The sequence below is a fragment of the Mycoplasma paraquilae genome, from assembly GCF_048284415.1.
Taxonomy (GTDB): Bacteria; Bacillota_I; Bacilli_A; order Mycoplasmatales; family Metamycoplasmataceae; genus Mycoplasmopsis.
Genome location: NZ_JBLVZU010000006.1, coordinates 1 through 57,671 on the forward strand (window position 1 = coordinate 1; position 57,671 = coordinate 57,671).

General features: G+C 28.6%; 52 protein-coding genes (1 of these 52 running past the window's edge). 16 read left to right on the forward strand and 36 right to left on the reverse strand.

Annotation, left to right across the window (positions count from 1 at the left end; genetic code table 4):
* The coding region (locus ACNQ12_RS03065; RefSeq protein WP_418042152.1) for a leucine-rich repeat domain-containing protein at positions 1 to 2,987 on the reverse strand (2,987 nt) is incomplete at its 3' end.
* Positions 2,988 to 3,335: 348 nt separating this feature from the next.
* Complete coding sequence (locus ACNQ12_RS03070) at positions 3,336 to 4,871, reverse strand: leucine-rich repeat domain-containing protein (protein ID WP_418037241.1); 1,536 nt, start codon at positions 4,869 to 4,871, stop codon at positions 3,336 to 3,338.
* Positions 4,872 to 5,266: 395 nt separating this feature from the next.
* On the opposite strand from ACNQ12_RS03070, the gene ACNQ12_RS03075 reads away from it, so the two are divergent.
* The 10 genes from ACNQ12_RS03075 to ACNQ12_RS03120 all read left to right on the forward strand — a co-directional run bounded on the left by ACNQ12_RS03075 (position 5,267) and on the right by ACNQ12_RS03120 (position 12,665).
* Entirely contained in the window at positions 5,267 to 5,761 is a 495-nt protein-coding gene (locus ACNQ12_RS03075; protein ID WP_416754985.1) for a large conductance mechanosensitive channel protein MscL, read from the forward strand.
* 182 nt (positions 5,762 to 5,943) lie between these two features.
* Positions 5,944 to 6,375 (forward strand): hypothetical protein, encoded by a 432-nt coding sequence (locus ACNQ12_RS03080; RefSeq protein WP_418037243.1) that lies wholly within the window; start codon positions 5,944 to 5,946, stop codon positions 6,373 to 6,375.
* Complete coding sequence (locus tag ACNQ12_RS03085) at positions 6,375 to 6,923, forward strand: hypothetical protein (protein ID WP_418037245.1); 549 nt, start codon at positions 6,375 to 6,377, stop codon at positions 6,921 to 6,923. Before ACNQ12_RS03080 ends, ACNQ12_RS03085 begins: the two co-directional genes overlap by 1 nt.
* 148 nt (positions 6,924 to 7,071) lie before the next feature.
* Positions 7,072 to 7,548, forward strand: coding sequence for a transcription antitermination factor NusB (locus ACNQ12_RS03090; protein WP_418019140.1), 477 nt, complete (start codon positions 7,072 to 7,074; stop codon positions 7,546 to 7,548).
* Entirely contained in the window at positions 7,541 to 8,059 is a 519-nt protein-coding gene (locus tag ACNQ12_RS03095; protein WP_416754978.1) for a hypothetical protein, read from the forward strand. Before ACNQ12_RS03090 ends, ACNQ12_RS03095 begins: the two co-directional genes overlap by 8 nt.
* Positions 8,059 to 9,213, forward strand: a complete 1,155-nt coding sequence (locus ACNQ12_RS03100; RefSeq protein ID WP_418037247.1) for an aminotransferase class V-fold PLP-dependent enzyme — start codon at positions 8,059 to 8,061, stop codon at positions 9,211 to 9,213. The genes ACNQ12_RS03095 and ACNQ12_RS03100 overlap by 1 nt, the downstream gene beginning before the upstream one ends.
* The gene (locus ACNQ12_RS03105; protein ID WP_418037249.1) at positions 9,203 to 9,616 is read left to right on the forward strand and encodes an iron-sulfur cluster assembly scaffold protein; all 414 of its coding nucleotides are present in this window, start codon (positions 9,203 to 9,205) and stop codon (positions 9,614 to 9,616) included. The genes ACNQ12_RS03100 and ACNQ12_RS03105 overlap by 11 nt, the downstream gene beginning before the upstream one ends.
* On the forward strand, positions 9,609 to 10,850 hold the full coding sequence (locus ACNQ12_RS03110) for a Y-family DNA polymerase (protein ID WP_418019143.1): 1,242 nt from the start codon (positions 9,609 to 9,611) through the stop codon (positions 10,848 to 10,850). The genes ACNQ12_RS03105 and ACNQ12_RS03110 overlap by 8 nt, the downstream gene beginning before the upstream one ends.
* A 5-nt stretch (positions 10,851 to 10,855) precedes the next feature.
* Positions 10,856 to 11,944: a nicotinate-nucleotide adenylyltransferase gene (locus tag ACNQ12_RS03115; protein ID WP_418037251.1), complete on the forward strand. Its 1,089-nt coding sequence runs from the start codon at positions 10,856 to 10,858 to the stop codon at positions 11,942 to 11,944.
* A 1-nt stretch (position 11,945) separates the two neighbouring features.
* A complete protein-coding gene (locus tag ACNQ12_RS03120; protein WP_418037252.1) occupies positions 11,946 to 12,665 on the forward strand; it encodes a pseudouridine synthase in 720 nt (239 codons plus the stop codon).
* Between the two features lie 141 nt (positions 12,666 to 12,806).
* On the opposite strand, the gene ACNQ12_RS03125 is transcribed toward ACNQ12_RS03120, so the two are convergent.
* Positions 12,807 to 13,205: a hypothetical protein gene (locus ACNQ12_RS03125; protein ID WP_416754971.1), complete on the reverse strand. Its 399-nt coding sequence runs from the start codon at positions 13,203 to 13,205 to the stop codon at positions 12,807 to 12,809.
* Between the two features lie 685 nt (positions 13,206 to 13,890).
* On the opposite strand from ACNQ12_RS03125, the gene ACNQ12_RS03130 reads away from it, so the two are divergent.
* A complete protein-coding gene (locus ACNQ12_RS03130) occupies positions 13,891 to 14,805 on the forward strand; it encodes a DUF4268 domain-containing protein (protein WP_418037254.1) in 915 nt (304 codons plus the stop codon).
* A gap of 211 nt (positions 14,806 to 15,016) precedes the next feature.
* On the opposite strand, the gene ACNQ12_RS03135 is transcribed toward ACNQ12_RS03130, so the two are convergent.
* The 3 genes from ACNQ12_RS03135 to ACNQ12_RS03145 form a co-directional block, all read right to left on the reverse strand.
* Positions 15,017 to 15,415, reverse strand: a complete 399-nt coding sequence (locus tag ACNQ12_RS03135; RefSeq protein WP_418037256.1) for a hypothetical protein — start codon at positions 15,413 to 15,415, stop codon at positions 15,017 to 15,019.
* Between the two features lie 190 nt (positions 15,416 to 15,605).
* The gene (locus ACNQ12_RS03140; RefSeq protein WP_418037258.1) at positions 15,606 to 16,067 is read right to left on the reverse strand and encodes a transposase; all 462 of its coding nucleotides are present in this window, start codon (positions 16,065 to 16,067) and stop codon (positions 15,606 to 15,608) included.
* Positions 16,068 to 17,412: 1,345 nt separating this feature from the next.
* A complete protein-coding gene (locus ACNQ12_RS03145; RefSeq protein WP_418037260.1) occupies positions 17,413 to 17,670 on the reverse strand; it encodes a hypothetical protein in 258 nt (85 codons plus the stop codon).
* Positions 17,671 to 18,192: 522 nt separating this feature from the next.
* On the opposite strand from ACNQ12_RS03145, the gene ACNQ12_RS03150 reads away from it, so the two are divergent.
* From ACNQ12_RS03150 to ACNQ12_RS03160, 3 genes are all read left to right on the forward strand, one after another.
* Complete coding sequence (locus tag ACNQ12_RS03150) at positions 18,193 to 18,735, forward strand: hypothetical protein (protein ID WP_418037262.1); 543 nt, start codon at positions 18,193 to 18,195, stop codon at positions 18,733 to 18,735.
* Positions 18,736 to 19,155: 420 nt separating this feature from the next.
* On the forward strand, positions 19,156 to 21,060 hold the full coding sequence (locus tag ACNQ12_RS03155) for a DUF262 domain-containing protein (protein ID WP_418037264.1): 1,905 nt from the start codon (positions 19,156 to 19,158) through the stop codon (positions 21,058 to 21,060).
* A gap of 2 nt (positions 21,061 to 21,062) precedes the next feature.
* On the forward strand, positions 21,063 to 22,715 hold the full coding sequence (locus ACNQ12_RS03160; protein WP_418037266.1) for a leucine-rich repeat domain-containing protein: 1,653 nt from the start codon (positions 21,063 to 21,065) through the stop codon (positions 22,713 to 22,715).
* Between the two features lie 71 nt (positions 22,716 to 22,786).
* Here the strand turns inward: ACNQ12_RS03160 and ACNQ12_RS03165 are convergent, their stop codons facing one another.
* The 21 genes from ACNQ12_RS03165 to ACNQ12_RS03265 form a co-directional block, all read right to left on the reverse strand.
* Entirely contained in the window at positions 22,787 to 24,988 is a 2,202-nt protein-coding gene (locus ACNQ12_RS03165; protein ID WP_418037268.1) for a type 2 periplasmic-binding domain-containing protein, read from the reverse strand.
* On the reverse strand, positions 24,988 to 25,776 hold the full coding sequence (locus tag ACNQ12_RS03170; RefSeq protein ID WP_418037270.1) for an ABC transporter permease: 789 nt from the start codon (positions 25,774 to 25,776) through the stop codon (positions 24,988 to 24,990). The genes ACNQ12_RS03165 and ACNQ12_RS03170 overlap by 1 nt, the downstream gene beginning before the upstream one ends.
* Positions 25,769 to 26,608 (reverse strand): ABC transporter permease, encoded by an 840-nt coding sequence (locus ACNQ12_RS03175; RefSeq protein WP_416754965.1) that lies wholly within the window; start codon positions 26,606 to 26,608, stop codon positions 25,769 to 25,771. The genes ACNQ12_RS03170 and ACNQ12_RS03175 overlap by 8 nt, the downstream gene beginning before the upstream one ends.
* Positions 26,592 to 27,977, reverse strand: coding sequence for an ABC transporter ATP-binding protein (locus ACNQ12_RS03180; protein WP_416754964.1), 1,386 nt, complete (start codon positions 27,975 to 27,977; stop codon positions 26,592 to 26,594). Before ACNQ12_RS03180 ends, ACNQ12_RS03175 begins: the two co-directional genes overlap by 17 nt.
* 38 nt (positions 27,978 to 28,015) lie before the next feature.
* Positions 28,016 to 28,153, reverse strand: coding sequence for a hypothetical protein (locus tag ACNQ12_RS03185; protein ID WP_416754963.1), 138 nt, complete (start codon positions 28,151 to 28,153; stop codon positions 28,016 to 28,018).
* Between the two features lie 93 nt (positions 28,154 to 28,246).
* Positions 28,247 to 29,137 (reverse strand): variable surface lipoprotein, encoded by an 891-nt coding sequence (locus ACNQ12_RS03190; protein ID WP_418019151.1) that lies wholly within the window; start codon positions 29,135 to 29,137, stop codon positions 28,247 to 28,249.
* A 1-nt stretch (position 29,138) separates the two neighbouring features.
* Positions 29,139 to 30,110, reverse strand: a complete 972-nt coding sequence (locus ACNQ12_RS03195) for an aromatic motif membrane protein (protein ID WP_418037272.1) — start codon at positions 30,108 to 30,110, stop codon at positions 29,139 to 29,141.
* Positions 30,079 to 31,116, reverse strand: a complete 1,038-nt coding sequence (locus ACNQ12_RS03200; RefSeq protein ID WP_418037274.1) for an aromatic motif membrane protein — start codon at positions 31,114 to 31,116, stop codon at positions 30,079 to 30,081. Before ACNQ12_RS03200 ends, ACNQ12_RS03195 begins: the two co-directional genes overlap by 32 nt.
* Positions 31,106 to 32,176, reverse strand: a complete 1,071-nt coding sequence (locus tag ACNQ12_RS03205; RefSeq protein WP_418019154.1) for an aromatic motif membrane protein — start codon at positions 32,174 to 32,176, stop codon at positions 31,106 to 31,108. Before ACNQ12_RS03205 ends, ACNQ12_RS03200 begins: the two co-directional genes overlap by 11 nt.
* A complete protein-coding gene (locus ACNQ12_RS03210) occupies positions 32,154 to 32,861 on the reverse strand; it encodes an ABC transporter ATP-binding protein (protein WP_418019225.1) in 708 nt (235 codons plus the stop codon). The genes ACNQ12_RS03205 and ACNQ12_RS03210 overlap by 23 nt, the downstream gene beginning before the upstream one ends.
* Positions 32,858 to 34,687: an ABC-2 transporter permease gene (locus ACNQ12_RS03215; protein WP_418037276.1), complete on the reverse strand. Its 1,830-nt coding sequence runs from the start codon at positions 34,685 to 34,687 to the stop codon at positions 32,858 to 32,860. The genes ACNQ12_RS03210 and ACNQ12_RS03215 overlap by 4 nt, the downstream gene beginning before the upstream one ends.
* Positions 34,688 to 34,819: 132 nt before the next feature.
* On the reverse strand, positions 34,820 to 39,133 hold the full coding sequence (locus tag ACNQ12_RS03220; RefSeq protein ID WP_418042157.1) for a leucine-rich repeat protein: 4,314 nt from the start codon (positions 39,131 to 39,133) through the stop codon (positions 34,820 to 34,822).
* Positions 39,079 to 40,359: a hypothetical protein gene (locus tag ACNQ12_RS03225; protein ID WP_418042159.1), complete on the reverse strand. Its 1,281-nt coding sequence runs from the start codon at positions 40,357 to 40,359 to the stop codon at positions 39,079 to 39,081. Before ACNQ12_RS03225 ends, ACNQ12_RS03220 begins: the two co-directional genes overlap by 55 nt.
* A 194-nt stretch (positions 40,360 to 40,553) precedes the next feature.
* Positions 40,554 to 40,817, reverse strand: a complete 264-nt coding sequence (gene rpsR, locus ACNQ12_RS03230; protein WP_416742023.1) for a 30S ribosomal protein S18 — start codon at positions 40,815 to 40,817, stop codon at positions 40,554 to 40,556.
* Between the two features lie 14 nt (positions 40,818 to 40,831).
* On the reverse strand, positions 40,832 to 41,392 hold the full coding sequence (locus tag ACNQ12_RS03235; protein ID WP_418037280.1) for a single-stranded DNA-binding protein: 561 nt from the start codon (positions 41,390 to 41,392) through the stop codon (positions 40,832 to 40,834).
* 22 nt (positions 41,393 to 41,414) lie between these two features.
* Positions 41,415 to 41,822: a 30S ribosomal protein S6 gene (rpsF, locus tag ACNQ12_RS03240; protein ID WP_418037282.1), complete on the reverse strand. Its 408-nt coding sequence runs from the start codon at positions 41,820 to 41,822 to the stop codon at positions 41,415 to 41,417.
* A 192-nt stretch (positions 41,823 to 42,014) separates the two neighbouring features.
* Positions 42,015 to 45,200: a lipoprotein 17-related variable surface protein gene (locus ACNQ12_RS03245; RefSeq protein WP_418037283.1), complete on the reverse strand. Its 3,186-nt coding sequence runs from the start codon at positions 45,198 to 45,200 to the stop codon at positions 42,015 to 42,017.
* Positions 45,184 to 46,485: a lipoprotein 17-related variable surface protein gene (locus ACNQ12_RS03250; RefSeq protein WP_418037284.1), complete on the reverse strand. Its 1,302-nt coding sequence runs from the start codon at positions 46,483 to 46,485 to the stop codon at positions 45,184 to 45,186. Before ACNQ12_RS03250 ends, ACNQ12_RS03245 begins: the two co-directional genes overlap by 17 nt.
* 30 nt (positions 46,486 to 46,515) lie before the next feature.
* A complete protein-coding gene (gene rbfA, locus ACNQ12_RS03255; RefSeq protein WP_416754950.1) occupies positions 46,516 to 46,854 on the reverse strand; it encodes a 30S ribosome-binding factor RbfA in 339 nt (112 codons plus the stop codon).
* Positions 46,855 to 46,993: 139 nt separating this feature from the next.
* On the reverse strand, positions 46,994 to 48,769 hold the full coding sequence (locus ACNQ12_RS03260) for a hypothetical protein (protein ID WP_418037286.1): 1,776 nt from the start codon (positions 48,767 to 48,769) through the stop codon (positions 46,994 to 46,996).
* Between the two features lie 243 nt (positions 48,770 to 49,012).
* Positions 49,013 to 50,134: a restriction endonuclease subunit S gene (locus ACNQ12_RS03265; RefSeq protein ID WP_418042162.1), complete on the reverse strand. Its 1,122-nt coding sequence runs from the start codon at positions 50,132 to 50,134 to the stop codon at positions 49,013 to 49,015.
* Between the two features lie 216 nt (positions 50,135 to 50,350).
* On the opposite strand from ACNQ12_RS03265, the gene ACNQ12_RS03270 reads away from it, so the two are divergent.
* Complete coding sequence (locus tag ACNQ12_RS03270) at positions 50,351 to 51,205, forward strand: DegV family protein (RefSeq protein WP_418037301.1); 855 nt, start codon at positions 50,351 to 50,353, stop codon at positions 51,203 to 51,205.
* Positions 51,205 to 51,483 (forward strand): hypothetical protein, encoded by a 279-nt coding sequence (locus tag ACNQ12_RS03275; RefSeq protein ID WP_416754945.1) that lies wholly within the window; start codon positions 51,205 to 51,207, stop codon positions 51,481 to 51,483. Before ACNQ12_RS03270 ends, ACNQ12_RS03275 begins: the two co-directional genes overlap by 1 nt.
* Here ACNQ12_RS03275 and ACNQ12_RS03280 read toward each other — a convergent pair.
* The 9 genes from ACNQ12_RS03280 to metK all read right to left on the reverse strand — a co-directional run.
* A complete protein-coding gene (locus ACNQ12_RS03280; RefSeq protein WP_416754944.1) occupies positions 51,480 to 52,298 on the reverse strand; it encodes a hypothetical protein in 819 nt (272 codons plus the stop codon). The genes ACNQ12_RS03275 and ACNQ12_RS03280 overlap by 4 nt on opposite strands.
* 25 nt (positions 52,299 to 52,323) lie before the next feature.
* Positions 52,324 to 52,995 (reverse strand): CDP-diacylglycerol--glycerol-3-phosphate 3-phosphatidyltransferase, encoded by a 672-nt coding sequence (pgsA, locus tag ACNQ12_RS03285; protein ID WP_418037303.1) that lies wholly within the window; start codon positions 52,993 to 52,995, stop codon positions 52,324 to 52,326.
* Positions 52,964 to 53,536, reverse strand: coding sequence for an MHJ_0274 family protein (locus tag ACNQ12_RS03290; RefSeq protein ID WP_418019616.1), 573 nt, complete (start codon positions 53,534 to 53,536; stop codon positions 52,964 to 52,966). Before ACNQ12_RS03290 ends, pgsA begins: the two co-directional genes overlap by 32 nt.
* Positions 53,537 to 53,554: 18 nt before the next feature.
* Complete coding sequence (locus ACNQ12_RS03295) at positions 53,555 to 53,878, reverse strand: hypothetical protein (protein ID WP_418019615.1); 324 nt, start codon at positions 53,876 to 53,878, stop codon at positions 53,555 to 53,557.
* A 9-nt stretch (positions 53,879 to 53,887) separates the two neighbouring features.
* Positions 53,888 to 55,360 carry a magnesium transporter gene (gene mgtE, locus ACNQ12_RS03300; RefSeq protein WP_416754939.1) on the reverse strand — a complete coding sequence of 491 codons (1,473 nt, stop codon included), beginning with the start codon at positions 55,358 to 55,360 and terminating at the stop codon, positions 53,888 to 53,890.
* Positions 55,360 to 56,001 (reverse strand): diadenylate cyclase, encoded by a 642-nt coding sequence (locus tag ACNQ12_RS03305; RefSeq protein WP_418019614.1) that lies wholly within the window; start codon positions 55,999 to 56,001, stop codon positions 55,360 to 55,362. Before ACNQ12_RS03305 ends, mgtE begins: the two co-directional genes overlap by 1 nt.
* On the reverse strand, positions 56,001 to 56,252 hold the full coding sequence (locus tag ACNQ12_RS03310; protein ID WP_418037306.1) for a hypothetical protein: 252 nt from the start codon (positions 56,250 to 56,252) through the stop codon (positions 56,001 to 56,003). Before ACNQ12_RS03310 ends, ACNQ12_RS03305 begins: the two co-directional genes overlap by 1 nt.
* Before the next feature lie 300 nt (positions 56,253 to 56,552).
* The gene (locus tag ACNQ12_RS03315) at positions 56,553 to 56,996 is read right to left on the reverse strand and encodes an NUDIX domain-containing protein (RefSeq protein WP_418019164.1); all 444 of its coding nucleotides are present in this window, start codon (positions 56,994 to 56,996) and stop codon (positions 56,553 to 56,555) included.
* Positions 56,996 to 57,671 carry the 3' portion of a methionine adenosyltransferase gene (gene metK / locus ACNQ12_RS03320; RefSeq protein ID WP_416754932.1) on the reverse strand. 461 nt of this gene lie beyond the right edge of the window, so only the last 676 of its 1,137 coding nucleotides appear in the window; its start codon lies beyond the right edge, outside the window — the gene reads right to left on this strand; it ends in the stop codon at positions 56,996 to 56,998. The genes ACNQ12_RS03315 and metK overlap by 1 nt, the downstream gene beginning before the upstream one ends.

The following is a 57,671-nucleotide window of genomic DNA, read 5'->3' on the forward strand; positions in this document are numbered from 1 at the left end:
CATTTAGCTAAAATACCATTGAGTACTATCTTGCCAGTTAAACTTGGTGTATTATTGAATGCTTTATTTTCAATAGTGTGAAGATTTGGCACAACAATTGAGTTAATGTTTGTAGCACCTTCAAAAGCACTTGTTCCAATACTTGTAACATTAGGGAATGAAACTGATGTTATTTGAATATTATTTTGGAAAACATTTGGCCCTATTTTCAAGATGTTTTCATCTCTAACATCACCTTCTGCATTGTCTCATTTAGCTAAAATACCATTGAGTACTATCTTGCCAGTTAAACTTGGTGTATTATCAAAAGCTTTATTTTGAATCACTAAAAGAGAAGGTAAATTAATTGAATTAAGGTTTGTTGCATTAGCAAAAGCATTTTGTCCAATATAAGTTGCATTAGGGAATGAAACTGATGTTATTTTAGTGTTGTTTTTAAATACATCGTTTGCGATGATTTTAACTTCTTTATCAAAAATTTTGCCTTCAGCATTATCTCATTTAAATAAACAACCATTGAAAAGTACTTTACCATTTAAGTTAGGTGTTCTATAAAAATTTTCTTCACTAATATACTTAACATTAGGAAGTGATATGGTTTGAAGGTTTGTGATATTTGAAAAAGAATTGCTTTCAACTATTTCGGCATTAGGCAGCGCTACTTCATTTAGTTTTTCAACACCAGTGAATGCTCCTTGACGAATATATTTTGCTTTTGGTAAGTTTATTGAATTTAAATTTTTTGCAGCTTTAAATGCAAATTCTCCAACATTTATCACATTAGGAAAATTAATTGAGGTGATTTTTTCATTATTTGAAAAAACACTATTCGCAATTCCAATTATACTATCATCTCTTAAATCACCTTCGGCATTATCTCATTTAACTAAAATACCATTTATGATGACTTTATGATCCATTTTGTCAGTTTCTGAAAATGAATAATATGAAGATGAATGTAATTTAGGCAAGTTAATTGTTTTTAAATTTGGAACATTTAAAAATGCATGATCCCCAACTTCTGTAACATTAGGGAATGAAACTGATGTTATTTTTTGATTTCCAAAGAATGTTAAAGGTGCAATTTTAGTTATTTGATCATCAAAAATTTCACCAGTGCTGTCATCTCATCTGATTAAAATCCCATTTAGTATAATTTTTCCTTTAATTTTAGGAAATACGCCTAAACGATAGTTTACAGAACCAAAAGCATTGTTGCCTACACGCTGTAAATTAGGTAATTTTATCGATCTTACATAATCAGTTTTGTTAAATGCATAAGGTATAATTTGTGTAATAGAACTATCATCAATATTTCCTATTGGATCATATCATTTAAATAAAATTCCATTTTGGACAACTTTATCATCACTAAGATATCTTGTGATTCTATTATTGAATTCTTTCTGATTATTTGACATATTTGAAAAAATTACATTTTCAATTTTTGGTAATTCTAATTTTGTAATTTTTATATTTGTTTCAACTTTTCCTGGAATCACTTTTGCATTGGGGCAACTTAAAGTCAAATTATCAGTATCAATACCTGGGATAGTTTGCAATTTATCGAGCGCATATTGAAACATATCAGAAGAAATAATCTCAGCATCTGGAATAACTAATTTTTTAGCATCAACGTTATATTTGATACTCGTATCATTTTTTCCATCATTATATGTAAAAGAGATTACATTTTTAGATTCAACGGTTGAAGATTCACTCCCTAATTTAAGTTCATCAATCAAATTAGCTAAACTATTAGTTTTAACAATTGATAATTTTAGATTTGTTTCTATTTGTTTTTCTATTGCTTGATATTTTGGTTCAAGAATTATTTTTACTGCATTGTATTCTATTTCTTCAGGTAATAATTTACGAATTTTTTCGACAACATCATTTTTAAAATCTGGCAATAAATCTTCAATTTTCTTCAAAGCAATGGTTAAATTAGTTTCATTATTAAATGAAATCCCATTGATCTTATCAGTTATTTCTTTTATTTTAGTTTGGAAAAATGCAGTCATTTCTAATATAAATGAATCTAATGTTGTAATATTTTTTGCATTTTTATCATTTTTTAAAGATTCTAAAAGTGATTTAATAATTGAAACTATTGTGTTTGAATCATTATTTAGAAGCTTAACAAATTCTTTTTTAATTTCTGACATTTTTGTAGATGATAAATATTCTTTGACTTGCTCAATGCCCTTTTTATTACTTTTCAAGCTAATTGCTTGCTGTAAAATATCAGTCAATATGCTATTTAGTTTTACTGCAAAATCCTTGTGTAATAAGCCGGTTCAAGCTAGTTTTTCATCCGAAATAACTTTATCAACTATAGTTAATAGAGCTAAATTTTCATCAGCTAGATTATTTGCAATTTGTTCCCCATATGCATTAATTGCATCAATCTGTTTATTATTTAAACGATTGTCTACATTTGATGCCACCTTTTCGTATGCTTGCATAATTGGAATTTTAATTTTTTCAGCTAAATCATTAGCTTTTTTTATTGGATTTAATGGGTCAAATCGTTTAAATCCATCAATTCTTGCCTTCTTAATTGCGAATAAATCAGCATACTTTTTAGATTGTATTTTATATCTAAATGTTATAACACCATGTTTATTATTGCGTTCTAAGTAAGATATATGATTATTATTTTCCTTTGTATAATTGTTTGTTGTTGCACCTAATTGGGTTTCAACTAACTCATCTATAAATCCCACAAGTGAAACATCAAATAACGACTTATTGTAGCCGGAAAAAATGATATCACCGGGATTCACTTCATAAGGCAAGGTATTTTGTTTAAAAATTCTGCTTTGTAGGTCTACTTTTATATTTGCTTCAGCAAGTTTCAATTCATTCTGTTCTTTTTTATAGTCTAGATGTTGTTTATTAATCACACTTGGAATAGCAACAGCAGCAGATCCGATAGCTAGCCCACCTATTGTGATTAATAAAAATTTTCCAACTTTTTGCATTGTAGTTTCTCCTAAGTAAATTTAAGTTTTTTATTAGTAATATGGTTTTTCGGTTTCAGTTGTTATACTTTATTTGAAATTAATAATTTACATTTTTCTCTCTAATTGAACAAAAAATGGTTTAACAAAAAAGAAATTTGTGAGTAGTAAAATAGATTTAGTGCTTTTTTGCAGTTTCCTTCCTTTTATATTATTTTTATTTATAACTTAATTATAATCTTTTTTATAAAAAGATATATTTTCACTCATTCTGTATGTGCAAAGTATTTTTTAAAAAAATAAAATTTTAAAAGCTATACAAGGCTAAAAAAGTCAGTGCCAATATAAGCACTGACTAATACAAAATTATTAATTTTTTGTTACGGTAGGTATTTTTTCAAGATGATCAGCTCCTGAAAATGCTGCATCACCTATTTGCTCTAGTTTAGGGAAATCAGCTGTTTTTAATTTAATAGCTCCCGAAAATGCCAATGTATCAATGAATGTGACTTTAGGAAATGAAACGGATGTCAATTCAATTGCTTCTTTAAATGCTTCATTTCCTATTCTTGTGACATTTGGTGCATCTATATTTGTTAGGCTTGAAGCTTTTTTAAATGCATAATCAGATATGTTAGTTGCTTTAGGGAATGAAACAGTTGTTAGCGCTTCAGCGTTTTCGAATAAAGCATCAGAAATATTGGTTACATTAGGGAATGAAGCAGAAGTTATTTCTTTATTATCACGGAAAATAGCACCCACTATAGCAGTGACATCATTATCAGATACTGCTCCTTTTGCATCATCTCATTTAACTAAAATCTTATTAATTATCATTTTAGTTGGTAATTTTGGTGTCATATTAAATGCAGCTTTATCAATTGACTTGACTTCAGGTAATTCAATATGTTCTAAGTTTTTATTATTGTAAAATGCAAATTCACCAATTGTTGTAACTTTAGGGAAGCTAACCATTTTTAAGCTTTCAGCATTGTAGAATGCACTATTACCAATAACCTCTAATTTCGGTGCTGAAATTAAAATTAAATTTTTAGCATTTTCGAATGCACAATAATCAATTTCAGTTACATTAGGGAATGAAACTGAAGTGATTTTATCATTGCCATAAAAGACTTTTGGGAATATTTTTTTAATACTATCATCATTAATTTCACCTGTTGCATTTGGATATTTAATTAATATTCCATTTAATACAATTTTGTCGTTAATGTCAGGGAAGATTTTTCCTTCTGGGCCTAAAAATGCTTTGCCATCAATATTTTTGACATTAGGAAAATCTACTCCAGTAATTTTTGCAGTATCCATAAAAGCATATTTTACAATTTTAGTTACATTAGGATCTGCTATATTCCCTGATGCATTATCTCACTTAATCAAAAGACCATTTATAATCACTTTATCATCACTTAAATTTTTAAAAAGTCATGGTCTTTTTGGCGCACCAAAAATTCGTTGGATATATCCGTTTACACTTTCTAGTTTTGGAGCAATAAGTTTTTTAACTTTTATTGATGTATCTCCTGGATATTCAGCTCAAATAGTTTTGGTATCAGGACATTCTAGAGTAATATCTCCAACGTTATGAATAAGTTCATCATCTAGCTTACTAATAAATTCACTTAAAATTTTATAAGTAATAGTTGGAGCATTTTTAATTGTCATTACTTTTGTTTCTTTATTAAATTCCATTTTTACATTAGGGTCTGAAGATTTTAAGTCAATTAATGCTGGAATTTCTTCTTTGTTTCTGTCGCCTGAACCATCACTTGGATTAGTTTGAATAATTTTATCATCAAGTTTATTACATGCACCTGCCACCAAAGGAGCACATACAATTGAGAGTGAAGAAAACCCTAATAAAATGAATAATTTGTTACGTTTCATATTTTCTCCTTAAATTAAACTAACCTTATTTAAAATTCTTGTTCGCATATTAATTAAATAAACAATATCATCATAATATAATTATTTCACTTTTCTACATTTTGACAATAACAAATACTCCAATAGGCTAGTGAATAAAATTTTCTTTTGTTCATTTAAAAACATTTATCATATCAAACTAAAGAAATAGTCGAAAAATATAATAATGATTAAATATATTTAATGAAATTTATAATGTTATATATTAATTTCCTAATTAAAAAATAAGAAAATAACATTTTTTTAGTCCAAAAAACAACTTTTTAGTTTTAAATATTATGCTAAAATATCAAAGTCTATTCAAATATAATTTAAAAAGTGATAAGATAATAACAGAAACAAAAAAAGGAGTTACTATGTCATCAAAATCAACATGCAATGATTTACATAAAAAATCTTGATCAGAATCTAAAGCTCAATTGAAACGTGGAAACTTATTGATGTTAGCAATTGGTTTCTTACTTGGGGGAGTTTTTACAGCATTAGTATCATCATTTGCAAATGATATTATTATGTCTGCAATTACAAGAGCATTTGGAAAATCAACAACAGATTGAGTTTTATGAGAATTAAAAGATAAGGATGGAGTAATTACAGGTGGAATTTATATCGGTAAATTCTTAGCTGCATTAATCCAATTTATTATTGTATCTGCAGTAGTATTCGGAATCTTATACTTCTACTTCCTAATCAGAAATTACAGAGCTTACCGTAAAGAGCTTAAAAACCCAGTTGTTGAAGCACCAGCAGAACCTGCTCCAGCTCCTACGACAGAAGAATTAATCTTAGCTGAATTAAAGAAATTAAACTCAAACGTTGATGAATCTAAATCACTATTCAATGTAAAATAACATATAGTATTTCCACTATCTGCTCTAGCAGGTGGTGTTTTTATATCTAATACACCACATAATAAAATTAATTTATAATGTTTAATATAAGTTATAATATTTAATATATAAGATAAAAGCAAACATAATATATTTTCTATAGTAAAGCAAGCTAGAAATAAGGGTATATGGTAGAGGAAAAAATGGAAGAAATTCAAAATCAAGAAGCTAATGCAAAAGCGAAAATATCGCTCGATAAAGCAATGAGTAAATATTGAAAAATAATTTTGATTAGAGCACTACTTATTTTGCCAGTGCTTATGGCAGTATTTGCTATTATTTCTCTTGTTAAATGGAGTACAGTTGCAGGATGAATATTGTTAACACTTTGCATTGTTACATTAATTTGCTATTGAGTTTATTCTACATTTAGAATAAACCCTGGAATTAAAAAAATGGAGAAGGAGTTAGAAAATTATAAGCCTTATTTTAAAGAATATTACTTTAAACTATCGTTTTTTAACAAATTCATTTTTAAATATTTTTTCATTATCGAACTTTATGATCAAGAGCAAGTTAATATATTATTAAACGATGGTAAAACAGAACAAGATACCAATAGCAAGGAGAATTAATGAAGAAAACTATGAATGAATTAAATGCATTAGATAAAGAAAAATATTTAACAGCTGAAAAAAGTCTACTTCAATCTTTAAAATTTTATAAAAAGAACTTATTAGTAAAATTGCTTTTGTTTATTCCTTTCGCCATTGTTATATCAGCTATCTTTCTAGGCGTATTTTTATCTCAAATGTGGTATATTGCTTTAATATTGTTTGTAGCAATTATTGTAATTTGCCATATTTGTTACATTATGTTGGTAATTAATCCGTCAATTCGTGAATCAGCAAAGTTTTTAGCTCAATATAAGTCACAAATGGCTGCGTTTTATAAAAGCACAAAATTAAATTGATTTAATAGATTTATTTTTAAACAATTTTTCTTAGTAGATATGTATGGTGTACATGAGGCTATATCTATTATGAAATTTCCAGAAAAATATGAAAGAGTACAAGCAAATTTAGAAGATAAAACTGGTCTTAATATGACTAATGAGGATCAAAATTCAGAACCTGGAATTTTTGAGACAATAATGCGTGCTAGTAGTCAAGATAATGAATAATTTTTATCATTATGTTAAATATCCAAGTGAGGATATTTTTTATTATTTTTTATCTATAACTCTATTATTAAGCATTAGATTTTCATACTCTTTAAGCTGAAAAAATTCTAAATTATAATATAATTTAGAAACTAAATAAGGAGCGCATATGCAACAACAAAAAAAATCAAGAAGAGAAATGAGAAAAACAGTTATTGCTGTTTTATACAAATATGAATTATTAGAAGAGTCAATTAAAGTGGAAGAAGCCTTTGAAGAGTTTTTTCTAGATCGTGAAGAGTTACTAAGATTAGAACTAATAGCAAGAAACTATGCATTTTTACGCAAATCTTTAAATGCATTATTAAATAAAAACTGAAAATGAGAAAGAATTTCTCCTTTAATTCGAGCTATTATTTTAAATGGTGCTTTCGAACTATATAACACGAATCCAAAAATTGTTATTAATGAAGCAATCGAAATAACTAAAATTTATTTCCCCAAAGATCTCCCTGATCAACCAGCCACATTACAAGGTAAGCAATACAAATTTGTTAATGCTATCTTAGAAAATTATTTAAAACTAATTCAAACCTTTGAACTAGCTGAAAAATTAGAAAAACAAACAAGTCGAGACAATGAGTAAGATAAACAATCGCAGATTGTGATCTAAGATGGTTTTATCATTTGCTTACAAATCACATTATCATGGAATTTTAAATAAAATCAACTCTACATATAAAAAATTTCATGAGATGCATTTATTGTCTCATGAACAATTGGAAAAATTTGAAACTAAAAAATTTGCTGAACGTAGTAAGAATTTAAATGAATTTATTGATAACTTTAACCAAGAACTAGAATTTTACCCTGAAGTCACCAATGAGCAAAAAGAAATGATTTATAACTTTTATTATTATTTGTTTTATGATCTTTTTATCAAATATTATGATCGAGACGAGTTAGAAGTGAAAAACTTTCTGGGTGAAGTTTTTAAAACCATTGACCTTGATAAAGATAAGAAGGTTCGCAAGCAACAGTTTCAAATTATCGTTAATAAAGTCAAGCGTGAATATTACTATTTATTTCTTGATGAATTTCAAAAAATCCCAGGGTACAACACTGCTCTAAGAGAAATTTTAAGAAAGGTCTTATAATGAATCAAAATGATATTCGCAAGCATTTCCCTATTTTAGAAAAAATTACTTATTTTGATTCAGCTGCTTTAGTGCTTAAGCCTAAAGAAGCTAGTGATGCAATTTATGATTACTATTGCAATAAGTCAATTTCTTCCCGTACTGCTGACACTCCTTTAGGCAATGAAGTTAATTCAACTATATTACGTGTACGTAGTAAAGTTGCTAACTTATTACAAGCCAATGAAAATGAAGTAATCTTTACAAGTGGCACAACTGAAAGTATTAATCTTTTTGTTAATATGTTTCAGTCTTTACTTGTACCTGGAGATGAAATTTTACTTAGTGCATATAACCACTCATCTAATTTGATTCCTTGAATTGAAATGAGCAAAAAAGTAGGAGCTAAAATAGTTATAGCACAAGATATTTTGGCTGCCATTAATCCTAAAACTAAAATTGTGGCCTTAAGTCATGAAACCAATAATTTTAATCAACATTTTGATATAGAGACTATTGCTGCAAAAGCTCATCAATATGGGGCGTTTTTATTTGATGATGCAGCTCAAGCTATTTCACATGAGCCTGTTTCATTACAAGTAGTTGATGCAATAGCTTTTTCAACTAATAAATTTTATGGACCAACTGGTATGGGTGTATTGGCTATTAATAAAAACTTACTTACACAATTGAAGCCAGTTAAATTTGGTGGCGGATCAGTTAATGCAATTGATGCTAATGCTTGTTGAGATCCCAAAAACACTATTGCTGCATATGAGCCTGGAACTCCAGACATTGCTGGTTTCTTTATGTTTGATAAAGCATTAGATTTCTTCGATCAAGTTGGATACAAACAAACGCAAGAAATCTTATATGAGTTATCTACTTATTTACATGAAGCATTATCAAACTTACCTAATGTTACAGTATATACTAAAGCAGGAGATAATATTGCTCTAATTAATGTTAATGGAATTAATGCCCAAGATGTAGCCACTTATCTAGGAAGCAAAAATATTTATACAATTGCCGGTATCTTTTGTGCTCCTTATTTAAGAAATATTCAAGATACTTATTCATTCCTAAGAATTTCACTAGGAATTTATAACAATAAATCTGATATAGATAAACTGGTAGAAGAATTAAAGAATGGAGGTGATTTCTATGCATTTTAATCAAAATCAAGCTAGAGAAATAATCATGAACCACTACATGAATCCAACTAATAAAATAACTTTAAATGGTGATTTTATGACTTGTTATAGTAATACATGTTCAGATAAATTGGAACTACAAGTAAATTGAGAAAATGGTAAAGTGTCTCAAGCTAAATTCAATGGTCATGGGTGTGCTGTTTTTATAGCTGCTACAGATATTTTTCTTAGCCTAATTGTAGGTAAAACCAAGCAAGAAATTGCTGCTTTAGCGGATACATTTACTAAATTTGTGGCACAAGAGCCACTAGATGAAGCTAGCATCGCTTCACTTGGAGAGTTATGAGCCTTTTATAATGTTAAAACACATTTAAATCGAGTAGCATGTGCATTATTAACTCCAAATACTTTTATTAATGAATAAACCAATTTTATTTCATATTGATTTTGACTGTTATTTTGTCTCGGCTGCTCGAACAATTCAGCCAGAATTGAACAATAAGCCTGTTGCAATTTCTCGCTCCTCAGCGCATGCTATTGCTGTTTCGATTTCATATGAATTAAAAAACAAAGGGATTAAGGCTGGAATGAAAAACTTTGAGATTTTAGCCTTAGAGCCTAGCACCATTATAGTTCCTAGCAATATGGCTTTATATGAGGAACTTTCTAGCAAGATTTTTGAATATCTTGCAACTGTATATAGCGGAAATATCCAAATAGCTTCTATTGATGAATGTTATATGGATGTGACAGAACTAGTTGCTAAACTTGGAATTAAACCTGTACAACTAGCTCAAAAGGTGCAAAGAGATATTATGTCAAAGTTTAGAATACCAATTACAATTGGAATTTCACATAATAAATTTGCAGCTAAAATGACTACAAACATATCTAAACCGTTCGGAATTGGCTATACTACAGAGCAAAATTTTGCTAGCCATTTTTTTGATTTAGATATTGAAAAGTACCACGGAATAGGTAAAAAAACAGCAGCTAAATTACGTCAGGTCAATATTAATACTATTGGACAACTAGCTAGCAAAAAAGTCAGTGATTTAGAAATTAGTGCTATCTTTGGTCGCACTGGCCAAGATATCTTGCATAACTTAGATCCTTATGTTTATGAGCATATAACTTTTAAAGATGAAAAAGCCTTGGGTATAGGGAACGAAATCACTTTTGAACATTACGATATGCCTTATGAAATGAAGATGGAATATCTAGATTCATTATGTAATAAAGTTTCTTCACGTTTAATTCAAGAGAATTTAGCCGGAAATGTTATAGCATTAACTATTCGTTATAAATCTAAAAAATGAACCACTAAGCAAGTTAAAATTGCCTCTTATATTAATTCTGCAAGTGATTTATATAAAATTATTTATAACATCTTTATTAAGAATTTTTCTGAGAGTGAATTTATAGGTCTTGGAGTTAGGGTTACAAATTTAATAGATCTAAACAATATGTATCTGCCAGTGAGTTTAATCAATAACATTAAACCAAATATACAAGATAATATTATTAAAGAGGTAATTGCAGAAGTACAAGGGCTTTTTGCTAATCCAACATTAAAAGTATTGAGTGAAGAAGAAATAAAAAATAGCAATTTACATAAAGGCGCTTATCGCTTTAAGAAAATGCTATTTAGAAAGTAGGGATTATGAAAATCGGAATTTATGGAGGATCATTTGATCCTATACACAATGGGCATATCAAGACTGCTCGTTATGTAATTAATAAACTAGGGCTAGATAAATTATTAATTGTACCAGCTGCTACTTCACCTTTTAAAACTAAAGGCAAGAAAGCTAGTGGTCAAGATCGCCAAAACATGGTGCAATTAGTACTCGAAGATAAAATGGAACTTTGTGACTTTGAACTAAAACGTGGAGGAGTTTCTTACACAATTGATACAGTTCAATATTTAGCTAATAAATATAAAGATGCCCAACTTTACTTAATTATAGGAAGTGATTTAGTTCCTAATATTTCAGGTTGAAAAAATATTGAGCAAATTGCTAGCTTAGCAAAAATTACTGTAGTACGTCGTAATAGCAAAATTAATAAAGTTAATATTAAGAAATACAATGGTATTTTACTTGATAATCCTATTTTTGAGGCTTCTTCAACTGACTTTAAAAAAGGAATGTTTAACTTAGTTGATGATAAAGTAGCTCAATATATTGCTGCTCATAATCTTTATTTAGAACAACTAGTGCATAATACTCTATCAGCTAAACGAGCAAAACATTGTGTTTCTACTGCTTCCTTTGCAGCAGAATTAGCTAAAGCACATGGTCTAGATGCTAAAAAAGCTTACCTAGCTGGATTATTGCATGATATTGCTAAAGAATTTAGTGATGAGCAAGTACTTTACTTAATAAACAAATACGAGCCAGCTTTAGCTAATGGTTTATTACCTTATAAATATCATCAAACAGCTGGATATATCTGGGTTAAATATGGATATAAACTTCCGGACGAAGAAATTGCACAAGCTATTTTATGTCATACATCAATGCGTGAAGACATGACTTGACTTGACAAAGTACTGTTTATAGCAGATAAAATTTGTGAAGGAAGAAGATACCCAGGTATCCAGCAAACACGTAAATTGTGCTTTGAAAACTTAGAAGCAGGATTTGCACAAGTTGTACAAGAAACTTATCAATATAATCTTGATAAAGGAGTAGTTTTTACACCAGATCAAGCAAAACTTTATAATAAATATAGAAACGGAAACAAGTAATATGGTTAAAGAAGAAAGAATTCAAAAACTCCTTTCTCAAGCAGGAATTGCCTCAAGAAGAGAAGCAGAAAGTATGATACTAGCTGGTAGAGTAAAACTAAATGGACGTCTTGCTAAATTAGGTGATAAAGCTACTTTTGCAGATACAATTTTAGTTGATAATCAGCCAATTCAAGGGCAAGAAGAAAAGGTTTATTTTGTATTAAATAAACCACCTAAAACAGTATGTACGTTAAAAGATAATTTTAATCGTACTATTGTAACTGATTTAATTGATACCCCTTATCGTATCTTCCCAGTTGGAAGACTAGATTACGATACTACTGGAGTATTAATTCTTACAAATGATGGAGAATTAGCAAGTAAACTTACACACCCCTCTTATGGAGTAATTCGTGTATATCGTGCTAGGTTAAATGAACCATTAGACAAACGTCAAATGGCTAAATTAAACAAGCCAGTAATGATTAATGGAATTTGATCAAAACAAGATGTAATTCAAGCTGATGTCAAAAGTTACTTTGTAGTTTTAACTCAAGGAACATACCACCACGTTAAAGAACTATTTAAAACTGTTGATCGCCAAGTAATCAACCTTAAAAGAGTTGAATATGGTGGAATTACATGTAAAAACATCCCAGTTGGGATGTATCGTCCTTTAACCATTAAAGAAGTAAAAACTCTTTACAGTTTAGTTAAAAATCCTAAAAAAGAACAATAATTTCAATCCTAAGCTAGCTAATGCTGGCTTTTATTATACTTTTATGCCTTAGACAAGGTTAAATTAAATCAAAATTGATTTTTAATAAGCATTCTTTAATACAGCATTATAGTTACTTGAATAATAAAGCCAACTACCTTATTATTTAGTAGTTAGCTCTTCATTATTTTGTTCTTTTTTATCTGCTATTGCTTGTTGCAGTTTAGAATATCCATAGCTCATTCCGAAAAATAATATCATAAGAATATAGAAACCACGAGCAATGAAATTTAATGATAAGTAATATTCCGCTGCCTTATCATAATTATCGTTATACATATCTCGGAATTTATTTATGTAGAATAATGTTCCAGTTCTAATGATTGCTGGTATCAAAATTAATATAGATCCGCAAATTAAAAATACCATATATCTATCATCTTCTATTTCTAATGTGGTTGATAATATAACCAAAACTATTCCCGTAATAATGCAAGAGAGCATTAATATGAATAACATATTAAAGACAAAAAAGATTCTTTTATTTGATTTTTCAAACATATATCTCCTCATATATTAATGCTATTATTATAATTTATTTTTTAATAGTACATATTAAATAAAGTTTAAGAGCTAATTAAACTGCGGAATAAGCTCAATTTTGTCGTCCCTAGACATGTCAAATAAGCTTTATTTTGGCACTGCTACAACTTATATAATAGTGTAAAAGATATATGATATTTATTCAATAGAAATAGCATCTTTTATTCTAGAAAACAACGCTTTGAGGTTAGCAATAAATTCATGCATTGTCTTTTTTGTTTCTTCATCAAATGCAAATAATTAGCACTCTAATATCTGGTGACATTATTTAATATTTTTCCATTTGTTTTAATCTCTACTTTTTAATTTTCTTTTTTGCTCTTTTTATTAAATAATGATTTCTTATTTAAATTTTTTTAATACTGAATTGTAATAATTTTTAAAGACTTCATAAATGCCCTTTAAGAAAGGAAAGAGTTCTGATTAGTTCATAATCTGTTAATGCTTTTATTTTATGTCTGTTTTGAAATTCATATAAAATTTTATACATCAATCATTATTTTCTAAGGGAGGATAATAAAATAAATTTAATTTCACATATTTTTAATTTGTAATTTTACAATAAATCACTTTCAAAAAAACTATAATTAATATATAAAAGAATTATAAAAGTGAATTTAAAATACATAACAGGAGTAATATTATGGAACTTGGAAAAATAAACAAAATACAAGATTTAAGAAGCGTTTGAAAAAATGAACCTCGCAATTTCTCTAAATGACTTGCTGAGGATGAAAACTTAAAAATGCTTGGTGATGCCATTAATGTAGATATGACATTAGACGAATTAGAATCTAAAGTTGGGGGTTTTAGTGTAGATTTATTAGCAACGGAAAATGGTACTTCTAGAAAGATAATTATTGAGAATCAACTTGAAGACACAGACCACTTACATTTGGGTCAAATAATTACATATGCTTCTGGAAAAGATGCGAAAATAGTTATTTGGTTGGTTAAAAAAGCTAGAGAAGAACATAAAAAGGCGATTGAATGATTAAACGATCAAACCAGAGATGTTAGTTTCTTTCTTGTTGAAATAGAATTATGGCAAATTGATAATTCACCAATTGCTCCGCATTTTAATGTTGTTGAAATGCCAAATGATTGAGCTAAAACAATTGGAGGGCTATCAGATTCTGATAAGATTCGCTATGAGTTTTGACAAAGCTTTTCTAGATATGCATTTGATAATCCAGAATTTAAAAAGGAATTCTCACAACGTAAACCATACCCTCAAAATTGATATAGTTTAGGAATTAGCAATAAATCATATACTGTAAATGTAGGCGCCAATATAACTCAAAAAATAATATATGTATGTCTATATATTCCAGGTGACAAAGATTTTTTTGACAAGCTAAAAAAATCGAAAGAAGAATTTGAACAAAAATTTGGGTGCTCACTTGAATGAAAAGAAGCCTCAAAAGATTGCAGAATAGTAGCGAACAAAAAAGCTGATATAAAAACAGAAACTGATAATAATTGAAAAGCATTATTTAAATGGTTAATGGAAATGTCTTTAAAAATGAAGAAAGTGACTTTAGAGTTTGATAAATAGTTTTCTAATAGAAATTTTCAAAAGAAAATAAAAAAGTTAGTAATAAAATTGCTAGCTTTTTTAATGTTTTTCATACCCTATGTTTTTAAGTTTATATGGCGTAAAAAAGGAATCGCCCCATAATGTAGAGCTATCCGTTTTTTGCTCTTAAAATTACATAAAAAATCACTTTATTAAGTTTAAAATATAATAGTACAGTTTGATTTCTCCTTTAATCTTGTCAGAACTTCACATTTTTTTCAACAACTACACCATCCGCCTTTTCGAAATTAATCATGGCAGATTTTATTGCTGATAATATTTGCTGAGATGTTATTTTATCTAATACACCAAGTTTTTCGGCTTGGTTTTTATTTACTAATCATGTTAAATAATTAAGAATAACTAATGCAATAAAGCAAATTGTTATATGTCCCAGAACATGTTCGTCAGTTCTGGGAAACATAGGTCTAGTTTCTAATGTTGATTTTAGGCCTCTAAAGTTATTTTTAATTCTTCATTGGTTTTTATAAACATATAAAATTTCTTTAATCGATAAGTCTGATCTTTTAATTTCAAAAACTATATAATGATCGAGTTTCTTATCTCCTCTAACATTGTCCATATCCATGGCGAATTTAGATTCTTGTATTTTTTTAAGATATCATGCTTATTACAGTAGCTGTTCCATAAGTAGATTTAATTTAATTAAATCTTTCGATAAATTTGTTTCTAAGTGCTGCATCTCTTTTAGCTTTGTATTTGTTGTAAATTACTACTTGTCTAACTTTCATTGCATTATTTTCTGCATCAATATTAACTTATTCAACCTCTTTACAAAGTAAACTATCAATTTCTTTATAATCTGTTTCATTTACAACATACTCTTTGATTTTTTTGCTTACACCTTTTAGTCTAACTGGAAAAATGTAATTTAGGCCATTATTTTTTAATCATATTTTGTATTGATATTGGTTTATACCTTTGTCAGCAATAACTGTGACATTGTTTATGTTATAAATTTCTCCAAGTTCATTTATTGTGGGAATTAAAGATTTTTGATCAGCGACATTACAAGGTAAAAGTGCAAAATCAAGAGGTATTTTATTGCTATCTGTGGCCATCCCTAGCATAACTTGGCTTTCTTTAACCCCCATCTTTCGAATATCCAGCTCTTTTAAGTCTTCATTTGTATTTACAAATGTTTTAGAATATAATGTGGTGGTATCTATGAAGGCTAGACTAACATTTCTGTTTGTAAATTCTGAAATTTTATTATTCACATTTTTAACTAGTTTTTACTTATTTTCAGCTACAAAATCTAAGAAATTATAAACAGTTGCTTTTTTAACATTAATTTCATTAATAATCTTATGTTTATTGACAAAATTTTTCAACATTCTTTAGAACTCTAGTATTCTTTTTGCGATTAGAAATTTAAAAATTTTTTCTATTTGTTTCTTTTTTCTTCTTCTAAGCCTTAAAAAGTTTTAAATTCTTAATTATTTTTTAGAGTAATTCAATGCCAACATTATAAGTACTAAATTCCACCTTAATTAATTCAAAAACTTCCAGTGTTTTAGATTTAATATACTCTTTATCATCATTAACAGGCAATGTTTGAACTATTTATTTTAAAACATCTAATGCATTTTCATGTGTCTTTTCAAGTACTAATAAATTTTCGATGCTTATCAGTCTTTTATAACCTTTACCATGCCCTTCCCTGAAACTTCAAGGCTTATGTAATAATTATCTTTTTCTTATTTTTTATGACTATTCATTTTTCCGCATGCTTATTACATCATATCTTTATGTAATGATGTAATAAAAAAATAGACCTATTTATTTTATAAATAGAAAATTGATTCTTCATAAAAATATACAAAAAGGTGTATCTTCAGTTCGAAAACAAATGTTATTAAAATTTAAACATATGTTTGAATTGCTGTGAACAAAAATAACCCCTCTTTCGAATGAGTTATTTAAAAGTAGCATTATTTGAACTGTTATTCTATTTGTGATTTCAAAATGTGTATACTACTTGCTTAGTATAGTAAAGTTTTAAATATTTTCTTGTTACTTATATTGTGCTAACTCAACATTAAAATATAAAATAATGGTCACTAGATAAGGAATAAAAATAATTGGAAATAAAATGTCAACTGTTATTACAATGCCTATATATCATTGACCTCATAGAGACACTTCAAGTGGATCTTTGGGTACCATTAACCCAAAAAATACTCAGCAAATAGCAATCATTAGTAAAGACATCTCATTAGCAACAATGCAGATATTCTTTGAACTAAAATCGTATTTTATCTTTTTTATGTAAAGTAATGGTACCAAGCTATGTGGCAATTCATTTCCCTTAAGCAATAGTGAAATTGTTTGCCCTATTCATCCTGCTAAAACAAAAGTTATTGGAACAAAAAATAGTCAAGCATATAATGATAAAAAATTAATTTTGTTATTAAATACAGGAATTCATCAGGTATATCATTTGGCTGGGTATTTGTTCCTTCTAATATGCCAAAAATAATTAGCCCTACAACATTGATAAATAAAGCTAAAACCAACATTCAATTAAAGAAACGGAATCAAAAAGGTCTATATTTTAAAAGCTTATAATTTAATTTTTCCATTTTTGATTAATTCCTTAAATTCTAAAGCAGTATAAGATTTATTATCTCAATTAAATGCCTTACATTGCAAATTATTTGTTACATTACCTTGTGGAATTATGTCAAAATAGTATGATCCCACAGGGTGTAAATAGCAAGATATTAAAGTGCTTTTATCAACAATTGAGGCAACTGATTTGTCAAACACAAAAAAATATAGCTTTCTTCCGTTCAAATCTTCAATTTCTTTTGTGATCAAAATTTGTTAGTCTATTAACTCTATCAGTTTCACTTTCTTTGATAAACTCAAATTCATTAGTGTATTCATTTGTATTACTTACTTTTTGACTAAAAGATGTATCAAAAACAGAAGAAGTAAAGATACAACTACTTGCAATTATAAAAGTTTTTTATTCATTTGTTTCTCCTATCTAATATTTTGTCTATAAGTTCCTCCTATTAACCTATATACTTTAATTATAGTCTTTTTAAAAAAGAGCTAATTTGTGGAAGTTTCCATATTTTTAAGTAAAAGAAAGCTATTATGAAATTAATTTGCTTTTTTCAAAAAAATAAGCAAAATTGCATACATTTATGTTGTATTTATTTTTTCGAAAGTAAACAAGTGATTTTGAAAATCTTATAACAGCCACACATTTTTTAATTTTTAAAGTGGTAATTTAACTGTTCATTTTACGCATAAATGTAGATTTAATAGTTATTTTGTTAGAATGATATAATATTAATGTGGAATGTATACCATGTTCCTGCAAGGAGAATAATGACTAACTTTAAAAAATATATCTTTTTAACTTTTTCTATATTGCTTTGTTTTACACTTTTTAGCATTTATGGAGTACTAGTTAATGAACAAACTCGATGAGACTTTGATACAGCTCCAAAGGCTAAGGTAATTGTTGCTTATATTATTGTTTCAGGCATAATTGCTGCTTTATCAGGCTTCTTGATGTCACAATATTTATTAAGCATAAAGTCAATTAATGACTTTACAGCAAAAGAACCTAGCTCAGTTAAAAATAAGAAAACATTACAAATTACTACTCTAGCATTTGCAATTTTACTAGTATTAATTATGATTATTAGCATTTCAGTAATGAGCTGAGTAATTAGCGTTACCAGTGTGGCTGATGTACAGACTACAAGCCAAGCAAAAAATGCTCAACAACTATCTGGAATCCAAAATTTAAACAGTGAAATAATTGCATATTTCCTTATTAGTTATGCAGTTTCATTTGCAGGATCATGCATCACAACAATGCTAATAAAAGCATTCATTCATAATACGTATCTAAAACTTAGCTAAATAGAATTTATATTTGTGCTAAGTTATATATTAATTTAAAGACTTAAACCATTATGATCAATAGGCACAATTTAATCTCATATTAAAAATCACTATGTTGCTATCATTTAAAAAATATACAATGATGTTATTGAATTATTTAAGAACAGGTTGGATATATGTAATTAGATAAAAAAACTTTTAATCAACATCCATTAATTTATATTAATTAATAAGGCACAAACTTTTATACCTTAATTATTGCTATAAAAGCCAGAATTTTTAAATTTTAAGTTAGCTTGCGCTAACTTTTAATTTACATTTTTATATACCTTTTGTCTTGAATAGATGTGGAAATTTTCAAAAGTTCGTTCCATTTTCTTTTCTTTTTTTCTTTTTTCAGTAAATTAGTTATAGGAGGTATGCAAATTAGCACAAAATATGGAACAAAAATCAATTAGAGAATGAATAAAAGGAATGGATAAGTCAACAGTACTTATACCTCATATACAAAGACGTTTTGTATGGAATAAAAATGATATTGAGCTATTTATGGACTCACTTATAAATAATTACCCTTGCCCACCTGTCCTTTCATGAAATATAACAGCAAGAGAATATGCTGCCAAAGTGTCAGGAGGCCACTTAAATAAATGCGATTTATTTAAATTTAATAGTACATTTGTTGAAAATAGCCCCACAATAAAAAGTGAAAAAGCAAAACTAGCTTTTGAAGATAAGGATAGTAAATTAGACATAATTTTTGATGGACAGCAAAGATTAACGTCTTTATTAATAGCTTTTTCTGGTACATATACAAAGAAATCATTATCTGTTAATAGTAAAAATCCAGAAAACAGATACTATTTATATTTATCATTAAGTGAAAGAAATGATAAGAAAAATAAGCAATTTCTATTTATAAACTCAGACATAGATAAAAAGCAAGACTTTTTCAAAGTTTCAGACTTGCCAAATCTAATCGCTTCATGTGACAATGAAAGCGAAGAATTGGAAACACTCAATAATTATTTTATAGAAAACAATATAGACAATGATGGTAAGGCACGAATAATGAACTTATATAAACTTTTTACTTCAAAAGATATTATTCAAAAAATGAATATTGATAAAAATAAAAATTTCGATGAGGTTATAGACATATTTATTAGATTAAATAATGGTGGAACTCCACTTGATTCTTGAGAATTAATTTATTCAAGATTAATAGCTAATTGAGAAGGTGGCAAAGAAGAAATTGATAAAGTCAGTGAAAAGTTTACGGTTGAAGCTAATACTGGAAATAAATTTGATAGAGGATTTATTATCAGTAGTTCAATTTATTTAGTTGCTACTGACTCATTGATAAGACCGGATAAAATTATTGAATCAAAAGAGCAAACAATGGAAATTGTAGAAAAAATTAGGAGTAATTGAAATGACATTAAAAGAGTTTTGGATGTCACTTCTAATTTACTTTGCAAGTTTTATAAGAATATAAAAATCCCTACCTTTTATCCATTATTGCCAATAATGTATTACATCTATAAGGATAATAAAAATTATTATCATTACTTTAATGATACAGTTGAAATGAAAGACTTCAGAGAAAATGTACGAGACTTCTTGTTTATTTCTTTTGTTAAAAATGTTTTCAGTAATGGCCCCTACACAATTCTTGCACAGGCAAAAAATGAAATTGATAAGTGATTTGATAATAAGAATGATGATAAAAAATTCACAGTGTCAAAATTCTATAATAGTGAGTTTATTAAGATTAGAGGAACTGAAAGATTTTGCTTAACAGAAGAAAACATATCAAATATATTAGAAAAATTATCTAAAAACAATATGACTCTTATAGTTTTAGCAAACTTAAAGGAATATCAAAATGTTGTAAGCAAAGAAACAGTTTCCTTACATCAAGACCATATCTTTGCTCAAACCTTATTTACTAAATGAAAATTCGAAAAAAACTATAATCAAGGCTCAGAAATAATTAGTAAAACTGAAAAAGCTAGGCTGGAAGAAAAAAGACAAGAATGATCAATTCTAAAAGATAAACTCCCAAATTTACAACTTCTTACACAAAATGAAAATCAAAGCAAAAAAGATAAATCAATTGAAGAATGGCTAGCTAAAAATAATGAACATAAGGTGCAATATTCAGAAACTCATTCAGATAAAAATGGAATTACTGTGATAGATGGAATGTGAAAAGATTGAAAAATCAAAAGCTTTAATGACTTTTATGATAACAGAAAATTAAACATTATGAATGAATTAAAAGAGAGATTTTCGTTTGAAAATTCTAATTGAACCAATGCAAAAAACAAAGGAGAATAATAATGAAAGAAGCAAGCAAAGATTATGAAATTATTAATAATAAATTATATATTTATACTGAAAATATTACATTACAAGAAATACAATCATGGCAAATAAATGAGTCAGAAATTACTGAATTGCATTCTGAAACATTAAAAAGCATAGATTCATGTGCTTTCATTAAATTTGCAAATTTAAGAGTTTTGGAACTTCCGAATGTAGAAGAAATATTAGATAAAGTATTTGCGGGTGTGAAAGCATTAGATAGGATCAATATGCCTAAGCTAATGCATGTAGAAGATTATTCATTTAATTATCATTCATTACCGGCTATTACAATAATTAATGAAGTGCTATTTAAATACCAAAGCAATGAGAAGCATGTTCATTTAGATAATGTTAAATCTGTGGCAAGAAAAGCGTTCTTTAAAAATAAAAATATAATAAGTGTTTCAATCCCTGATGCTGTAGAGATACAAATGGAAGCTTTTGCAGGATGTTTAAATTTGGAATCCATAGATTTTCCAAATCTTACATTTATTGGGACAGGAGCATTTGTTGGCTGCTATAATTTGCAAAATTATAATGTGCCAAAATTAGAGCGTATAGGTTGGGAAGTATTTACTTATGATTTTCTTCCTGATGAACTAATTTTAGGTAAAGTTTTATTTAAATATCAAAAGAATGAAGCTAATTATCAAAATGATAATATTACTGTTGTTGGTGGAAATGCTTTTAGAAACAATAGATATGTAAAAAGTATTAAATTAAAAAATGCAATTTTTATTCACGAGAATGCATTCAGTGGAACTGTTAATTTAGAGACTTTGGAATTAAATTCCTATGGTAATAATTATTCTAGATTTGATCATTGTTATCTTAATTTGATTCTCGGATATAACTTTTCGCTAAAAGAAATTAAAATATCAGACAAACAAGACGCACTTAATTTTTATTTTAATTGAGAATATGTGTCAATGCCTGATCCAGCCTACATTAATTCAACATTAGTTAAATGTAATAGCCAGGATGAAATATACAAAGACAAAAAAGCTACATATGTTTCAAGGGGAGCTTTTGCAAATAATTATTATGTAAAAGAAATTCATTTAGAAAATGCTATATCTTGTGCACCTGCTGCTTTTGAATATGCTTATAATTTAGAACAAATTCATATTCCAAATTGGAATCCTGAATATTGAGAGGATAGAACATTTTACCTTTGACTTGATACAGTACTTCCTGTCAAAAAAATTGAAATACCAAATTTTTCTCATACTATATGCTTTCCAGAACCTAATGAATATTTAAAATGATACAAAGGTGACGAATTGGTAGTTGGTAATAGTCTTATTTTTTATAAAGGTAAAGAAAGAGAATATTACAATGAAAATATTCTATCCTTTTCAGGTTACTTTTTAAATGAGGCTACAAATCTTGAAAAAATACATTTGCCTAATTTAAGAGAATTAAAACTAAGTGAATATGACGATTATTCAAATATCACTAAACTGAAAGAATTTATTACAGATATTCCATCTCTTGAACAGGAAGAAGCACAATCATTAGGCAATCAATTAATGAAAATTCCTTCACTTGAAAAATTTAAAATAAATGATAAATACAGTGGTGTTAAAATAGATGACTCTTGAGTCATTAATTCGAAATATTAAAAGGAAGTCTAGGCGATATTTATTTAAGTAAATATCGCTTTTTTATACAAAAAACCAGGATTGCTCCTGATTTAACTTTTTGTTTCCATAAAATAATATTGTGACGCTTCTGAAGAAATTTGTTCACTAATTGGGCTTAGAGCTTTATGTTCAATAATTCCATTGTTCTTTCAAGCCTTAATAATAATTGGATTATGTTTTTCTTTTTCAATATTATTTAATAAATTATCGATTTCAGCTTCATTATTTTGATTTAAAGCTGTTTTAATTAAGTTTAATTTTTCTTCAGCTTGAGCTAAGTATTCACGATCTTCATCGCTTAAAGTAGAATCGCTACTAAATTTATTAATTAATTCTTGTAATTCGCTAGCAAAGATTTCAAGCTTATCACTTTGATTTGAAACATCAACTATTTTATAGATGTCAATTACATTTTTGTCTTGACCATCTACTGCATCAGCAAAATAGTTACGTAATACTAATTGATAATCAATTTCTTGAGTAGGTACATAGTTAATGTAATTGAAATTAGTTAAGTTACCTCAACCTTCAATATTTTCCTCATCTGAGATATCAATAAAAGCTATTTTGCGACCTAGGTACAAGGCTAAAGCGTCTTTTTTGTCTTCTTCTTGTGCTATAAATTCTTGAATTTGTTCTTTATTACTTGCTACAATAGCACTCAATATAGCATCTTCGCTAGAAGGGGATTCTAAAGTCATATTTTTAGCTTCTGAATCATTTAAAAAGACTAAGAATCGATCTAATAATGCATCTTTTGACTCAATAAAATAAGATTGTAACATGCTAGGAGAAATATTAATTTTAGCATCATAATTTTCTATCTCTTCATCTCTTTGAGCTTGCATATGAGCATACTTTTCAAGTCATAATTTATTTTGAGGCAATGATAGATTAATTAAATCACTATATTTAGTTATCAATTCATTTACTTGATTTTCCTCAATTGGCTGACTTAATAAGCTAGGATCTCATAGATGGTTAAAAGCGCCTTGCTCTTGGATTTTCTTTCAAACTTGAGCAGTGACATTTTCACTAAATTGAACTTTTGCTGTTTTATTATAGTTATCTAATGAAATTTGATCTTTCCCAATTTCTCAGTAAGCATTTAAATTGCTATAAATGCTTTGGGCAAGAATTTGTAAATATAAAGAATTTTCACGTTCATTATTGGCTGAAGAAAGCATAATTCCATCAACTAATAATAAATTTTGCTTAGGTTTAATGACTCTGATATCGCCATCATGGCTAATTCCTAATGCTTCTTCTTTTTCACTTGCAGGATAGTTATCAGATCCATAGTAAGCATCAATTGCATCACCATTATACATAATGGCAGCTGTAATATCAGGGCGTTTTGGATTAATTAATTGATTTAAAAGCTCTAATCCATCCCCTTCGAATGAAATATGACGATTATTTCGAACATCATAGCCAGTACCATCTTTAATTAATTGCTTAAATGAATCAATTAAAATTTTATAAGTATCTGATTTAACATCACCAGTAAATTTGCTTGAAGTTCTTTCTCCGTCAGGTAAAAGTCAATATGAGGATCCATAAAGCATATTATCACGCATAGCGTCTGTAATGATAAAAGAATTAAACCCATTAGCATGTACAGCTTTTAATACGTTAATAAATGAATTATAAGCTTCTTTATTGTTAAAATCTTGTTCTTTAAGTCATGAAGTAGCAATACCAGATAGCTGATCTGTTTCATCTTCACGATTTGCTGGTGCAATAGGATTTTTGCGGGTGTTATAAGCCACTACAGCATCTTGAGAATAATAAGGGAAAAAGTATTCTCATAATTCACCTTTATTAGCTTGTGCTAATTCATCATTATAGTGTCCTAAATGGTTTCAAATTTCATCCCGTAAAAATAAACGAACTATATTTTTAGTTTTTTGATAATTATTTTTTAAACTAGGGTCATTGAATAGAATTGAATAATCAATTTTACTAATTAAACCTTTTTTAGCAAGCTGAGCAGCTAGGAAATCAGTTCCTACTCCAGCTGCAGCTTTATGGTTTATTAGCGCATTATTAAATTCACTAATTTCACTAAACTGTGTATATGTAAAGTGTTCTCTCAAAATATCTTGATTGTCTTCTGACATATATGATTTGAAATTATAAAATGCTGGTTTGTATTGGTGAGTAGCTTTATAAGCTAATGCACTACCTACAACTGCCCCTGTAACTAGTAGGCTGGAACAAATAAGTAAATTACGATAAAATTTTCTCATTACTTTTTATTCTTCTTAACTAAGGTGTAAATGATATTAGCAACTATTGTAATAAATAAAATAATAGTTCCTAAAACAAGTCCTCAAGGTTCAAATGAACCTTCATATAATTTAGTTCCAAGTGTAGGTGAGTTAGACACAGTACGTGTAATAATAAAGTCATCAAAACTAAGTACAGAAGAAACCACTACTGCCATAATGATTGATGGAATCATATAAACGAAATATGTTCTAAATCATGATCTAATTTTTGAATATCCGAGGTCTTGACTTGCCTCAAATAAGTTATTATTAAATTTTTCGCTTCTAGGTAGCATTAAAGAAATTCCATATGGTATTGCCATTACGGTATGAGCAACGATAACACGAGCAAATCCTTCATTATCAGTTTGTACCACCCCGAAGAAAGCACCAAAGACTAAAACAAGTCCTATTGCAGTAATGTTATCAGGGTTAATAAGAGGAACATTCGAACTAGCTGTAACAAATCCACGTACAGTTTTATTTTTTTGACGATATAAAGCATAAACTGTAACTAGCGAAATAACACAAACTAAGAATGAAACAATAATTGCTAACAAAATTGAGTTTACTAATGCTGAAATTCTATCATTGTCAAATAAATGAATTCAGTTTTCTACAGTTCCTTTAGTTCAAGTTGTGTTAAATAAACCTTTTGGAGTAGCTTCGTTGAATGTGAAAATTGCTCCAAAAAAGAGAGGAATATAAACTATTGCCAGAATTAAGTAAATGTAACTTTTTCTTAAAAATGAGCTAATTTTACTCATAGTGTGCTCCTTTCTTAAGTTTAAAAATTAACTTAGGTATAAAGAGCATTAATGCATAAATTGAAATAAATACTAAAGAAACAACAATAACTAAAGAAGAACCAGCTGACAGGTCAAATTTATTTCCTGGGTTAATCTTTGAGTTAATAATATCTCCAATTAGTTGGTGTTGCGATCCATCTGGTAGCAATTTAGCTGAAATAATAAAGGTAGTTGCACTGGCTAAGAAAATCATAGCCAAACCAGATAAAATAGCTTTAGTTCCATAAGGAATAATAACTTTGAAAATGGTTTGTACATTATTGTATCCAAGGTCATTACTTGCTTCAACAATGTTTTTAGGCATGTCTTTAAATACTGTATATAAAGGCATAATCATTAAAGGTAAGTTTAAATAAGTTAGTCCAAATACAATAAACATTTCATTGTTTAAACTTTTTGGATCTGAAGCAAAAATTGCCAAAAATAAAGCTTTAATTGAATAAACTCTCGCAATAGTAAAAATAGCCATCGGAGAAAGGATTAAGCTTAAAGCATAAATCCGAAAAACTTTAGATTTAGATGTGGATATAAAATATGCATATGGAAAGCCTATAATTAAGCAAAAGATAGCAGAAACTAGTCCGATTCAAAGGCTACGCCCCATAATTCTTCAAGTGTTTTTACTTGTTACTAGTTCCCATGAATTAAAGTTATCTCCTGTAACCGAAAAGGCTGAATAAATAATCATAATTAATGGCAAAATGATAAGTAAAATAGCCACTAAAATATATGGGATAGCTAAATAAAGCTTACGATTTAGAGCAAGTTTATCTTTAATTTTGGAAATCATTATTTGAATAATCTCACTTCGGATCTTTTTTCATCAAGTGAATTGAGTCTATAGTTCAACTCATATAAACTTTTTCTTCTAAATCGAACTTTTTAGCTGTTTCAACATAAATATATTCGTCTTCAGCAATTTCTACTTTTAAGTAGTAATAAGAACCACGATATGAAATGTCAACTATTTTTCCAGCAATTTTATCCTTAGTAGTTGATGGATTAGCATTAATATCAATATCTTCTGGGCGGATTAATGCATCTAACATTTCATTTGGTGTGAATTCATCCATTTCATGAACAGTTTTAAATTCTTTTCCAAGAAGTTTAATTTTTCCATTTTTAGGATTGAATTTAGCGTTAAAAATATTAGAATCACCAATAAATTTAGCAACTCAAATATTTACTGGGTAGTCATAAATATTTTTTGGTGTGTCATATTGTTCAATTCTTCCATCACGCATAACAGCAATACGATCTGAAAGTTCTAATGCCTCATCTTGGTCATGAGTAACAAAAATAAATGTTAGTCCTAATTCTTGCTGTACACTTCTTAAAAGTACTTGCATTTTTTTTCTAATTTTAGCATCAAGCGCTGATAAAGGTTCATCTAGTAATAAAATTTCAGGCTCAATAACTAGAGATCTAGCTAGTGCTACTCTTTGCTTCATACCACCTGAAAGTGCACTAATCGGTTTAGTAGCATTGCCACTAAGTCCAACTAAGTCAATCATTTGTGCGATTTTATTATTCATTTCGTCTTTGGTCATCTTACGTTTGAAATAACGATTTTTAAATGCCTCTGATTTTTGATTTACATAGTTTTCTCAATATGAGTATTTGAAGTCAGAATCATCAAGTCAATTTTGACGTCTTCTGTATTGATATGTTCCGGGCTTTGTAGATTCAAGTTCTGCTTCATATTTTTCTTGAATTTTGTCTAGTTGAGCCATTTTTGCTTCTGAAAGAGCTGTTCATTGTGCTAATTTCTTTTGGTATAAAGCATTATATCTATCATTTACCACTTCACGAGGAACTCTTTTAAGTTTTAATCCATATGCGATGTTACCTTCTACATTTAAATGTGGAAATAAAGCATAATCTTGGAAAATTGTTGATACATTTCTTTTGTATGGTTCTAAGTCTTTAATGTCATAACCATCAAACTTAATTTCACCACGAGTAGCTCATTCAAAGCCACCAATTAGTCTTAAAATTGTGGTTTTACCTGAACCTGAAGGGCCGAGTAAAGTAACAAATTCGCCACGTTTAATTTGTAAATTAATACTGTGTAAAACAGTTTTGTCTTGAAATTCTTTAACAACATCAATTAATTCAATAACTGGTTGTTCTTCTTTATTGATTTTTTTCTTTGCCATTTTGTGTCTCCTTTCATAATTTTAAAAATCAATTATGCTTACAGGGAGACAGTATCATATAAATTTTCAGAGTATTCTTCAACTAAGTATTGTGCACTTGAATATTCAATATCATTAAAAACTCTAAAGATATTTTTGATCTGAAGAATTTGAATTAACATTGCTTTATTTTTCATATTGACTATTTTACTAAAAGATAACAAAAAAACAGCAAAATTTTACAATTTCTTATGTTGTAAATTCTGCTGTTTTATAGGTTTAAAAGTTAATTAATAAATAAGATTAAATTGAGGGTATTTAATATCTGGCATTGTAGCGAACTTTTCTTCAAACAGATTGATATCTTTATTAGTCAACTTAGCTTCATTTTTTTCCATTGCTTCAAGAGTTTCTTGTGGGTTAACTGCCTTAGTCGGATCTGATTGTGAGAAGTATATACATAAAGGATCTAATGTTATTGCTCCCTCAGGTGAAACATAAATTTTTAATATTGTGCTTTTAAATGAAACATATAGAACTTTATATCCTGGTTTTTTCTCAGAATCTTGTAATTTTGAAAAAGTCAAGTGTTTAACTAGAATATTTGGCTTTACGTTATTACGATTATATGTAAAGTGCTTGTGAATAGCCTCATTGCTAGCTGAAAATTCATTTTTAACATTAGCAGCTCAGTGTAAATATCTTGGAGAATGAACTGCATGTGTATTTGATTCTTTTTCAAATGTCAATAATCCATAATCATAAAACTTGGTAGTAAAGTTATATAAGTATTTTAAATAAGGTAGTAAATTTAAGGATAATATCTCTTCGTTTTGTTGCAATAATTGATTAATTTGAGCTTGTTTAGCTGAAGTTTGTTCTGCAGTTAAAGAATCATTAGCTAATTCAGCTTTAAGCACAAAGATACTTTTAGCATTCGTTTGTAGAGATTGATTTATTTCATTATATGCTTTTATATCAAAATTTTGATAAGCTTGTTCTTGTTGAGAAGAAAAATGAACATTATATTTAGCTAATTCAGCTTTTACTTCTGTTGCAAAGTGTTCTTTTGCTAATCTTAAGCTTGTTTGAGTTCCAGATCCATCACATGCTGCTGCCACAAAAGGCATGCTAGCTAATGGTAAAATACTTAATGAAAAGAGAAATTTAAATTTTTTCATGCTATTTAACATCTATTGCTGAATATTGCAATAGAATACCTCCATAATAATCTTTGTATAAAACTTCCTCAGTTTGAGTTTTATTTGAATTATCTAAGTCAAAAGAAGCAAATAAAGAAACATATTTATTTAAATTAAAAATTGTATCTTTATTACTTGCACTGAGTAGTTTTGGGAATGTTTTGATGTAACTAAAAACACTAGCTTTAGCAGTAACTTCTTTAGTTTCGTCATCTATTTGTTTGCTAATATCAATTTGTAAAATAAAACCATCTTTATTTAATAAATAATAATGCACATCATTTGAGTTTGCTTCTACTTGTTTAACAAACTGTGTAAATATATTTGATTTAATATTTGAGAAAATTGAATAAATTAACTTATTTTCATGGTCTCTTAAACTAAATGAAGATTCAGATTCATTATTATCACGAGTAAAAGTGCTATTTTGCATAAAAATAAAACGATTGATATTAAATAAAGTTCACAATCAATTAGTTTCATTAGCTTGATCAATAACTTTATCAGCTTGTTTTACTGGATAAGGATATGCTCGTGATGTCATTCAAAAGAATTCACCTGGCTCTTCATATGAAGAAGACTGACGAGTAATAACATTAGCATATTTGAGTGCTGTTGATAACTGTTTTAAATAATCATTATGTAACAAAGCTTCTTGAGAAGCAATATATTTTTCTTTTGCTTCAGCATTTGTGCCATACACTTCATTAAGAAGTGATTCAATTGCAGCTTGTTTTAAAAACATTTTTCAACGCAATGTTAAGTCATCTTCAAACTTAATACCATCATTTATTTTAGCATTAATGTTTTTATTTGATTCTTGCTTAGACAGCATACTTGTTATAGCTTTTTGCTGTTTATTGCTAATGGCCGAAATGCTAGGAACAAGAATTGCACAACCTGCTGTTAAAGCAAAAAAACTAGTTAGCATTATTTTCAGTGACTTTTTCATTTCGCTCCTTTCCAAATGGGAATACAAAAGCTGGATAACCATATCTTTGCTTTACTGGCATATCTTCTTGATATTGTTTAAGACCTGATTCATAGTCATGAATAAATCCACTATGAATAGTTTGAGAAATTAAGTTAAGTGAAATTGTTTTAGCTTGTGCAGCTCCAAAATAAATTCCAACAAAGCTTAAATCTACTTGTGAAATATTGCTCGAAATATTTCTAATCATAATGCGGAAAACTAATTTATCTTTTTTGATATAGTAAGCATCATTATCTCCTATTTCAGAAGACTCATCACCTAATTTAATATCGTCTAGATAGCTATCTTTGAAATTTAATGTAGTAAAAGGTTTTTGTTTATTAGCATTATTAATATATTCATCCGTAAGCATTTTTTTCTTGCTTGTAGGTTCATAAGGATTAAATGCCATTGATACAAAATCTCAATCAAACTTATCTAAATTATTTAAAATAAAATATCAATTTTGATTAATTAACTCTTTATACTGTGCTAAATAATCAAGAGCAGAGATGGCTGGTTTATTATTTTTTGCTTCATCAATTTGACTTTGTAAAGATTTGATTTCATCTAAGGTTTCTTGATAACGTTTTTTATCACCTCTTAAGAAAACTAGCATAGAATTTAATCGATTGATTTTTTCTTCTAGCTCACCAATATTGATGCTTTTATAAATCTTTTTATATTCTGATGCTATTTGGGTAAACTTAGCTAAAATAGTACCCTGATCTTGTTGTTGTTTTAGTAGATAAATTTCTTTTGCATTTTGTGCTTCTGGGGTATTTTTGTACACTAATGAAAGTAATTGATTCATAATTTTTTGATGACTTAAGGCTTCTGCAGATGTTGCTGCTGGAGAAGTGTCTTTATCATAATCAATATATGCATTTAACTTAGTTCCTTGCTCATAATTGCTGCATGAAACTGTTGCAAATCCTAATGGAGCAAAGCCTAATATAGTTAAAATTTTTCATTTAGTTTTCATCAATTTCCCCTCATGTGTATCTTAAAATTTGCATTTTACTTTTATTTAATTCCATAAAAGCTTTATAAAATATCGTAGAATAATTATTTTCATTATATAGTTGAATTAAGTTTGCATCATTATGCTTTAAGTATACTTGTGCAGCTGTTTGTTCATCATTTGGCTCACCAGTTTTAACTGCATAATCTATATCAGATTGAATGATGGATTGATATGCAGTTTTAAAGGCTTGTACAAAGGCATTAATAGTACCATCAATATCATTATTTAAAACTAAGAAAACATCTGGAATTATTAAAATAGCTTTTTTTATAATTTCTTGTTTCTCATTCTTTATACTCTTGTTATATGTGAAATAAGGAATAAAACGATTTTGATCCAGTACCAAGAAGTTTAAATATTTACTTATATAAACATCTTTGATTTTTGCAGGCAGTTCAAAACTTTGAATTTTCATTATTTTAGCATCATTAAGTGTTAACGAGTATGAACCATATTTTTCCGCTACATAGTCAAATAATTCTTGAGTACTGCGAGGAATTACTTGTTGCTTCTCTTCATTTTTTTCAGTTGATAAAGTACTATTTTGATTAGAAGTTGAATCTATTCCAGTTAAATTTTTGTAATCAGCATCAAATGGATTAAAAACATAAGTATTGTGAGATAAGTGATCTAAGTATCAATATCAATTAATGCTTAAAACATTAACAATTGAATTAATTGAATTTTTGACTTGTCCGGCTAAAGTACTTGGTGATTTTTCAAGCACTTTTACATTTGAAATATTGGCATAAATCATTGCTGATTTTAATTCTGTGTAAATTGCTGCTGGAATATTTTGCTGAGTTTTTAAATATAAATCTTGTTCCTGTATATTGCTATTAAGTGTTTTTAGTATTTCGTTTAATTTAATTTGGTTTTGGCTTAAAGGCTTAATTTCTTTAAGTTTAATATCATCATCATTTAGTTTATCTTGTTTGCTGCAAGCTACCATAGTAACTGAGCATGGTAAAGAACCTAGGGATAATCATAGTAACTTATTTTTTAATAACTTTTTCATAAAAGATATCTTCCAATGGTTGTTTTTTAATCCCTGAAGAAACAATTTTTCCATGATGTATTAATGTATAAGAATCAACATATTTGTCAATTTCACTCAAAACGTGTGAAGAAATAAAAATACTTTTTCCTTCTTTATGTAAGTCTTCAAGTAAGCTAAATAATTGATATCTAGCAGTTGGGTCTAAGTTAGCAGCTGGCTCATCTAGAATAATTAAGTCAGGATCATTAATTAAAGCTTGAATTAATAAAACCTTTTTCTTTTGTCCAGATGAGAAAGCATATGGTTTTGACTTAGAAAGTGAGCTAATTTCAAACTTTTCAAGTAACATATTTATTTTATCCTTAGCTTGTGCTTTTGGCATTCCTGACAGTAACGCTAAGGAATATAAGTATTCTCAAGTAGTTAATTCTTTGGGAAAAATTGCGTTTTCAGGCACATATCCTAACTTGGCTTTAGATTCAGGTTTTCTTGCATTAATACCATTGATCAAAATTTCTCCATCATATTTATCATAAGAACCAATAATAGATTTAATTGTTGTAGTCTTACCAGCACCATTTTCACCAATAAAGGCATGAAATGAACCTTGCGGTACTGCAAAATTAAGATTAAAGATTCCACGAGCTTCATGTTTATCTTGATAAACTTTGCTTAAGTTTTTTACTTCTAAAATATCCATTATCTATAGTCCTTTCTAATGTATAGTACATTGTTAATTAAGATGAAGATAAATCCAAGAGCAATTCAAATGCCAATAAATCCATATTTATTAATGATTTGCTTATCGCGGCTGACTTGGTACATTTGATCTAGTGGTTGGAATAAATAATTATTTGATTTTTTCAAGTCGTATCTAATCACAACTTGATTGTCTTTTACTTCTTGTTTTGTACTGTAGCTTGCATATCCACCAATGCTATATGTATATCCTCCAATTTGAAACTCATAGCTTTTTGGAGTGTAATCACTTGTTTTACTGTTGTATAAAATTGCATTAACTAAATTAGTATTATTGTAGTTAAAATAAATGAAATATAGCATTGCACTTAATAAATAAACTTCTTTTTCAGTTTTTGACTTAATAATTTTCTTACTAATTGCTTCATCATTAAGTACTGTAACAGCAGGATCATCTAATTTATTAAGCATTGAATTGTCGTCTTCGATTGCTTCTTGAAGTTTATTATTAATTAATCCAGAAATTAAATTGTAATCATTAACATCTGCTTCTTTATAGTTTTCATCATTTAAGATTTCTCTAATAAACTTTTGTCCATATGCATTAAATACTCTTGAGCTAAGTAACTCTTTTATATATTTTCATTCAAGTTTTCCAACTAATGTATCACCGGTTGTATTGCTGTAAGAATCTTCAGGGAAGGTAATATTAAAATCATTCGCACCATTTCTTACATAAATAATATTAGTGTCCACAAAAAGACCATTTAAATCAGGGTTAACTTGGTTTTTTAAAGCTCCCGGAATTAAATACACATCCTTTTTAATTTGTTTTTTATTAATATCTGATAGTGAAATTTGATATTTAGGCATACTTGCATCAGTTTTAAGTGCGTAACTATATGCAGGTGAATCTAAGTGGTTATAGTAAATATAGTTATCTAAATTGCTGCTAATATTACTTGCAAAACTATCAAATATATTTTTGTTTTCTATATTAAAGATGTCAACCAATTGATATGGCATGATCAATCATGAATATGCTTGTCATTCCTTAGCTGAAGCTTTTGAAAAATTATATGCTTGTTTAATATAATTTGCTTGGTTAGCGCTAAAGGTATTTGCATCATAACCATTTGGAATGATATAAAAACTATCTTGATCATTATTCAAATAAAACATTTCAATATCAGCCTTATTACCAGCAGGCTGTAAGTTCCGTGGTGCATTTAAATAAAATGCTAAGTTATTACTTGTAGCTGTTGATTGAGAAGCTATTACACTACCTCCAATTACAAGAGGTGTAAAAGCTACCATTGGTACAGCTAAAGCTATTTTTCCATTTAACTTATATCCAATAATTGAAGCAATCATCCCAAACATAATGTAGCTTAAGAAAAATACCACAAATGATAGTAAGGTATACGCTACTAAATAAGCATAATGCATTCCTAATCCTATAAAAAGGTTAGCCAATAGCATAGATATTCCTCAGTAAGCTCCAAATATTATAAAAATACTAAATTTTCCTAAAAAGATTGATTTTCTAGAAATAGGCTTTGAATAAGTTAATAATTCAACTCCCTCTTCTTCTAAATCCTTATATATATGTAGTGACTTCATACTTGCATAAAAGATTGTAATTAATAATTCTGCAAAAACTATTGCATAAATAGCAAAATTACTTTTAAGATCATTTAATTGTAATGTTGCAAAAATGATACTTAGAATAATGGCAATTCCTATTCAAACAATAGGAACTATAAAAGTTGATTTCTTTTTTAATACAATTTTATGCAAGAATGAAATATAACTAGCAGTTGTTTTCATTTTTTCTCCTTATTTATCAGTCTTATATTACTGTTTGGTAATTCATATATAATATTGTAGTACAAAATTACTAAACAGTAATAAAAAAATTAAGAAAAAATACAGCCTATTTTCAGCTGTATTTGTAGATTATTATTCTACTATTTGATATTTTTCTTTAGAGTCAAAAGCATTTGTTGCTATTTTAACATCACTTGGAACTCTTAAAAGTACTTTATCAACTTTGTGTAATTTAGCAAATGCATATGAACCTATTGATTCAAGTTTTGGAGCAGTAAAATCATCAATTCCTGATCCGCAAAATGCTCCATAAGTACCAATAAAGTTTATATGAGTACCATTTTGTATAGTTATTAATTTATTAAACGTTCCTTTTTTAAGTGTTATTAATGAAGTAAATGAATCATCTCCTAATTGTGTTAATTCATTCATTTCTATTTCTGATATTTTAGTATTACTAAATGCAGAGGCACCCAAATTAATTAAGGCATTAGCGGTTACTTTACCTGAAATCTTAGTCTCATTAAAGGCACTTGTACCAATAGATGTTACATTAGGAAGATTTAATTCACCATTTAATAACGAATCTGAAAATGCAAATTCTCCTATTGAAGTAACATTACTAAAGTCAAAGTCTGTTAAACCAGATGATTTAAATGCAGATGTATTTATTATTTTAACTTTTGGTGCATTAAATATAGTTAATTCTTTAGTTGCTCCAAAGCTACTTACACCAATAGTAGTAAGTTCCGGTGCATTAAACTCTTTAATTCCAGTGCCATAAAATGCACCATAAGTGTTATATTCTCCTGTACCACCATTTTCTATTTTTGTTAATTTATTAAATGTTGCTTTTTTAAGTGAAGATAATCTATCAAATGCTCTACCATCCATAGTTTCTAATGAGTTCATTTCTATTTCTGATATTTTAGTATCACTAAATGCATCGGCTCCAATTCTTATCACATTTGGAAGATTTAAAGAACCTTTTAATTGCGTTGATGCAAAAGCATTTTTGCCAATATACTTAATATTATGAAATTCAAAGTCTTTAATTTGGGTATTAGCAAATGTAAAGGAACCAATTTTTTCAAGCTTAGGGACAACTACTTTTCGTAACTTTTTAAAGTTTCCAAATGCACCATTATCACTTTTTGTGTCAATTGTTATTATATTGTTAGCCGTAAATTCTTCAAGAGTATTTTTTGAAGCTGCAAACAAGTATTCTGTATCTATTTTTTCAATACCAACATTAGCCTTTGTTAAAGCAACATTTTTTAATGCACTAGAATCAATTTCATGCAATTTAGGTGCATTTATTTCACTAATCTTTGTATTGCTTAGTGCACCAGATTTTATTGTTTCTGCATTTTCAAGATTAATTTCTTTAATTTCTGTATTTGCTAGTGCATTGTTACCCAATGTTACTAGTTTGGTTGATAATACTTTTTTAATTGCTGTATTAGCCAATGCATAATCTTCAATAGTTTCTAATACAGAGAAATTATAGTCAGTAATGTTTTTATTTTTATAAAACGCATATGAACCTAATGATTTTAGTTTTGGAGCTTCAAATGTCGCTAAATCGCTAGCTGCACTAAAGGCACCAATTTCATAACTACCAGAAGTAATAATTTCAAGTGCTTCGAATTTAGCTGATGTAATCTTTTTCATTCCCCTAAATACTTCAGCAGGTAATTTGACTAAAGCTTTCATTTCAATTGTTTGTATATTATCATTTTGTGCAAATGCATCCGGAGCTATTTGAGTAACTTTATTCGCCACTAAATTAATAATGTTGTTCTTTCTAAATGCTTTTTCTCTAATATCTAAAGCTTCTGGAATGTTTAGGTTTGTAACATTTTCACATGCATCAAACGCTCCAATACCTATATATTGAACTTTTGGTAATGATATAGTAGTAAGTGATTTCGCTGTATCGAATGCACCAGTTGATGTTCTTCCATATTCTTCATTAACTTTTCAATCATTAATTCTAAGTAATTCATTAAATGAAATAGATTTAAGTAGTGGATTCATACCAAAAGTACCTGCTTCTAGAGTTTGCAATTCATTCATCTCTACACTGATTAGGTTCTTAGATCCTGCAAAAGCGTATTCGCCCATAGAAGTTGCTTTATTAGCCACAACTTCTGTAAGAAGAGAATTAATAAAGGCTCCTGCACCAATTGTTTCTACACTGCTAAAATCTAATGATGTAAGTGCTGAATTCTTAAAGGCATAATTGCCAATAGTTTTTAATTTAGGAGCAATAAGTGCTTTAATTTTGGCTTCTTGGAAAGCTCTTTCACCAATATTTTCTAGGTTTGTAGCACTAATTGTTAAATTAGATTGTGAATTATAGAATGCTTTAGCTGAAATGTTTTTTAAACTAGGAACATTAAGGCTCGTTAAGGTATTTAATTCTTGGAATGCGCTTAGTTCATCACTAGCTACATTATCCATAGTCTTAGCACTATTTAATGTAATATCATTAATCACTTTATTCCGTGTAAAGGCTCCAGCTGGAATAGTTTCTAAAGCTTGTAATGTTATAGATTTAAGTAAATTGTTTCCAGCAAAAGCATATTTACCTGCTGTAGTTACTTTAGGTAAGCTAAGTGATACTAATTGAGTGTTATAGAAAGCTTTATCACCTACTAAAGCTAATTCAGGAGCTGAAATAGCTGCTAATGATGAATTTTCAAATGCATGAGCTCCAACAGCGTTAGCTTTTCCTAATGTTAAGTTAGCAACGCTAGAATTTTTAAAAGCATTTTCTCCAATTGTTTTTACTTCGGGTAATACTAAAGTTTTTAGTGTTTTACTATTAGCAAATAATCCATCAGGAATATTTTCAAGTACAGGAAGTATTAAGTTAGTTAAAGCAATATTGTTTTCAAATAAACTTGTATTGTTTTCGCCAGCAGAAATAGTTTTTAAGCTAGCAAATGAAGCGCTTCTAAGTCCAGTATCGTTTGCAAATACGTCATTTGGCAATGATGTAACAGAATTAAATTGCACACTAGATAAACTTGGGTTGTTAGCAAATGCTTTAGAACCAATAGTTTTTAATTTTTGTGCTACTAATGTCGTAATTCTAGTATTATCAAAAGCATTATTGAATACTTCTGTAACTTCAGGCGCAATAATTGTGCTTAATGAAGTTACATCTTTAAAGGCATTAGCAGGAATTGTGCTAATGTGACCTAAATTAATGCTCTTAAGTCCATTAAATTTAAATGGCGTACCATTTACTTCTCTTAAGTTAGGAAAAGCAAATGAATAATTAGAACTAGCTGACTTATAAGTATTATCAAAAGCATCAGCTTCCACTTTTCATACTTGTGGTAATACATAGTCACCAGGTTGTAAATTGCTTACGCTAATTAAAACCCCGTTATTAATAGTAAATGTTGCATCATTTACTTCAATAGTTACATTTCCTTTAGCAAAAGGTGCGAAATTATTAAAGTAATTTGTTTCGACATATTGCATTGCTTGTTGCACCATTGAAGGTCTAACTAGCGTTGGATCTTCAATTTTTGCTACATATTCAGTAATTTTAGCTGGGTTTACTACTTTTAAGTAATCATAAGCTTCAATTTCTGCTTTATATTGCATTTTCAAATTATTTACATTCGCTTCATTAATTTGATTTTGAGGTTGAATTGTAGTTAATAAATAAGTTGCAAATTCATCAATCTTATTTTCATTTAATAATTGTAATAAGTGTTCTTTATATTGAGCTCTTTCACTATCTTCAAGTGCAGTAAAACCACTTGTTAATTCATCAAGATACTTGTCATATATTGCGCGACTGATATCATTTTTAACTGTTTGGTAGTAGGTTAGAACATCAACAAAATCTTTAATTGCAAGCTCTTGGTCAATTTTTTGTTGTAATTGTTCTTTAGCTTGAGGTGTAATTTTAGCATCGTTTTGAGCAAGATAAGAGCTGAGTTGTTTTTTAGCAGCTTGTAGATATTTTGCACGGTATTGAGTTAAAATTTCTTCAAGTTTGGCATGTGATTGTTCATAATCTAAACTTAAATCAATACCATTAATTGCATTAATTAAGTTTAATACTGTAGGTTGATCAAAGAATACTAAATTTGGTAACTTACTTGTTATAAAAATGTTAGTTTCACTTAATAAGTGCATTTGATTTTTGCTAAATTTATTAAATTTATCCAAGGTTGGTTCAATAGTTATATTAGCTAGCATATCAAAAGCTTTGGTTTTTAAAATATTAATTCTAGTATCATAGCCATTAATTAATGTTTCCAAACTTTCTTTTGCTTGGGCTAAATTATCTTTAGAAGCTTCTTGAAGAACTTCTTTAACAAAAGCATTATTACTTGCTTGATCAATTTGACCAATATATTTAGTTATGTTAGTTGCTGAAATATATTCAAATGAATTTGATAATTGTTTTTTGCTCACTCTTGGTATCTTGCTAAGTCTTTAGTTTGAATTAAACTAAGCATTTGTTGCATTTGTTCTTCAGTTACAAGAGCTGTTTTTAGAATTTCATCTTTAAATTCAACAATATCTTGTTGAGTGAGATATGGGAATTTTTCTTTAGCATCTAAAATTGCATATAAGCTATTAATATTTCTAGCTTCTTGCATCACACTTTGAAATTCTTCAATTTCCTTGTAATTTGCTTTCATTTGAGTCAATTGAGCAAGAAGTCTTTGCTTCATTTCATCACTATATGTTGAGAAATGTTGATTGATTTCTTTACTATAGATTTCAAATAATTGATTTGCTACACTAACTTGTGCTTCTTGTTGCAACTGTTCTAATGTAGTTAAATTGCTTTCTGAGTATTCATTAATTGCTTTAACTTTATTGTCTAATGAGTCCCGTAAAGCAGCTGTAAATTCACGTGCTTGATTGTCTTTAATAAACTCAAGAATTTCATTTCTTAAATTGTTAAAACTTGTTTCTTTTGCAGCTTTTAAAATAGTATCATAAGGTGCTGATTTTAATTCTTTATTAGATTTGATTTGACTAATAAAATCATCATATTGTTGAGAAGTTAATCTTTTTTGTAACTTTTTGATTTCAGAAATATAGGCCACTTGTTTCTCATCTAATAATTTATTAAAAGCTTTATCACTTTGAGTTTTATATTCATTATAAATATCAAATAAAGTTTTGACTTCATTTGTTCTATCACTATTAGACTGTAACTCCATTTTAAGTTCGTTTGATAAATACTTATCAGCTGTAATTGCTTGCTTAATTTGATCTTTATATCAGTTTTGTAAAGCATTTAAAGCAGCTTGATATTTGCTTAATGAGTTAATGTTTAAATCAATGCTATTATCTAATTGTTTATTAAACACTTTAAAAGTATTGTCGTTAACATAAGCAACAAGATCATTGGCTTTAGTTTTAATGTCAGTAGCTTTTGCCTTTAGATCATTTAAATATTGATCAACTTTTGCAACACTTGAAGCGCCCATTATAAGTTTTGTAGTTTCTTCTTTGGCTTCAGGGGCCACAAATTCGTAAGTTTTATCAACTTTTAATTCATTTAATGCGTTATCTTTTGCTTCTTGCACTGGGTTTGCACAAGCCACAGCTAGGCTCGAAATCCCGGCTAATGATGCACCAAGAATAGTTGCACTAATCAGTTTTGTTTTAACTTTCTTTTGCATGTTAATATGCTCCTTTAAAAATTAGTTTTTATTCATTTTTTATCCATTTAAAATTATTTCAAAAAAAAAAAAAAAAACAAAGGACCTAAAGACCTACACCATAAGAATAAACATTTTTTATATGTGTAAAATAATATAAAAAACCACAACTAAAATAAATAGTTGTGGATAGTGTCATACTTTAAGTATATATATTAGTTGCTTTTTGCTACACGTGGACGAACTACGTGGTAAGGCATTAAAGCAATAAATCTTGCTCTTTTAACTGCGTTTGCTACTTTTCTTTGGTGTTTTGCACATGTACCTGTTGATGATTTAGCTTTAATTTGTCCTGTAGCTGTTACAAATTTGTTTAATAATTCAACATTTTTGTAGTCTACATATTCCATGTGGTTATCACAAAATTCGCATGATTTTCTTCTTCCGAAAGCTTTTTTGTTACGTTTAATGAAAGCCATAATTGTCTCCTTTATTAATCTAAATCATTCCCAAAGTCAAATAAGGCAGAAATGTCTTGTTCAACTTCAGCTGATTTAGCTTCGTTATTATTAATTTCAGTAGTTACATTTGGAGTTTGTTTCTTTTCAACAGATGAATAATCAATGTTTTCATTTCTGGTGTATGTACGTTGATTATTTGCTGTTGCGTTATTGAATGTTGGTGTAAAACTATTATTTACAACTGGCGCAGCATTATTTCTCATTTCGCGCACAGCTTTTGATTCAAGTGGTACTACACGATCAACTGTGACATCTAGTGATCTAACTAATTGATTAGTTTGATTACTGTTATATGTTGATGAATGTAGTGAGCCTTCGACTAAAATCAAGGCACCTTTAGGTAAGTTATTGGCAATAAATTCAGCTGATTGTCTTCACGCAACTAGCGGAATAAAATCAGTAATATCATTATTGTTTCCGAAACTTGGTCTATTAACTGCGAGTGTTAATCTAACATACGCAATATTGTTTGAAGTATGAGATAACTCTGGTGTATTGGTTATACGACCAACAAGTGTAATTTTGTTATACATGTTACTCCTTTAAAATGTAAAACTATTTTTCTGAGTTTTCTTTACGAACTCTAGGTTGACGTGGTTTTGCAACTTTTTCTTGAGCGTTATTTGCGTCTTTTGTAACTCTTTTTCTTCCACGTGCTTTTGCTTTATCATCAGATTTTTTGTTATATCCTTTTTCTGTATCAAGGTTAATAACTAGTACTCTTCAGATATCTTTAACGATATTTGAACGACGTGTAAATTCAGCAATTGCATTTCCTTCAGCTTCAACTAAAGCTAAAACGTATTGAGCGTGTTTTGATTTGTTAATTTCGTAAGCAAGTTCGTTTTTTTCAAGTTTTTCAACTTTAGAAACGCCTTTTCCAAAAACTTCTGTTAATAAGTCGTTTAAAACTTTAACATCAGCTTTAGGGTTTACGATTGACATAATTTCGTATTTGTTCATTTTGTCTCCTTATGGTCATTTCTGGGCTATATTAGCCAAGGAGTATTGCTATATACTCTTGTATATTATACAAGAGATATTGTTTTTTTACTGCATCTGTTATTTTTTTAAATAACTAGGTTATAGGCATTTTATAAATTATTTTTAAAAGAAAGAAAATATAGCACGATTAAATGCTATATTTCCTAAGTGTTATTCTAAGGTAAATGTTTGTGCAACATCAACAAACTTACCATCAATTTTTTGTTGATATTTAACGGTTAAAGTTTTCTTTTCTGCATCAAATTCACCATCTAGGTAATATTTAGCCTTTTTATTATTACCTTTTCTAATTTGATCAAAGTTAATGTTTTCGCTATTCATACCATCAGCAAATAATAAAATTGTATTTCCTTTATCTCCACCACTAGAAATTCCATACCCATTTACACGTTTATAATATTGTAAAAGGTGTTCAGATTTCTTTTGAATTGTAGCTTTTATATAAACTACATTTGCATTAGGTCCTAACTTGAAAGCTGTTCCTTGTACGACTTTTGTTTCTGGTTTTGGTTGTTCAGGTTCAGGAACTACTGGTGTAGGTTCAGGAGTATTTTCTTTAACCTTAAGACCTTCTAGTCTTATTTTGAGTTCGCCTTTTTCTGCTTCAGCTTCTTTAAAATCAGTGGTTTGTTTTGACCGTGCTGCTAACATATAAATAGCATTAGGAACTTGCACTGTATCAAATGTCACTGTTATTGATAAAGCTCCTTCTTCATCTAAAGGATAAAGTTTTGTTACTGTTGGGTTCATTTTAGCTAGCATTTCAGCTGTAATTTGGTAGGTGTCGCCTTCTTTTGAACCGGTTAATTTAACAGATTTTCCTGAAAGTACAATTTGTTCTGGTTTAACTTCAGAAGGAAGTACTTCATTTAATGCTTTAGTTAATTTTTCAGCTGTTTTATCATTATCTACACTGTATGGTTTTTCACTACTATTATTAATATAGAAATTTGCAAGTGCCTTAGCAGACAATGCCGTAGTTGGTAACTGATTTATTGCTATTTTAGTTTCTTCTGATTCAACACTGGTTTTGTCTTTGTAAACAAAAATATAATTTTTAGAAGCTTCATCTAAATATAAAACAGGTTCAATAATTGCTTGTTGTGCCTTAATATCACTTGAAACTATTTTATTATCAATTTTAATATTAGTTGTTCCCTGTGGCGCTGTCATTTCGATAAGATCTAAATTTTTCAAGCTTTTTTCATCATATGAACCATTTAAGAATTTATAAGCTTTTGTCATACCTGGTGCACTAGCAGGTAAAATTTTGACTGCAGATTTATCTACATTTTCTTTTTGTGTAATAACTAATGTTTTGAAGATTTCATCTGCTTGTGCTTTTGAAATAAATCCAGCTACATCATAAGTCTTTTCAATCTTCTTGAAATCATTTGGATCTGTTTTAGAAGTAACTTTTATACTATATTTAATTTCATTAATTCCATTTAACATTTTTGCTTTTAAAGCTTCTTTAGCTTCAGGAGCTAAGGTTGATTCCTTTCCTAAAGCATCTGCATAAAAGACTGGTTCAATTGCTTCAATGGTATAGTCTTTATTTTCTGCAAATTTAGGTGCAACAAAGTCTGTTTCAGCAGCACTAAAAGCTGTTTTCTTGGCTGCAGCTTCTACTAAAGTTGGAACTGCTTGTCCCATAAGGGTTTCTATTTCAGCTTCACTTAATGCAGCTGCTTTTTTAGTTTCTGGTGTAACTTCTGCTTTCTTTAATTTTAAACTATCAACTAAAGTTGCAAGATTCATTGTTTGTTCGATTAATAGTTGTAAGTTTGATTGAACTGAAGCTTCTAATGCTTCGTATTTAGCTTTTAATACAGCTTTTACAGCATCATAATCTTTTTGGTCAGGTAAAAGCTCATGTGCTTTTTTAGCTGCATTTGCTTTCATGCCAGGTAATAATGCTTGCATTGATTCTAATGCTTTAGATGGTGATTTACCTGCTTGAATTTTGTTTTCTTTTGCTTGTTGAGCAATAGCTTTGATTTCGTTTTTAAAGAAATCACTCATACCAGCACTAAAAGCGTCTAAATTAGCAATATTTTTAGTGCTGTCATTTGTTTTTAATGTGTCGAATACTGCTTTGGCTACATGACCTAAGTCATCAGCTTTGGCAGTAAGAACATTAGCGACATCTTCAATAATTGCATTCATTTTGTCTGCATTAATGAAGTCTTTAATTGTGTTTATCCCGGTTTCAGATTTTTGATTTATTGCGTTTTGTAATGCATCTACTAATACTTTATTTAGAACTAAAGCTACTTGATTATAAAACTTAGCTACCATTTCATTTTCACTAGATGGTAGTACACCTTCTACAGCCTTAAGTACGCCTAAACTTTCTTTTACTAAACCTTGAGCTACTGAATTTGAATAGTTTGTTATTAATTGTTTTTGCTCTTCTGATAAAGCATTTGCTTCACTATTAATAATTTGGCTATAGCTTGCTGAAACAGGTGCCAAGATAGTATTAGCTACTTCTTCAGCACTTTTTCCGGCTGGAGTATCTGGTTCTGGCACTACTGGTGTAGGTTCAGGTTCTGGTGCTGGTTCTGGATTTGGTTTAGCAGCTTCAAATTTGATTTGTACTGTTTTAACCTTAGAAAAGGCAAAAACACCTGAAGTAATTTTCTTGTTAACTCTAAAGTGTAAGGTGATTGTCTTGTTAGCTGCATCTACTTCAACATTAATTTCTGATGAAGGTAAAACAGAAACTTCTTCATTTTCTTTACCTTTATTCATTGTTTTTGAGAAAATAAATTCTTCTGCTCCAGATAGCCCTAGCCCTGATTCAGCATCAAAGACTCTATCTGTCTTAGATGTTATTTCAGCAAAATCATTTTTGCCTTTTCCACTCTTGTAGTTTAAAATTCCATCTTTAAAGTAATATTTAATAATTTTGTTGTTTTCTAAATATTTAAATAATGCATCTATTTTATCTGCATCAGTAATTGTTGCAAATTTAGGTTGAGCTTGTTCAAGTTGATCAATCGCACTTTGATCCACTTTTGCGAAATCAGCAATAACAATATCTTTTGTAACTTTGTCTTCTGGTTTCGTTTTATTTGCAAGTTCAACTGTAAAAGTAATTTTTCCTTCTGCATTATTAGCTTCCATTTTAGTTACTTTTACATCGTATTTATCTGTATCAATCCCTGTAATTTGAGGTTTAACTTCAAAAGCTGAAGCGTTAGCATGTGCTTTATATTTGTTACTAAATTCATCCAAAGCTAATACAGCTTTATCTAACTCAGCTTTTAAAGCTGCTTTTGCTTCATCAGTTGAAGAAGTATCTGATCCCGGGTTATTTCCTCGAATCACCTGGTTGCGGAGTTGGTTTAACTTCAGGAGCTGTTCCTGGTTGAGGAGCTTCTTGAGATAATTTTAAGTTATCAATTAATTCTGCTAATTTCTTAGTTTCATTAATTAATAATTCTAAATTACTTTTAACTGAAGCTTCTAATGCTTCATATTTTGATTTAAGAATTGCTTTTACTGCATCATACTCAGCAGGATTAGTTAATAAAGCATGTGCTTTTTCTGCAGCTGCTGTCTTAAGAGCTGGTAATAAGTCTTTCATTTGAGCTAGAGCAGCTGTTTGAGATGTTCCTTGAGCAAATGATAATTCTTTAACTTTTTTAGCAATTTCTGTTACTTGTGTTTTGAAGAATGTTGTCATTTCAGCTACAAATGTATCTAATGTAGCAATGTTTTTTGTACTTTCTTCCATCTTCAATGATTCAAAAATTGATTTTCCAACGTTAGCAATTGTTTCAGCATTTGTGCTTAAAACATCAGCAACATTATTTTTAATTTCACCCATTTTTTCAGGTGTTAAGTATGCTTTAATTTGTTCAATACCAGTTGTTTTTGCTTTTGCTTGAATAGCTTGTTTTAACATGTTAACTAGTACGTCATTTAATTTAGAAGCAACTTGTGTATATAATGTAGTTACAGTTGTGTATTGTGATTCTGGTAATACACCTTCAACTGCCTTAAGTACACCAGTAACTTCAGTTCCTAAACCATTTTGAACTTCTGTAGAGTAAGTACTAATTTTTGTTACTTGATCAGCACTTAAATTGTATGTAGCTGCATTATCAGTAATGGTTTTATATGCACTAGCAATACTTTGTTTAACTGCTTGTTGAGCAGCTTGTTCATTGGCTGGTGTTACTGTTGGAGCTACATATTTAACTTTAAACCCATCAAGTTCTTTACTTTCCACTGCTTGTAAATCTTTGTAATTCTTTGAACGAATTATATATTTGAAAGTCAATGTCCCTTTTATATCATTTGATGTTAAAATTGGCATTGGTTTTTCATTTTGTGAAGCTGGGCTAGTTTCAATAGTTACAGTAAATAATGATTTATTGTATCCTGTAAATATGATATCTGATGCTTTAATTGATGAAGCATATACTTCACTCTTATTAATTGTATCTACTAAAGATACTCTAATATTAGTTTTAGCTTGTTGTAATTTACTTTGTTGATCTTGATAATCTCTTTGGTTTTTGTAAACTACACTAGGAATTGCAACGGCTGCAGCACCAATTCCAAGTCCTCCAACTACTACTAATAAAAATTTTCCGACTTTTGACATTTAATTGTCCTTTCAACTTTTAAATAAGTTTTATTTTTCATTTTTGATAGATGCAAGTATCTCTTCAATTTTTTGGCCATTTTTTGATACTTCATCTAAGTAAAAGTGTACACTTGGTACTTTTCTTCAATCTAATGATTGAGATAGAACCTTTCTAACATATCCTGAAGCATTATTTAATGCTTCAATACCTTTTTGTTCATTATTTAAAAATGAAACAAAAACTTTTACATGTGATAAGTCATTAGAAAGCGATACATCCATGACTACTGGATCGATTACATTAGTATTAGTGATATCATTCGTTAAGATATCAGCTATTAATTGTTGTAATCTCGCTTCTTTACGTTTTAAATTGATTTCATTCATATTTTAATTATAAATGTTTTTTAACTAAATAGCCTTTAAAATGGTGTTTTTTATATTCTTATTATATAAATTAACAATATAAAAATTAAAAACAACATTAACTTGTTTTTAAGTTCATTGTTATTTTTAATTTGCTAGTTTAATTTAATGTAATAGTTTGCTTATATAATTTGCCAGCTTGGTTGCTTAATTTAAATTTAACTATTAATTGTTTATTTTCTTCATCCAAACTTGCATCTAAGAATTTATCATTTCCCTTAGGATTAGTAGTTAAAATTGAATCCGCATCAAGTTCGCTATTGTCTTTTATCACTAATACCTTGTTGTCGTTTCCTTGACCATTTGAAGTAATTCCATAAAAGACTTTGCCTTTTTTGCCAGCATACTTTTGAATAGCTCCACCTTTTGATTTAAATTTATCTTTTTTATTATTTCATAAAGCAAGAATATTTTCAAAATTCATACCTGGTTGAAGTGTAAAAATTTCTTTTTCTTCATATGCGGTTTCTTCAGGTGCAATAGCAGCTTTAAATCCACCCTTTTTGACTACAAAAGTAGCATTATTGAACTGATTTACATCTTGGCTTTGTTCAATACCTTTGCCTAAATATATTGTTCCATTTGGATCATTATTTGAAATTGTGTTAAATGTAAATTCAACATAAATGCTTCCTTCATTTTCATTACTTTTAACACTAGAAATGTGTAGATTTGATTTTGAGACAAAATCAGATGAAACCATAAACTTATCAATTGGATTATTTGTTTTAGACATAACTTCTGTGTGATTTACACTTAATGCTTTATTTAACATCTCTACTGTAACTTCACTAGGATTGATTTCATTTAATTTTTTGCCAGCTATTTCTTCTAATTTTCCTTTATCAAAATTAAAAGCTTGATATAAATTGTAGTTTGTTGCAATTGCAACAGCTGATAAAGCTCTTGAAGGTAAGTTTTCAAAAAGAACTGATGTGTTTTGATCACCTTCAATATATTGTTTTCCATTACGATAAGCAAATAGGGTATTTTGAGATTTATCATCTAGATATAAATATGGTTCAATTCTAAGTTCATTTTTTGCAGGATTTACTGACAGTTTATTATATTCATAAGAAGCTTTCGCAATAGTTCCTGCTGTTTTAATGCTAATTGCAGCTTCTACAGATTTTGGATAATAAGGGCCATAAATAAACTTATAAGAATTATTTGTTCCCTTAAAGTCTTCTCTAGTACTATCGATATCGATTAAAAGTTTTGACTTATCAATTTCAAAGTTAGAGTCATCTAATAAATTCATTGCAGCAGCAAAAATTTCTTTAGCTTTTGCTTCCGAAATATATCCATCAATTTCATATGAAGTGGTGAATTCTTTTGCAACTGAAGCATCTGCTTTAGATGCCACTTTAAAGCGATAATCAACCTTTATTTTTCCTTGTTTAAGTCAGTCATCTAAGTGAACATATCTTTCTTCATCTTCTGGCATTGTTATCGAAATAACTGTTACATTTTCAGTTTCTGTAGGGATTAATTCAATATCATTTAAGTCTTGAACTTCAGCCACTCAAGCTGTTTTCTTTTCGTGTGCTTCTTCTTTTAATGAAGGAGCGAATTTAATATACTTTTGCACTAAGGAATCATTATCCAATTGTAAAAATTCATCATTAATTTTAACACTAGGTTTTTTATCTAATTCTAATCCTGGATTAGGTGTTTCTTCATTTTTAGGTTTTTTGTTATCTATTGAACCTTGAGAGTCTTTTCCATCCGCTGGGTTTTGTGTACTTTTTCCATCTTTCGAATCTTTAGGCTGTTTGTTAATTTGTTTTTCATTTTGGCATTGTGATGCAACTAATGGTAAAGTTGTTAAACAAACTCCCGAAATAGTTGTAAGTAATAATTTAATTTTTTTCATTTTTCCTCCATAATTACTGACATTTTATTATATTAACATTACCAAAAAGGCTATGTAAAAGAGTCAGAATTGTGGAAAATTCCACAAAATGTGGAAAAAAGTGAAAAAAAGTCATCTTGTTACCAAGATGACTTATATCCTCTGTTTTGTCTTGCTACTTATGTAGCAAAAATATTTTACCATATCCTTGGTTAGTGGAATGCTGAATTTTTATTTTTTATTTTATGCTATAAAATCAAGCCACTAGCAAAACATTTTTTCTAATAAAGCTTGTTTAATGTTGTTGAGTTTTTGAAGTTTAAGTTCTTGAGAAGATATTAAAGAGTCAATATAGTTGCAAAATGATCCAATTAAATTTCTTTCTGTGATATTGTCGCTAATTTTTATTGATGTTTTTGCGACAACAGAAATATAATGTCTTGCATGTCCCTGGCTTTCAAAAGTATTGTTACTTAATATTGCAAAGTAGTAAGATAATGAGTCTTGGTTATTTTTTAATGTCAGAATTTTTAAAGCTGAGGAAACGACCATGAACGGAAAATTAACATATTTACTATCTAATGTGAAATCATCAAAAAGAATACAATCGCCTTTTGCATAATAGTTTTTACTTTCAGTATACCCCAATTTGAATGATTTATTCGCAGTTAACACGGGTATTCGTCCAAATTCCAACAATGGTAGTTTTTCAATATACTTATCAGGCCTTTCATAATCTATAAAATCATCTAATATTGCTGTTTTTCACTCCTCTTCAAACCCTTTAAATCTTATTTCTGGGAATTTTGAATTTTCTGACGCAAACATTTTGCTTAATAATGATCGTTTTACTTCATTAAGTTTTTTAAGTTTTAATTCTTCAGATTGAATAAAAGAATCTATATTTGAAAAGAATTGTCCTATTTTTTGTTGTTCATTAATAAAAGGCTTATTAATTTCAATTGTTGCTAATGCACTCGCATTTAATTTTGATCTTTCTCCTCCAGTTAATATCGGCTTAAAATGAAAATTCTTTAGAGAAAAGCTTAAAAATTTGTTATCTAATATATTTTCTTTTCCTTGGATAACATGTACATGATTATTTGCTCAAAATTTACCATTAACATATTTAGAAGGATAATTATCAAGATCATTTGCTCCATCTTCAGCAACTAAAACAAATTCTCCATCATGTGTATATCCAGAAACATAATCCTGAATCCCATTAGCTCCATAGTAAGGAAATTCTCCTTTTGTTCTCAACTTTTCAGATACTGGAATGCGTAAATTATCAAATTTATTAATTAATTCATTTAAAGCATTAATATTTCATTTCTCATTAAACCCTTTAAATCTTATTTCTGGCACTAATTTTTGCTTTTGCATATATCCTTCTTTCTCAAGAAAACTGTTTATAAATTAATTTTATCATAGCTAAATAATAAGTTACTAAAATGTACAAATTTTGTACCTATATTAATTTAAAAATGTAAGTTAATATTTAGAAAAAATTACAATAATCATTATGTGCAAGTACTTTTGGATTAATGAGCTAAAAAAATTAGGGGAACAAAATTTTGCTTTTTCTTATATAATTAAGACATGAAAAAATTAGGAATTATTTTAGACTCATTTTGTGGTCTATATCAAGAAGAAGCTGAAAAGGCTGGATTTAAATTTATTCCATTACAAGTTGATATTGATGGAATTGTATACCAAGATGGATTAGAAAATAAAGAAGTTATTTTAGAAAAGCTTTCTAAAGCTACTAGTTTTAAATCTTCTAGTCCTAAATTAGAAATAATCAATAATATTGTTCAAGAGGCTAGTGAAGAGTTTGATGAAGTAATTTATTTCGGAATTAACCCAGGTATCAGTTCTACATCAAGTCATGTTCGTACAGTAGCAAATGATTATAAAAATGTTTATGTGTTCGAAAATCATTGAAGTGGTATTCAATTAGTTAACGCTGCTAAATATGCTTTAAGACTATACAATGATGGATTGTCAATGAAAGAAATTTTTGATTTATTACAAAAAATCGATGATTCATCAGCCACATTTTTAGTACCATTTGACATGAAATACATGATTCAAGGTGGAAGATTACATGGTGTTAAAAAGTTCATTATGACTAAGATTAATTTAATACCTATTTTAGAATATACTTCAGATGGAAAAGTAAGTCCTGTATTTTTAAAACGTACAGCTAATGGAGCAATTGCTAAAGCAATAGAAAAATCATACTTTTACAATGAAGGTGAAAATTTGGAAGACTACGAATTTAACTGAATGCATGGAATTGATTCAAATATAAATGCAGAAGTTATTAAACAATGTGCGGAACTAGATATTAAACTAACTCATGAACAAATTACCTCAAGTGTTATTGCCATTCATACTGGCCCACAAGCTTTTGCTATTACAGTCATGCCTAAACTCAAATTAGAAAACTAATGCCTACTAACAATAAGAATAAAACAAAAAAAGTAAAAAAATCAAAGCATGAAGCCTTAAAGGCTGAAATGAAATGCAATAGTACAACTTCATTAAATGATAAACGTTTTACTAAATTAGTTGATAGTATCATTATTGAAAATCAGCAAGATGAGTTTGAAATAAAAAAATATCGCAAGAATAAGTGAGCTTACATACTTGCGATAGGTTCAATTATTGTAATAATTGCTTTAGTAGTTCTTATTATACTTGCCATCATTTATAAATGAGCTGGCTAATGAATGAATAAAGCTGAATTATGATTAATCGGAAGTTCTACATAGACTAGCGAAACTAGTGCTGTTGAAATTATATAAGCTAATGCAACAAATATTATATATGTTGTGTTAGCTTTTATTTTATCTCGGTCATAAATGAGAGAAACAACATAAGAACCTGTAGAAACATAAATATTAGTTGGGAATGATAAGCGTAGCATTCATGAAGCTACAAGTAAAATAATATAAGTTAGCAGCCCCGTGTATGTAGAAGATAAAATATAATTATTACTTTTTTTATTAATTACATATTGAATAATGAAAGTTAATAAAGTAAATACAAGAATAAACCCACTGTCTCAACTTAATTCCTTGCTTTGTATTAAAGCAACATTTTTATATGAATTATTTAATTCAGGTCTTTTCTTTTTAATTAGTGATCATATTAATCCACCAATGATTCCACCAATAAAATGCCCTAGGATAATTAATCAGATATTAGCTACATGAATTTGAGTTTTGACTGGATTAAATACATATGTAAAAACATAAAAGAGTGTAACCATAGGGTTAACAATTGGTGGAATACTGTTATTAATTTTCTCATACATGCTCTTAGGTTCGAAAATTTGAGCTAGTATTCTCAAGACAGCAAATGAAATAAAAGCTGATGTTAATGTTGCTAATGCATAAAAGAACGGATATGTAAAATTACGATACTTGTATTTTTTAGCAAAATGGGTACATAAAAAAGACATAAGTGTTAAAAACGCAACACTAAAGAGTTCTGCTATAAAGAATTCTCAAATAAAGTTATTGGTTAATAAATATTGCACTTATGTCTCCTAAAATGATAGTGAGTTATTTTTTAACTTGAGTTTTTGAATTTTGTTTCATGTATTTTGAACCTTTAATTACATAAATGATTCCTGAAATAACACTTAAAACTAATGCGATATAAATTGGTATGTTTAACACATACATAAAGTGATATTGTGTAACAAATCCAGTGTATGGTAATCAAATTAGCATTAATAATGTAATGCAAATTCCGATTGATAAAATTAATGTTTTAATTTTGCCTAATTTTCCAGCGGCAACTGAAACTCCAATTTTTGCTAGAAACATTCTAACACCATCAACAATAATATCACGTAAGATAAAGATGGCTACTGCTCAAAATGGAAGCACATTAATTACTCCAAAATAAATTAGCACTAAATTAGTCATCACCTTATCTGCAATTGGATCTCATACAATTCCAAAATCAGTGACTAAATTTTGTTTACGAGCGATTTTTCCATCAAAGAAGTCAGTTATCATTGCTGCACCAAAAATTACTAAAATAAATGCTGTAATTATTGAAAATGCAATTTTGTACCCTGTTTGGGTTAAATTTGCTAAATTTCCATTAAATTCAGATCCCATAGATAAAGTGTAGTAACCAGCAATCATTAATAAGAAGGCTGGGATCACTAGTATTAAACGAAGTAAAGTTAATTTATTTGGCTTGTTCATTGTTTTCAAACTCATTTTTGTACACTCCTCTTATCTTATCTTTAATTTCGTTTTCATCCTTAAATAAGGATTCAATTTCAGTTTTGTTGAATTGTTCAACTTTTTTTGCAAATTTATCTGGTGCTATAGCAAAATATTCAAGATATTTAGCACCTTTTTTATCTCATAAATTAGCATTTAAATCTCTTAATGCTACTAAATTATGTTCGAGTTCATGATATTCGGCTGATGGAATTTCTTTTATGTAATCACGGAATTCAGGTGATTTATATAAAGAAAGTACAACATTACGGGTATTTTTATTAATTTCTCCCATTGAATATTTTCCAATACTTGGAACAAATTCTTCAAGTGTTGTGCGGTTAAGAACAACTAATTCGTTGATCATGATAGATAATTCATAAGCATAAACAGCAGCATTTTTGCTAATCTCAACCATTTGAGCTGCTGCTTTCTTTTTTAAACGTTTGTCTTTAATGTATTGGTATAAAATTCAACCAATAAATAGCGCCATTACGACAGCAAATAGTATCCAAATGGCTACTGTGGCATTCATTTGCATATTTCTTCTCCTCTATTTTGTTATTTTCAATACTCATTTTGAGTCTTTTTTAACCACGAATTGCTTCATGATTTCGTCCAGTTGTTCTTCGGTATATGTTATTCCTTGTATCATTGCTGTATATAAATAATTTGAATATCCCTTAAAATCAAAAGTTGCTTTTGGTGTTACCTCAGTATATAAAATTTTTCCGCCTTCAGATAAAGATTCAGAAATAGCAACTTCAGTATCGGCAACTTCTTGTTTAATTTGATTTAAATATTCTTTCATATCAGCCTTAGCTCTTAAGTAATTTTCAGCTAATAACTTAACTCTTTCAATGTCTGCTACTTTCATTAGTTCTCCTTAAATTCAGCTCATAGCATGTGCAAATGCTAATACCCCAATATTTAGGCCAAAGAATATTAAAGTGGAAATAGCATCACTTAATGTAGCTAAAATTGGTGCTGACATAACAGCTGGGTCTTTTTTGTGTTTAATTGCCACAAGTGGAATTACCGTTCCTAAAAATTTAGCAAAAATAACTACCACAAAAAGTGAAATCGAGCTTGCCAAAATAATGAAAGAAATTGGCCCTCAGGCAGCTTCTGTTCCATCACCATTATCTCTAAAGCTAGGAATAGCGAAATAAATATAAAGTCTAGCTACATTCACTAAAAATAAAATTGAACCAATTACAGAACCAACAGAAATTTCCTTACGGATAACCTTTCAGATATCTTTGTGCTCAATTTCACCCAAAGCACTAGCACGAGTAATAGTGGTTGATGATTGAGAACCAGCATTGCCTGCTGATCCAGAAATAATTGGGATAAGTCCAACTATAATCCCGGTTGAAACTGCTACTCCCAAACCTTTAATAAAGTTTTCTGAGATATTTGAAAATTGTTGAATAATGTATTGAGAAAAGGTAGCTGAAATCATTAGAATAATTAATCAAACTACCCGTGATTTAACTATTTGTAATAGTTTAGTTTTTAAATAACTTTCTTCAGCTGCTTCTGGGTTAATACCAGCAAGCTTATACATATCTTCAGTTGCTTGTTCTTGAATAACATCAATAACTGCATCAGAAGAAATCATCCCAATTAGGCGATTATCAGCCGAAACAACAGGAAGTGTTGATCTATCATGATCGGCAAATATATTTGCTGCATCTTCTTTGTTATCATATGGGTGCACTGTAGCAACTGCATTATATAAATTATCTAATGTTTCATTTTCGTCGTCAGCGAAAACTAGTTCTTCTAAAGTAATATCACCGATTAAAAAACCATCTTCATCTGTAATGTAAAAGTTGTGACTAAGTTCAATATTGCTCTTATAGTCCTTTTTAATCTTTCTAATTGCTTTTTTAGCACTTCAGGTATCTTTTAAAACTGAAAGATCCACTGACATAATGCTTCCAACGTGTTCATCATCATATGAAAGCAAGTTATTTAATTTAGCTCTTTTTTCATCAGGAGTTTGAGCTAATATTTTTTTAGTAAAGTTGACTGGTAAGTCTTCTAAAACGTCAACCAACTCATCACTTTCTAGATCTTGAAGAATTTTCATTCCTCAATCTTCAGTAAATGATTTAGCAAGGTTAACTTTGGTAGTATCTTCTAAATAAGAAAATACTTCAGCTGCTTCTGCTGTTTTTAAAACTCTTAAAACATATAATTGTTCTTCAGCAGTTAAACTTTCAACTGCTTCAGCAAAATCTGCATATGGGTATTCTTCACACAATTCTCGAACTGCAATAATTTTCTTTTCTTTAATTAATTCAACTAAGTTGTTAATTAAAGATTCTTTTACTTCTGGAGTAAATTCCATTATTGTTCTTTCAAGTACTTAATTAATTGTTCTTGGAATTGTTCAAGTTTAACTGGCTGTATTATACTTCCTTTAAGAATCTTAATACTTCCATCTTCTTCAGATACCACTACGGTAGTAGCATCACATTGTTCTGAAATTCCCATTGCTGCTCTATGGCGTGAACCATATTTTGAATCTACACTTTTACGTGTAATCTTGTAAAAAGTAGCTGCGTAATAAATTTTATTATCTCTAATAACTACTGCACCATCATGTAATGGACTAGTTTTATTAAAGATAGCGATTAGTAAAGAACTTGAAATGTTTGAGTTAAGCACAACACCATCAGTTCTTAAATTATCAATATTGTCATTATTTTCAATAGTAATTAATGCACCTATTTTGTTCTTTGAAAAATATTCGACACTTTCTCTTAATTGGTTAATTAAACGAATTTGACTGCTTTTACCCAATTTTTCATATTTAGTCTTTTTAATTTTTGAAGCCACAAAGCTATAAATATGTGGTCATAAATAAAGCCCTAAAATGGTAATTGCTACAACTAAAACAATTGATGCAATAACAATTAAAGCAGTAATTGATTGGTTTGAAACTGTAACTGCATTTTTGTTTACAGTTTCAGCAAAATATTTAATCATTATAATCCCTTAACTAAATAAGCAATTAAGATAATAAGTATCATTACACTCTGTGCAACTGCTGCACCTAGAAGATTAAGAAATAAATCTCTTTTGTATCAAGGCAAAGCCTTTTGAGATGTCTTATATTCTTCCTTTTCATTTTCTTTTTGAGCGGAAAGAATGGCGTGTTGAATTTCTTGTTTACGGAATTCAACTAAATCAATATATTTTGTTTTTTTGGTTTCATCTGTTGTTTTTTCTGTGTCCATAAAACGCCTCCTTCTTGTTTATTTAAATTTTAAATTTTTTTATTAAAAATAAAAACATTTAAATAAAAAGTTTATTCCAGGTAATATTAACTTTTAGCACTAGCACAATGTTTTAAACAGATTTTAGATGAATTTTATTTATTTAATGCTATATATTAGCAAAAACTTAAGTCTGATATTTTATCTTATATCATCTGTTTTATAAATAATGTTTTTTAATCTAATTAAACTGAATTTAAGGTAGTTTAAAATTTTAATTTTAAGATGTAGACAAAAGAAAAATGCAGAACTTAATCTACATTATTTCTTAATTCTTTTAGATTTTGAAATGTTTAAAGATAAATATTTATCATAAGCATCAAGTAAAAATTGCTTTGGTGCTTCATTATTTATTTTTTTATAGGCCTTTTTAATTGAAAAATATTTCGCTCTTTTTGATTCACCTTTAACATGATGAGGAGCTTCCACATCTTGTGTATAGGCTAAAAAATATGTTACTTCTTTGTCATTTCCGGTTTCACTAACTACATAATTATCGATGTAAAACACATCTGAAATAATTTGGAAATTTTTAATGGTTGTTTCTTCCATTACTTCACGGTGTGCAGTTTCTACTGGAGTTTCATCACCTTCAATGTGCCCTTTAGGAAACACTCAAATATTATTTAATTGTTTAACTAAAAGTACTTTAGTTCTAAAACGAAATTTTCTAAAAATTATGGCCCCACAGGATTTTTCTAGCATTATTTATTTAACTCTTTCACTTTCTTTTGTAATTCTTCCACTTTATTTAATTGTTCTCAAGGCAGATTTAAATCACTTCTACCAAAATGTCCAAAATATGATGTTTGTAAGAAAATTGGTTTTCTTAGTCCTAGGGCGTCAATAATTCCCTTTGGTGTAAGATTAAAAATTTCACTTACAGCTTGTTCGATTACATCTTCTGGTACCGTATTTGTTCCAAATGTATCAAGCATAATTGAAACAGGTTTCGCAACACCGATTGCATAAGCAATTTGAATTTCAGCTCTTTTAGCTAGTCCAGCTGCTACAATGTTTTTAGCAATCCATCTAGCTGCATATGCTGCAGAACGATCAACCTTAGTTGAGTCTTTTCCACTAAAAGCTCCACCACCATGACGCGCCGCACCGCCATAAGTATCAACTATGATTTTTCTTCCAGTTAATCCAGTATCACCAATTGGCCCCCCAATTACAAAGTTACCTGTTGGATTAATTAAAATATTTTTTGGTGCTGCTAAATTATATTGTTCCATTACAGGAAGAATAATATGGTTCTTAATGTATGACTTAAATTCAGCTTCATCATAGTTCTTAGCATGTTGGATACTCATTAAAACAGTATCTACAAAGACATTGTTTGGATCAGTGTAATCTAATGTAACTTGAGATTTCATG